53 protein-coding genes and 1 tRNA gene are annotated in these 56,835 nt (G+C 69.0%); 26 read left to right on the top strand and 28 right to left on the bottom strand.

Translation table 11 applies throughout. The annotated features are described in order from the left end of the window. The first annotated feature begins 208 nt into the window (after positions 1-208). The 3 genes from nhaA (at position 209) to NNI01S_RS07240 (ending at position 3,031) form a co-directional block, all read left to right on the top strand. On the top strand, positions 209-1,453 hold the full coding sequence (nhaA, locus tag NNI01S_RS07230; protein ID WP_084488607.1) for a Na+/H+ antiporter NhaA: 1,245 nt from the start codon (positions 209-211) through the stop codon (positions 1,451-1,453). Positions 1,454-1,545: 92 nt separating this feature from the next. Further along, positions 1,546-2,052 carry a phage holin family protein gene (locus tag NNI01S_RS07235; RefSeq protein WP_063018836.1) on the top strand — a complete coding sequence of 169 codons (507 nt, stop codon included), beginning with the start codon at positions 1,546-1,548 and terminating at the stop codon, positions 2,050-2,052. Between the two features lie 43 nt (positions 2,053-2,095). After that, positions 2,096-3,031 (top strand): alpha/beta fold hydrolase, encoded by a 936-nt coding sequence (locus NNI01S_RS07240; RefSeq protein ID WP_063018838.1) that lies wholly within the window; start codon positions 2,096-2,098, stop codon positions 3,029-3,031. Between the two features lie 51 nt (positions 3,032-3,082). Here NNI01S_RS07240 and NNI01S_RS07245 read toward each other — a convergent pair whose 3' ends face one another. The 4 genes from NNI01S_RS07245 to nth all read right to left on the bottom strand — a co-directional run bounded on the left by NNI01S_RS07245 (position 3,083) and on the right by nth (position 6,417). Continuing rightward, a complete protein-coding gene (locus NNI01S_RS07245; protein WP_063018840.1) occupies positions 3,083-4,276 on the bottom strand; it encodes a MarP family serine protease in 1,194 nt (397 codons plus the stop codon). Further along, the gene (locus NNI01S_RS07250; protein ID WP_174554371.1) at positions 4,273-4,989 is read right to left on the bottom strand and encodes an NUDIX hydrolase; all 717 of its coding nucleotides are present in this window, start codon (positions 4,987-4,989) and stop codon (positions 4,273-4,275) included. Before NNI01S_RS07250 ends, NNI01S_RS07245 begins: the two co-directional genes overlap by 4 nt. An 85-nt stretch (positions 4,990-5,074) precedes the next feature. Beyond that, entirely contained in the window at positions 5,075-5,719 is a 645-nt protein-coding gene (locus NNI01S_RS07255) for a TlpA family protein disulfide reductase (protein WP_245676013.1), read from the bottom strand. Further along, positions 5,716-6,417 (bottom strand): endonuclease III, encoded by a 702-nt coding sequence (gene nth, locus NNI01S_RS07260; RefSeq protein WP_063019383.1) that lies wholly within the window; start codon positions 6,415-6,417, stop codon positions 5,716-5,718. The genes NNI01S_RS07255 and nth overlap by 4 nt, the downstream gene beginning before the upstream one ends. A gap of 223 nt (positions 6,418-6,640) precedes the next feature. Between nth and NNI01S_RS07265 the strand changes: the two genes are divergently transcribed. Next, a complete protein-coding gene (locus NNI01S_RS07265) occupies positions 6,641-6,883 on the top strand; it encodes a hypothetical protein (RefSeq protein WP_039794546.1) in 243 nt (80 codons plus the stop codon). A gap of 132 nt (positions 6,884-7,015) precedes the next feature. After that, on the top strand, positions 7,016-7,690 hold the full coding sequence (locus tag NNI01S_RS07270) for a Crp/Fnr family transcriptional regulator (protein ID WP_039794544.1): 675 nt from the start codon (positions 7,016-7,018) through the stop codon (positions 7,688-7,690). Between the two features lie 62 nt (positions 7,691-7,752). Here the strand turns inward: NNI01S_RS07270 and NNI01S_RS07275 are convergent, their stop codons facing one another. The 3 genes from NNI01S_RS07275 to sp36 are packed head-to-tail and all read right to left on the bottom strand — an operon-like array spanning position 7,753 to position 9,228. Next, a complete protein-coding gene (locus tag NNI01S_RS07275; protein ID WP_063018842.1) occupies positions 7,753-8,544 on the bottom strand; it encodes an MBL fold metallo-hydrolase in 792 nt (263 codons plus the stop codon). Between the two features lie 37 nt (positions 8,545-8,581). Next, the gene (locus tag NNI01S_RS07280) at positions 8,582-9,040 is read right to left on the bottom strand and encodes a RidA family protein (protein WP_063018844.1); all 459 of its coding nucleotides are present in this window, start codon (positions 9,038-9,040) and stop codon (positions 8,582-8,584) included. Between the two features lie 17 nt (positions 9,041-9,057). Continuing rightward, a complete protein-coding gene (gene sp36, locus NNI01S_RS34350; RefSeq protein ID WP_157114639.1) occupies positions 9,058-9,228 on the bottom strand; it encodes a Sp36 family protein in 171 nt (56 codons plus the stop codon). 732 nt (positions 9,229-9,960) lie between these two features. On the opposite strand from sp36, the gene bagA reads away from it, so the two are divergent. Beyond that, complete coding sequence (gene bagA, locus NNI01S_RS07285; RefSeq protein WP_063018845.1) at positions 9,961-10,980, top strand: ATPase BagA; 1,020 nt, start codon at positions 9,961-9,963, stop codon at positions 10,978-10,980. Continuing rightward, the gene (gene bagB / locus NNI01S_RS07290; RefSeq protein WP_063018846.1) at positions 10,977-12,116 is read left to right on the top strand and encodes an ATPase BagB; all 1,140 of its coding nucleotides are present in this window, start codon (positions 10,977-10,979) and stop codon (positions 12,114-12,116) included. The genes bagA and bagB overlap by 4 nt, the downstream gene beginning before the upstream one ends. Before the next feature lie 94 nt (positions 12,117-12,210). On the opposite strand, the gene NNI01S_RS07295 is transcribed toward bagB, so the two are convergent. Next, a complete protein-coding gene (locus NNI01S_RS07295; RefSeq protein WP_014981178.1) occupies positions 12,211-12,534 on the bottom strand; it encodes a WhiB family transcriptional regulator in 324 nt (107 codons plus the stop codon). Positions 12,535-12,900: 366 nt separating this feature from the next. Here NNI01S_RS07295 and NNI01S_RS07300 point away from each other — a divergent pair, with 366 nt between their 5' ends. Then, on the top strand, positions 12,901-15,270 hold the full coding sequence (locus NNI01S_RS07300; protein WP_063018847.1) for a penicillin-binding protein: 2,370 nt from the start codon (positions 12,901-12,903) through the stop codon (positions 15,268-15,270). A 51-nt stretch (positions 15,271-15,321) separates the two neighbouring features. Here NNI01S_RS07300 and NNI01S_RS07305 read toward each other — a convergent pair whose 3' ends face one another. Next, a complete protein-coding gene (locus NNI01S_RS07305; RefSeq protein ID WP_063018848.1) occupies positions 15,322-15,786 on the bottom strand; it encodes a GatB/YqeY domain-containing protein in 465 nt (154 codons plus the stop codon). 133 nt (positions 15,787-15,919) lie between these two features. On the opposite strand from NNI01S_RS07305, the gene NNI01S_RS07310 reads away from it, so the two are divergent. The 5 genes from NNI01S_RS07310 (at position 15,920) to NNI01S_RS07330 (ending at position 20,832) form a co-directional block, all read left to right on the top strand. Continuing rightward, positions 15,920-16,882 carry a metallophosphoesterase gene (locus NNI01S_RS07310; RefSeq protein WP_063018849.1) on the top strand — a complete coding sequence of 321 codons (963 nt, stop codon included), beginning with the start codon at positions 15,920-15,922 and terminating at the stop codon, positions 16,880-16,882. 182 nt (positions 16,883-17,064) lie between these two features. Continuing rightward, positions 17,065-18,570 (top strand): DUF8017 domain-containing protein, encoded by a 1,506-nt coding sequence (locus NNI01S_RS07315; RefSeq protein WP_063018850.1) that lies wholly within the window; start codon positions 17,065-17,067, stop codon positions 18,568-18,570. Between the two features lie 60 nt (positions 18,571-18,630). Then, a tRNA-Pro gene (locus tag NNI01S_RS07320) sits at positions 18,631-18,704 on the top strand. Between the two features lie 207 nt (positions 18,705-18,911). Further along, on the top strand, positions 18,912-19,787 hold the full coding sequence (locus NNI01S_RS07325; RefSeq protein WP_063018852.1) for an SDR family oxidoreductase: 876 nt from the start codon (positions 18,912-18,914) through the stop codon (positions 19,785-19,787). 322 nt (positions 19,788-20,109) lie between these two features. Further along, positions 20,110-20,832 (top strand): SDR family NAD(P)-dependent oxidoreductase, encoded by a 723-nt coding sequence (locus tag NNI01S_RS07330; protein ID WP_063018854.1) that lies wholly within the window; start codon positions 20,110-20,112, stop codon positions 20,830-20,832. Between the two features lie 55 nt (positions 20,833-20,887). Here the strand turns inward: NNI01S_RS07330 and NNI01S_RS07335 are convergent, their stop codons facing one another. Beyond that, on the bottom strand, positions 20,888-21,346 hold the full coding sequence (locus tag NNI01S_RS07335; RefSeq protein WP_063018856.1) for a hypothetical protein: 459 nt from the start codon (positions 21,344-21,346) through the stop codon (positions 20,888-20,890). A 193-nt stretch (positions 21,347-21,539) separates the two neighbouring features. On the opposite strand from NNI01S_RS07335, the gene NNI01S_RS07340 reads away from it, so the two are divergent. The 4 genes from NNI01S_RS07340 (at position 21,540) to NNI01S_RS07355 (ending at position 28,992) form a co-directional block, all read left to right on the top strand. After that, positions 21,540-22,247: a GntR family transcriptional regulator gene (locus NNI01S_RS07340; protein ID WP_063018858.1), complete on the top strand. Its 708-nt coding sequence runs from the start codon at positions 21,540-21,542 to the stop codon at positions 22,245-22,247. A gap of 12 nt (positions 22,248-22,259) precedes the next feature. Next, entirely contained in the window at positions 22,260-25,871 is a 3,612-nt protein-coding gene (uca, locus tag NNI01S_RS07345) for an urea carboxylase (protein ID WP_063018860.1), read from the top strand. Continuing rightward, the gene (gene atzF / locus NNI01S_RS07350) at positions 25,872-27,599 is read left to right on the top strand and encodes an allophanate hydrolase (RefSeq protein ID WP_063018862.1); all 1,728 of its coding nucleotides are present in this window, start codon (positions 25,872-25,874) and stop codon (positions 27,597-27,599) included. Positions 27,600-27,759: 160 nt separating this feature from the next. Then, positions 27,760-28,992: an FAD-dependent monooxygenase gene (locus NNI01S_RS07355; protein WP_063018864.1), complete on the top strand. Its 1,233-nt coding sequence runs from the start codon at positions 27,760-27,762 to the stop codon at positions 28,990-28,992. A gap of 66 nt (positions 28,993-29,058) precedes the next feature. Here the strand turns inward: NNI01S_RS07355 and NNI01S_RS07360 are convergent, their stop codons facing one another. The 5 genes from NNI01S_RS07360 to NNI01S_RS07380 form a co-directional block, all read right to left on the bottom strand. Beyond that, positions 29,059-29,649, bottom strand: coding sequence for a TetR/AcrR family transcriptional regulator (locus NNI01S_RS07360; RefSeq protein ID WP_063018866.1), 591 nt, complete (start codon positions 29,647-29,649; stop codon positions 29,059-29,061). A 59-nt stretch (positions 29,650-29,708) separates the two neighbouring features. After that, positions 29,709-30,935: a cytochrome P450 gene (locus tag NNI01S_RS07365; protein WP_063018868.1), complete on the bottom strand. Its 1,227-nt coding sequence runs from the start codon at positions 30,933-30,935 to the stop codon at positions 29,709-29,711. Positions 30,936-31,740: 805 nt separating this feature from the next. After that, positions 31,741-31,944, bottom strand: coding sequence for a hypothetical protein (locus NNI01S_RS07370; RefSeq protein WP_063018870.1), 204 nt, complete (start codon positions 31,942-31,944; stop codon positions 31,741-31,743). Between the two features lie 105 nt (positions 31,945-32,049). After that, positions 32,050-33,522, bottom strand: a complete 1,473-nt coding sequence (locus NNI01S_RS07375) for a catalase (RefSeq protein WP_063018872.1) — start codon at positions 33,520-33,522, stop codon at positions 32,050-32,052. Next, positions 33,519-33,980 (bottom strand): Fur family transcriptional regulator, encoded by a 462-nt coding sequence (locus NNI01S_RS07380; RefSeq protein WP_063018874.1) that lies wholly within the window; start codon positions 33,978-33,980, stop codon positions 33,519-33,521. Before NNI01S_RS07380 ends, NNI01S_RS07375 begins: the two co-directional genes overlap by 4 nt. A gap of 538 nt (positions 33,981-34,518) precedes the next feature. Between NNI01S_RS07380 and NNI01S_RS07385 the strand changes: the two genes are divergently transcribed. Then, positions 34,519-35,868 carry a serine hydrolase domain-containing protein gene (locus NNI01S_RS07385; protein ID WP_063018876.1) on the top strand — a complete coding sequence of 450 codons (1,350 nt, stop codon included), beginning with the start codon at positions 34,519-34,521 and terminating at the stop codon, positions 35,866-35,868. 15 nt (positions 35,869-35,883) lie between these two features. On the opposite strand, the gene NNI01S_RS07390 is transcribed toward NNI01S_RS07385, so the two are convergent. Genes NNI01S_RS07390 through NNI01S_RS07395 form a run of 3 tightly spaced genes read right to left on the bottom strand, consistent with a single transcriptional unit; the run spans position 35,884 to position 37,462 of the window. Next, a complete protein-coding gene (locus NNI01S_RS07390) occupies positions 35,884-36,807 on the bottom strand; it encodes an aminotransferase class IV (RefSeq protein ID WP_063018878.1) in 924 nt (307 codons plus the stop codon). A gap of 55 nt (positions 36,808-36,862) precedes the next feature. Continuing rightward, positions 36,863-37,036: a Txe/YoeB family addiction module toxin gene (locus tag NNI01S_RS33295; RefSeq protein ID WP_439956120.1), complete on the bottom strand. Its 174-nt coding sequence runs from the start codon at positions 37,034-37,036 to the stop codon at positions 36,863-36,865. Between the two features lie 3 nt (positions 37,037-37,039). After that, entirely contained in the window at positions 37,040-37,462 is a 423-nt protein-coding gene (locus NNI01S_RS07395; protein WP_063917364.1) for a nuclear transport factor 2 family protein, read from the bottom strand. An 82-nt stretch (positions 37,463-37,544) separates the two neighbouring features. On the opposite strand from NNI01S_RS07395, the gene NNI01S_RS07400 reads away from it, so the two are divergent. Beyond that, positions 37,545-38,108: a TetR/AcrR family transcriptional regulator gene (locus NNI01S_RS07400; RefSeq protein WP_063018880.1), complete on the top strand. Its 564-nt coding sequence runs from the start codon at positions 37,545-37,547 to the stop codon at positions 38,106-38,108. Positions 38,109-38,253: 145 nt separating this feature from the next. Here NNI01S_RS07400 and NNI01S_RS07405 read toward each other — a convergent pair whose 3' ends face one another. Together NNI01S_RS07405 and NNI01S_RS07410 are read right to left on the bottom strand one after the other, a co-directional pair. Further along, positions 38,254-39,288: an aspartate-semialdehyde dehydrogenase gene (locus NNI01S_RS07405; protein ID WP_063018882.1), complete on the bottom strand. Its 1,035-nt coding sequence runs from the start codon at positions 39,286-39,288 to the stop codon at positions 38,254-38,256. Positions 39,289-39,292: 4 nt separating this feature from the next. Continuing rightward, positions 39,293-40,558 carry an aspartate kinase gene (locus tag NNI01S_RS07410; RefSeq protein ID WP_063018884.1) on the bottom strand — a complete coding sequence of 422 codons (1,266 nt, stop codon included), beginning with the start codon at positions 40,556-40,558 and terminating at the stop codon, positions 39,293-39,295. A 163-nt stretch (positions 40,559-40,721) separates the two neighbouring features. On the opposite strand from NNI01S_RS07410, the gene NNI01S_RS07415 reads away from it, so the two are divergent. Further along, complete coding sequence (locus NNI01S_RS07415; protein WP_063019387.1) at positions 40,722-41,135, top strand: secondary thiamine-phosphate synthase enzyme YjbQ; 414 nt, start codon at positions 40,722-40,724, stop codon at positions 41,133-41,135. Between the two features lie 183 nt (positions 41,136-41,318). Here the strand turns inward: NNI01S_RS07415 and NNI01S_RS07420 are convergent, their stop codons facing one another. Then, positions 41,319-41,894, bottom strand: coding sequence for a dihydrofolate reductase family protein (locus NNI01S_RS07420; RefSeq protein ID WP_063019389.1), 576 nt, complete (start codon positions 41,892-41,894; stop codon positions 41,319-41,321). Positions 41,895-41,917: 23 nt separating this feature from the next. Then, positions 41,918-42,493, bottom strand: a complete 576-nt coding sequence (locus NNI01S_RS07425; protein ID WP_063018886.1) for a dihydrofolate reductase family protein — start codon at positions 42,491-42,493, stop codon at positions 41,918-41,920. A gap of 245 nt (positions 42,494-42,738) precedes the next feature. Here NNI01S_RS07425 and NNI01S_RS07430 point away from each other — a divergent pair, with 245 nt between their 5' ends. Next, on the top strand, positions 42,739-42,930 hold the full coding sequence (locus NNI01S_RS07430; RefSeq protein WP_039794508.1) for a DUF1918 domain-containing protein: 192 nt from the start codon (positions 42,739-42,741) through the stop codon (positions 42,928-42,930). A gap of 84 nt (positions 42,931-43,014) precedes the next feature. On the opposite strand, the gene NNI01S_RS34355 is transcribed toward NNI01S_RS07430, so the two are convergent. Then, entirely contained in the window at positions 43,015-43,362 is a 348-nt protein-coding gene (locus tag NNI01S_RS34355; protein ID WP_063018888.1) for a spore germination protein GerW family protein, read from the bottom strand. Between the two features lie 255 nt (positions 43,363-43,617). Between NNI01S_RS34355 and NNI01S_RS07440 the strand changes: the two genes are divergently transcribed. Together NNI01S_RS07440 and NNI01S_RS07445 are read left to right on the top strand one after the other, a co-directional pair. Then, a complete protein-coding gene (locus NNI01S_RS07440; protein ID WP_063018890.1) occupies positions 43,618-44,076 on the top strand; it encodes an SRPBCC family protein in 459 nt (152 codons plus the stop codon). An 82-nt stretch (positions 44,077-44,158) separates the two neighbouring features. Continuing rightward, a complete protein-coding gene (locus tag NNI01S_RS07445; RefSeq protein WP_063018892.1) occupies positions 44,159-45,370 on the top strand; it encodes a low temperature requirement protein A in 1,212 nt (403 codons plus the stop codon). Here the strand turns inward: NNI01S_RS07445 and NNI01S_RS07450 are convergent. The 4 genes from NNI01S_RS07450 to NNI01S_RS07465 form a co-directional block, all read right to left on the bottom strand. Then, positions 45,348-46,223 (bottom strand): ion transporter, encoded by an 876-nt coding sequence (locus tag NNI01S_RS07450; protein WP_245676014.1) that lies wholly within the window; start codon positions 46,221-46,223, stop codon positions 45,348-45,350. The genes NNI01S_RS07445 and NNI01S_RS07450 overlap by 23 nt on opposite strands. Before the next feature lie 115 nt (positions 46,224-46,338). Beyond that, positions 46,339-47,958, bottom strand: coding sequence for a GMC oxidoreductase (locus tag NNI01S_RS07455; RefSeq protein ID WP_063018894.1), 1,620 nt, complete (start codon positions 47,956-47,958; stop codon positions 46,339-46,341). 76 nt (positions 47,959-48,034) lie between these two features. Next, a complete protein-coding gene (locus NNI01S_RS07460) occupies positions 48,035-49,648 on the bottom strand; it encodes an alpha/beta hydrolase (protein ID WP_063018896.1) in 1,614 nt (537 codons plus the stop codon). A 259-nt stretch (positions 49,649-49,907) separates the two neighbouring features. Next, positions 49,908-50,675: a sulfite exporter TauE/SafE family protein gene (locus tag NNI01S_RS07465; RefSeq protein WP_063018898.1), complete on the bottom strand. Its 768-nt coding sequence runs from the start codon at positions 50,673-50,675 to the stop codon at positions 49,908-49,910. Positions 50,676-50,915: 240 nt separating this feature from the next. Between NNI01S_RS07465 and leuA the strand changes: the two genes are divergently transcribed. Both leuA and NNI01S_RS07475 read left to right on the top strand, forming a co-directional pair. Beyond that, a complete protein-coding gene (gene leuA / locus NNI01S_RS07470) occupies positions 50,916-52,709 on the top strand; it encodes a 2-isopropylmalate synthase (protein ID WP_063018900.1) in 1,794 nt (597 codons plus the stop codon). Positions 52,710-52,972: 263 nt separating this feature from the next. Next, positions 52,973-54,601, top strand: a complete 1,629-nt coding sequence (locus NNI01S_RS07475) for a MinD/ParA family ATP-binding protein (protein WP_063018902.1) — start codon at positions 52,973-52,975, stop codon at positions 54,599-54,601. A gap of 31 nt (positions 54,602-54,632) precedes the next feature. On the opposite strand, the gene NNI01S_RS07480 is transcribed toward NNI01S_RS07475, so the two are convergent. After that, entirely contained in the window at positions 54,633-55,565 is a 933-nt protein-coding gene (locus NNI01S_RS07480; protein ID WP_063019393.1) for a LysR family transcriptional regulator, read from the bottom strand. Positions 55,566-55,670: 105 nt separating this feature from the next. Here NNI01S_RS07480 and NNI01S_RS07485 point away from each other — a divergent pair, with 105 nt between their 5' ends. Next, complete coding sequence (locus NNI01S_RS07485; RefSeq protein ID WP_157114640.1) at positions 55,671-56,621, top strand: EamA family transporter; 951 nt, start codon at positions 55,671-55,673, stop codon at positions 56,619-56,621. Positions 56,622-56,835: the final 214 nt, after the last annotated feature.

A 56,835-nucleotide genomic window follows, 5' to 3' on the forward strand; every position in this document is an offset into this window, starting at 1 on the left:
CCCGAAGGTGTTCGAGGCGATCCGGGCGGGCAAGGGCTGATCACCCCGCGCTGAACGCGGCCGGTGGCGGACACCGTCACCGGCCGCACCCGTTAAGATTGCGTAAGGTGTGCCGGGAAGTCTGGTCGGCGCGCGGTCGCGCACCCGTTGAGCCGGCTCCGGTGGGTGTCGCCGCCGCGGTGACCGCCCGCCGCCCGAAAGGTTTCCCGTGATCACGCAAGTGCGCTCGGAATTGTCCCGCTACCTCCGCACGGAAACCGTCGGCGGCGCATTGCTTCTGATCGCAGCGGCGATCGCGTTGCTCTGGGTGAACTCGCCGTGGGGCGCGAGCTACCTGACGATGACCGAAACGGTCGTCGCGATCCCGCCGCTGCACCTGGACCTGACCCTGGCGGAGTGGACCGCGGACGGTCTGCTGGCGGTGTTCTTCTTCGTCGCCGGGCTGGAGCTCAAACGCGAATTGGTGGTCGGCGAACTCGCCGATCGCAGACGCGCCACGCTTCCGGTCATCGCGGCGGTCGGCGGTGTGGTGACCCCCGCGCTGATCGCGGCGGTCGTCGGCTTCGGGGTCCCCGGCATGGAGCGCGGCTGGGCCATCCCCGTCGCCACCGACATCGCGTTCGCGCTCGCCGTGCTCGCCATGACCGGCTCGCGCATCCCGCCGGGCGCACGCGTGTTCCTGCTCAGTCTCGCCGTGGTCGACGATCTCATGGCGATCGTCCTCATCGCGGTGTTGTTCACCACGGCGGTGTCGCTGCTGTGGCTGCTCGTCGCCGCGGCCTGCTTCGCCGGGTGGGCGCTGGGCCAACGCGCGCGCATCGGCACGCCGGTGCTTTATCTCCCACTGGCCTTGGTGTCCTGGTACGCCCTGCACGAGGCGGGCATCCACCCCACCCTGGCCGGTGTCGCGCTCGGCCTGCTCACCCGGGTGCGTCCGGATCCCGGTGAGCAGGACGCTCCCGCCACCCGGCTCGAGCACCTCTTCCAGCCGATCTCCGCCGGATTGTGCGTTCCCCTGTTCGCCCTGTTCGCCGCCGGCGTCCCGTTGAACCCGAAGGTGTTCGGCGAGTTGTTCACCAACCGGCTCGCGCTCGCAGTCATACTCGGCCTTTTGGTGGGCAAACCGCTCGGCATCTTCGGGATGAGCTGGGTGGCAATCCGGTTGGGCGTGGCGACGCGTCCCCGCGAACTCGGCTGGCGGGACATGTTCGCCCTGTCGGTGCTCGGCGCGATCGGCTTCACGGTTAGCCTTCTGGTGGCGGAACTCGCGCTCGCCGATGTCGCGGACGGGTCGGCCGTCGAGTTGGCGAAGGCCGCCGTGTTGGTCACATCAATGGCGGCGTCGCTCGCCGGTTCGGCGCTACTGTTGCGGCGTGGGCGTGTCCACCAGGCTCGGCGGGACGCCCGTGCGCTAGAACGTGAACAACATGGCGGCGCGAGCGATCCGCCCTGAGGCGGTAGCCTGCGTGACCACGGAGGGCACGGGAGCGCCGCCGATCGAACGGGAGTTGAAGCAGTGCCGGGACAGGGAGAAGGGTCGACCAAGTGAGTTTCAACCACGGCGGTAACGGGAGCGACGCGGAGCACGGTCGTACGGTCACCTCCATTCCTCTCACGGACGCCGATCCGCTCGGCTCGGCGAGTTTCGGAACCCTGGTCCGCGACGCCGCCGAGCAGATGTCCACCCTGGTCCGCGCCGAGGTCGAACTGGCCAAGGCCGAGGTCACCGGGGAGATCAAGAAGGGCCTGCAGGGCAGCGTCTACTTCATCCTCGCGCTCACCGTGCTGCTGTTCAGCACCTTCTTCTTTTTCTTCTTCCTCGGCGAACTGCTCGACGTGTGGCTGGCCCGCTGGGCGGCCTTCCTCATCGTCTTCCTGCTGATGGTCGTGGCCACCGCGGTGCTGGCGTTCCTCGGATACCGGCGGGTGAAGAAACTGCGCGCGCCGGAGAAGACGATCGACTCGCTCAAGCAGGCGCGCACGGTGCTGCCGCACGGCTTGGGCGCGGCCGCGCACGACGACCGTCTCGCCCTGCAGAAGCCGGCTTCCTAGGCGCGTTCGCGAGCCGGTACGCCGACCACTAGGCTCGATCGGCGTGTCGGCGAACTTCCTTCCGGATCCGTCCAGCGTCCGTTACGACGGACCGTGGACGCATCGGGACGTTCACGCCAACGGGATTCGATTCCACGTCGTGGACTCGACGCCCGAGCGGTCCGATGCGCCCCTGGTGGTGCTGCTACACGGCTTCGCGGACTTCTGGTGGTCCTGGCGGCACCAATTGACCGGCCTGGCCGAGCTCGGCTACCGCGCCGTGGCCGTCGACCTGCGCGGCTACGGCGACAGCGACAAGCCGCCGCGCGGTTACGACGGGTGGACGCTCGCCGGTGACGTCGCCGGCCTCATCCGCGCGCTCGGCTACACCGAGGCGACACTGGTCGGGCACGCCGAAGGCGGACTGGTCTGCTGGACCACCGCGGTGCTGCATCCGCGCCTGGTTCGCTCGATCGCGCTGGTCGGCTCGCCGCATCCGTCGGCGCTGAAGAGTTCGGTGCTGCGCAACCGCCGCCAGCGCGCGACCTGGCTGCCGAACTTCCTGCGCTACCAGCTCCCCCGGTACGGCGAGCACTTGCTGACCACCGGTGACGGCTTCGAAGTGGAACGGCTGCTGCGCAGGCGGGTGAGCGCGGGATGGGCGGGCACCGCCGAATTCGTCGACACCGCACAGCGGATGCGCTCGGCCATCCGCATTCCCGGTGCCGCGCATTGTGCGCTGGAGTACCAGCGCTGGGCTTTCCGCAGTCAGTGGCGTCCGGACGGCCGCCGGTTCATGGCGACCATGCGCGAACCCATCCACATTCCGGTCCTGGCGATGCGCGGCGAGCTGGACTCATACGTCCTGCCGGGCACCTTCCGCCGCGATCTTCATCTCTCGCCGGAACGGCGGCTGGCCGCTATCCCGGCGGCCGGGCACTTCGCCCATCAGGAGAACCCGGACGCCGTGACGACGGAACTGGCCAAGCTGCTGGCCTGAATCGGCGAGAACCGACCCCGGCCACGGATGCACGTGGCCGGGGAGCTTGGTTCAGCTGAGCACGCAGGCGCCGGTGTCCACTGTCGTGCCGACTCGTTCGGCCGCGTCGAGCTGGGCGCGGACCTCAGCGAGCGTGAGCACGTAACCGGTGTCGTCGTCGGTGACGGCGGCCCCGAAGACCACGCCGAGCACCTGACCGTCCGTATCCACCAGCGGCCCACCGGAATTGCCCGCCCGCACCTGGCCGCGGACGGTGTAGACCTCGCGTTCGACGGTGCCGTTGCGGTAGATGGTCGGGCCGGTCAGATCCAGCGTCTCCCGCACCCGGGCCGCGCTCGCGGTGTACGGGCCGCCACCGGGATACCCGAGCACGATCGCGCTGTCGCCCGACCGTGCGGGCGCGGGTGCGCGCGGAACCACCGGGGCGGTGAGACCCGGCACGGCGAGGACCGCGACGTCCTTGGACGGGTCGAACAGCACGACATTCGCGTCCAGCGGCCCGCGCGGGGTGTCCACCGCGACGCTCGTGGTGCCCGCGACGACGTGGGCGTTGGTCATCACGCGCTCCGGCGCGATCACGAAACCCGAGCCCTCCAGCGCCCGCTGGCAACTCGGCGCGACACCGCGGATGCGCAGCACGCTCTGCTGCAACGAAGCGGCGACCGGACTGGCCAGCACGCTCGGATCAGGGGGCTCGACGGCCGCGATCGGCGCCCGCCCGAACGGCCCGATCACATCCGGCAGGCCTGAGGTGTTGAGCAGCTTGGAGAACTCGTTGGGCAGCCTGCGCAACCAGTTCGGCGCGACGTCGTTGACGTCGGCGAGCACCCGTGACCCGTTGATCGCGGTCGCGATGGCCGGCTGCGACGACGTGGCCAGCGGCAGCGCCAGCAGCCACGCGGTGACCAGCACGGCGACCGCCTGCAGCACCGCGCCCACCGCGCTGTCCACGCTGCGCGTGAACGGATGACGCATGCCGCTGCGCGCGGCGCGCCCCAGCACCATGCCCGCGACTTCGCCGACGATCACCAGCACCACGATGAGCAGCACACCGGTGAGCACCCGGGTCCGGCCCTCGTCCACGTGCACCAGGATGTGCGGCGCGATCAGGATGCCCGCGACCGCTCCGAGCACCACGCCGAGGAAGGCCAGCGCGGAGGCCACCGCGCCCTGCCGCCACCCGGAAGAGGCGGCCAGCAGGGCCAGCAGCACGACGGCGATGTCGAGCCAGGCCGAAGAACTCATAACGTCATCCCCACGGCGGCGAGGGCGGTCTCCAGGTCACGGACGTCCTCGTGATCCCACTCGCGGTCCCAGCCGGAAGCCTTGCTGATCCCGGCGAGGATGCCCGCGGTCAGGCCCCAGACCAGCATCTCGTCCACCTGGAACGCCGGGCTCTGATACCCCAGATGGCTACGGACCACGAAGCGGTTGGCCGGATCCAGCAGCTGCGCGAGCGGGATGCGCACCACCCGCTCGGTTTCGCTCTCGTCGACCACACGCACCGCGCCGGGCGTGCGCCAATACGCGAGCACCGGTGTGACGTCGAAACGGGACACCGGCACGAACAGTTTCGGCAGTACAGCGAACGGTTCGACGCCGGAACGGTCGAGGCCGGTCTCCTCGCACGCCTCGCGCAGCGCGGTATCGATCGGCCCGGCGTCCTCCGGGTCCACCGCACCGCCGGGAAAAGCCACCTGGCCGCGATGCTGGCGCATGGTGGACGCCCGTTGCGTCAGCAGCACCTCCGCGTCGGCGGGCAGTCCGCCCGGCGCGTCCGGGGCCGGCTCGGGTGAGCCGCCGAACAGCACGAGCACCGCCGCTTGCCGCGGCGTCGAGGTCACGGTCATGGCGCGGCGCAGCGCACGCGCCCTGGTCAGGGTATCGGCGCTGTCGGTGGCCGGTTCGGCCGAGCGGGTCAGCCAGCTCGGGATGTCGGGCGGCATCTCGATGGTCATCGCGCACCTCCCCCGCGCATTCGCCCACCGACCCGCGTGCACGCCCGCACCGTCACCTCCACCATTGATTCGTCCATCCGCATCGTCATGCGGCCACTCCGAGCTTGCCCGCGACTGTATTCGCGATGTCATCCACCCCGTCGAAAGCTTTCACGACGACCTCGGCGACCGAGCCGTCGGCACGAAGCAGCACCGAGATCGGCAGCACCGCGGGAGCGCCGACGGCCGTGCGCACTCGTGCGTCGGCGTCGAGCACCCCCGGCAACCGCACGTCCAGTCCACGCAGCCGGGACAGTGCTTTGGCTTCATCAGGGTCGCTGTGCACGGTCAGCACGGTAATCGCGTTCCCGGCGCGTTGGGCGTATTGCTGCAAATACGGCAACTCCTGGGCGCACGGTGCGCACCAGTAGGCCCACAGGTTCAGCAGGGCGGGCTTGCCCGCCAGCGCGGCGGCCAGATCGACCGAACGGCCGTTCGCCAGGCATCCCACAGTTATCCCGGCGAGCGGGCCGTTCCCGTTCGCGGTGCCGGTCGGGCAATCCGGCAAACCCGCGGCAGCGCGCATGTCATCGGAGACGCCGGAGGCGACGGGAGGAGACTGCGGCGCCTCCGGCTCGTCTCCCCCGCGCGGCCACACCGCGACCGCGAGCGCCACCACCACGATCAAACCGGCAAGCGCCCAGCGCCACGCATTCCCCGCACTCCTTCGGCCCGAGGGCTCCGAACTCACCGGCCCACCAGCTCGAGCAGATGCTCCCGCTCCGGCCCCTTCACCAGCTTGGCCGCCGCCTCCGGATCGGTCGGCCCGATCCCGAACGACGGGCAGTCTTTGACGAGGACGCACGCGCCGCACGCGGGCTTGCGGGAATGGCAGACGCGCCGTCCGTGGAAGATCACCCGGTGCGAGAGCATGGTCCATTCCTTGCGCTCGATCAGCGCGCCGACGAGGTGCTCGACCTTGACCGGGTCTTCCTCGTCGGTCCAGCCCCAGCGGCGCACCAGACGACCGAAATGGGTGTCCACCGTGATGCCGGGCACACCGAAGGCGTTGCCGAGGATGACGTTGGCGGTCTTGCGCCCGATGCCGGGCAGCTGGACGAGCTCGGCCAGGGTGTGAGGCAACTCACCGTCGTGACGTTCCAGCAGCGCCTGGCCGAGTCCGATCAGCGAGGACGCTTTGTTCCGGAAGAAGCCGGTCGGCCGGATGTATTCCTCCAGCTCCGCGCGGTTTGCCTCGGCATAGGCGCGGGCGTCCGGGTACCGGGCGAACAGTGCAGGCGTGGTGAGATTCACCCGCTCGTCGGTGCACTGCGCCGAAAGTATTGTCGCCACCGCCAATTCGAGCGGTGTGGTGAAATCCAGCTCACAGTGCGCATCAGGGAAAGCGGTCGCCAGTTCGCGGTTCATCCGGCGCGCGCGACGGACCAGCCCGAGCCGGGTTTCCGCCTGTCGGGCCCTGGTTTTCCGTTGCGGAGCCGCGGCGGCGGCCTGCGGCGTTTCGGAGGGCTCGGAGCCGGGCGGAAGCCCGTTCCCGGCGGCGGTGGAGGGGGAGACGCGCACGCGTCCACCATACGGAACCGGCGGACAACGTTGCCCTTCCAGTTCAGTTGCCGTGTTCCATCTGAGACCTCGACGGTGTTTACTGCTCGTCATGCAAGGACTCGCTGTGGTGCTCTTCCCAGTGGTGCTGATGCTGTTCGCACTGGGCATGGAGCGGGTCGAGAACCGGCTCCGCAAGCTTCTCGAACCCGACGAAGAGGTTCAGCAGTACCTGGACAAGGCAAGTAACGCCGAGGTGAAAGAGCTGACGAAGCTCGGACTGCCCGCCGCCGTGGCCCGGATGCGCAAGCGCCGCTCTCGCGGCGAGGAGATGGACGTGGCCCGCGCGAGCTGACCCGGCGCGAGCGCCGCGCAATCCACTCGTTACGTGGTGTCCGTCACTACGCTGTAGTGACGCCGCGTAGACTGCGCTGTTGGCCGAGTCGCTTCGGTCCGGTACAGAGCCATTTCCCTAAGGAGCACATTCGTGGACGAGGCCCTCGCCAGAGCAGGCATCTTCCAGGGCGTCGAGCCCACTGCGGTGGCCGCCCTCGCCAAACAACTTCAGCCGGTGGATTTCCCGCGCGGTCACGTCATCTTCAACGAGGGTGAGCCGGGCGACCGGCTGTACATCATCACCTCCGGCAAGGTGAAGATCGGACGCCGCTCGCCCGACGGCCGCGAGAACCTGCTGACCATCATGGGCCCGTCCGACATGTTCGGCGAGCTGTCCATCTTCGACCCGGGCCCGCGCACCTCCACCGCCACCACGGTGACCGAGGTGCGTGCGGTGACGATGGACCGTGACGCCCTCAAGACCTGGATCGACCAGCGGCCCGAGATCGCCGAGCAGTTGCTGCGCGTTCTCGCCCGCCGTCTGCGCCGGACCAACAACAACCTGGCCGACCTGATCTTCACCGACGTCCCCGGCCGGGTCGCCAAGGCGCTGCTGCAACTCGCCCAGCGCTTCGGCACCCAGGAGGCGGGCGCACTGCGGGTCACCCACGACCTGACCCAGGAGGAGATCGCCCAGCTGGTCGGCGCCTCGCGCGAAACCGTGAACAAGGCACTCGCCGACTTCGCGCATCGCGGCTGGCTGCGGCTGGAGGGCAAGAGCGTGCTCATCTCCGACTCCGAGCGCCTGGCCCGCCGCGCCCGGTAACGTCTCATACGGCAGAACGCCGGGTTCAGCGCTCCACTGAACCCGGCGTTCCGTTGTTCCGGTTAACCGTGCACGCGCAGATAGTCCAGCTGCGCCTGCACCGAACTGCGCGCCGCGTGCCACAGCCGCTGGTCCACGTCGGCGTACACGCGCCGCACGACCGACATCGCATCCGCGTCCGAGCCGAGCGCCCGCAGCGCCTCGCGCACCTGATCGAGGCGCTCGCGCCGATGCGCGATGTAGTAGCGGGCAACCGGCTCCAGATCCGGGTGATCCGGGCCGTGCGCGGGCAGCAGCGCCTTGCCCCTGCCTGTCTCGATCAACCGGTCCAGCGAGGACAGGTAGTCGGCCAGCGTGCCGTCGGTGGAGTCGAGCACGGTGGTGCCCGCGCCGAGGATGGTGTCGCCGGTCAGCACCGCGTCGTCGAGGACGAAACTCAGCGAGTCACCGGTGTGCCCCGGCGTGTCCAGCACGGTGATGCGCAGACCCGCGGCTTCGATCAACTCACCGTCGACCAGGGAAGCGTCCGCACCGCGCAGGAAGCCGGACTCCTTGGCGCGCACCGGCGTCCCGGTCAGCTCGACGAGCCGATCGATGCCGCCGGTGTGATCATGATGGCGGTGTGTGATCAAGGTGAGAGCGACCCGGCCGCCGGTGGCCTCGGCGATCGCGGCCGTGTGCGCTTCGTCCTCCGGCCCCGGGTCCACCACCACACAGTCCGCTTCTCCCGGAGCGCGCAGGATCCAGGTGTTGGTTCCCTCCAGGGTCATCTGTCCCGGGTTGTCGGCGAGCAGCACCGCCGCCGTCTCGGTGACCTGCCGGAGCTGCCCGTAGGCGGGGTGTGTCAACGTCATCGCAAACCTCGGATAGAAACGGAGCCGACAGTCCGGTCTAGCGCACCTCGGCGATGAGTTCGACTTCGACCGGAGTATTCCGGGGAAGTTCGGAGACGCCGACGGCCGAGCGCGCGTGCTTGCCCGAGTCACCGAAGACCTGCCCGAGGAACTCCGACGCGCCGTTGATCACCACGGGTTGATCGCCGAAACCCGGTGCCGAGGCGACGAATCCGACCACCTTCACGATCCGCACCACCGCATCGAGGCCGACCAGGTCGTGCACCGCCGCCAGCGCGTTCAGCGCGCACAGCCGGGCAGCCTCCTTGGCCTCCTCGACGGAAACCTCCGCGCCGACCTTGCCGACCGCGGACAACTCGCCGTCGACGAACGGCAGCTGACCGGAGGTGTAGACGAGCGACCCGGTGCGGATCGCGGGAACGTAGGCCGCGACCGGGGGCACGACCGGGGGCAGGGTGATTCCGAGCTCGGCGAGATTCTTCTCCCACTGGGTCACTACGTCACCCTCCTTCTCTACTTGCGCCGCTTGAGGTAGGCGACGTGCTGCTCGCCGGTCGGGCCGGGCAGCACGGTGACCAGCTCCCAGCCGTCGGCTCCCCACTGATCCAGGATCTGCTTCGTCGCGTGCGTCAGCAGCGGCACGGTCGCGTACTCCCACACGGTCGTATCACTCGAGTCACTCATGTGCGAGAGCGTAGCTGTGTTCAATGGCCGCGACTTCGTCGCGGCGGGTTCGCGGCCCTCTGATGGCTCGCGTTTGCGCGGCCGCCGCTTGCTCCTTCGTCGCGTACGCGGCGGCCGCGCAAACGCGAGCCGGGCCGCGAACGGGACAGGCTCGGTCTCGCTGCGCTCGAAAGACGTGGTCGCGGTGCGCTGGGCACGTCCGGGGCGAACGCGGCCGCTCGTAGTACACCGTTTCAGAAGACTTCTCCGGGTGGCCACTGCTTCATACGCGGCCGCGCAAACGCGAGCGGGCCGCGAACGGAACAGGCTGGGTCTCGCATCGCAGGGAGTTGAGGTGCGCTGGGCGCGTGAGGCGCGGCGCCAGGTCGGGCAAGTGCCGTTGTCCGCGCGGCGCAAAGTGAGAGTGCTCGTCCGGGTGCGGTGGGCGCGTACCCACGGGCCGCACCACGCGGTGGGTCGTTGTCCCGCGGGGCACGACGGAGAGAGTGCTCACGTTCGCACAGCAACCACGGCCGATGCGCGAAGGCGAGCCGGGCCGGTGAACCGGCAGAGCTCGGTCTCGCTTCCGCGCGAAACCAGGAGTTCAGGTGGGCTGGGGGCGGACGGCGCGCGGTCGCGACAGCCGCGGTGCGCCGCTGTTCCCGGCGGCGCGGCGCGCACCCGTCTGGTACGGCCGGTGCCCCGGGGTGGCGAACCAGTTATAGGCTCGCGAGCGTGGGAGTACCAACAGCAGTGCCGCTTTCGGCGGAGCCGGGATCGGACGCAAGGTGGCCGAAGCGCGCTGAACAGGCCCGCTTGCACTATGTCTCCGGAAAGGGAGGCACGGGCAAGTCGACGGTCGCCGCGGCGCTGGCCCTCGCGCTGGCCGCGGGCGGCCGCCGGGTGCTGTTGGTCGAGGTGGAGAGCAGGCAATCGATCGCGCAGCTGTTCGACCTGCCGCCGCTGCCGCCGACCGAGACACGGATAGCCACGGCCGACGGCGGCGGCGAAGTGGTCGCGCTGGCGCTGGATATCGAGCACGCCTTCCTCGAATACCTCGACATGTTCTACAACCTCGGCTTCGCCGGTCGCGCGATGCGCAGGATGGGCGCCATCGAGTTCGTCACCACGATCGCGCCCGGTCTGCGTGACGTCATCCTCACCGGCAAGATCAAGGAATGCGCGGTTCGCGTGGACAAGGCCGGTAAGCGGGTCTACGACGAGATCGTGGTCGACGCACCGCCCACCGGCCGGATCGCCGGTTTCCTCGACGTCACCAAGGCCATGGCGGAGGTGGCCAAGGGTGGGCCGATCGCCGCGCAGGCCGAGGGCGTCTCCCAGCTGCTGCACTCCGACCAGACCATGATTCATCTGGTCACGTTGCTGGAGGCGCTGCCGGTGCAGGAAACCGCCGACGCCGTCGCGGAGCTCACCGCCGCGGACCTGCGCATCGGCACCGTCATCGTGAACCGGGCGACCGAAGGCCAGCTCCCGCCCGAGCTGCGGGCCAGGGCCGCCGGCGGTGATCTGGATGCCGCCGCCATTCGCGCGGGCCTGGACGCCGCCGGGATCACGCTCCCGGACAGCGATTTCCAGGGCTTGCTCACCGAAACGATCGAACACTCGGCCACGCTGCAAGCACAGGACGACAGCGCCGAGGAACTGGCCAAGGTCGACATCTCCCGGCTCTACCTGCCCGCCCTCCCCGACGGAATGGACCTGGGCGGACTGTACGAACTAGCCGAACACCTCACTGCCCAGGGAGTCCGATGAGCACGCCGACCCACCCCGCGGCTGCCCCGCTGGATATTTCGCGGATCATCGCCGACCCGTCCGCCCGCGTGGTGGTCTGCTGCGGCTCCGGTGGCGTCGGCAAGACGACGACCGCCGCCGCCCTCGCGCTGCGTGCCGCGGAGCAGGGCCGCAAGGTCGTGGTGCTGACCATCGACCCCGCGCGCCGACTGGCTCAGTCACTGGGCGTCGCCGACCTCGGCAACAATCCTCAGCGCGTGGCGCTCGGTCCCGAGGCCAAGGGCGAGTTGCACGCGATGATGCTCAATATGCGCCGCACGTTCGACGACATGGTGCTCGAGCACACCAGCGCGGAGAAAGCGCAGCAGATCTTCGCCAATCCCTTCTATCAGACGGTCGCCTCCTCCTTCGGGGGCACGCAGGAGTACATGGCGATGGAGAAGCTGGGCCAGCTGGCCCACCGGGGCGAGTGGGATCTGATCGTGGTCGACACCCCGCCTTCCCGCAATGCCCTGGACTTCCTGGACGCCCCCAAGCGGCTGGGCAACTTTCTCAACGGCCGCATGATCCGGGTGATCATGGCGCCCGGCCGCGGCGTGACCCGGTTGGTCACCGGCGCGATGAGCCTGGCGGTACGCGGGGTGTCCACCGTCGTCGGGGGGCAGATGCTCAAGGACGCGTCCAATTTCCTGCAGTCCTTGGAGTCGCTGTTCGGCGGCTTCCAGGAGCGCGCCGAGCGAACCTTCGCCATGCTGTCGAAGCCGGGCACACACTTCCTGGTGGTGGCGGCGCCGGAGCCGGACGCGCTGCGGGAGGCCTCGTTCTTCGTCGACCGCCTCTCCACCGAGCGCATGCCGCTGGCGGGGCTGGTGCTCAACCGCACCCATCCGGTGCTGAGCTCGCTGTCGGCCGATCACGCGCTCACCGCCGCCGACCAGGTCGCGGACTCCGATCCACTCACCGCCGCGGTGTTGCGGGTGCACGCCCGCCGAGTCGCCACCGACAAGCGCGAACAGCATCTTCTGCACCGCTTCACCGGCGCGCATCCACGGGTGCCGATCGTCTCGGTCACCGCGCTGCCGTTCGAGGTGTCCGACCTCGACGCGCTGCGCGTCGTCGGCGATCAGCTCGCGGGCACGGCGCGCGCCACCGCCTGATACTTAGGCGTATCCGCTATTGCTCCGAACGGAAATATCGCTCCTGAAACGAAACTGAGCCCGCTCGCGCGGGCTCTGTTTCGATTGCGGGGGACTACATCGCCACCTGATGCTGGCGCTGGGCCTGGAAGAAATCGGCCCAGGAGGTCACTTCCGGATGCTGCTTCAACAGGGCGCGGCGCTGCCGTTCCGTCATGCCGCCCCACACACCGAACTCGACCCGATTGTCGAGCGCGTCGGCACCACACTGCATGAGCACAGGACAGTGCCTGCAGATCGTCGCCGCTTTGCGCTGCGCCGCGCCGCGGACGAACAACTGATCGGGATCCACTTCCTTGCATCGAGCCTGGGCTACCCAGGCGATCCTTGCTTCGGCCTGCTCCACGTCCAATCGAGCGATGGGGGTTGTCATGTGCATTTGGTGTGCCCCTTTGCAGTCCGAACACCGGTCAACGGCGCTCCAGAATCGCGTTGTCACCGCGCAGCACCCAAACCCCGCTGCGAAGTGCACCACATTCCACTTTGAGTGTTAGCTCTATCACACTGGGTTCTCAATCTAGGTAAAGGTATGGCGCTTGCGCAAGACCACCTCGAGATTTTTTGGTACGTCCGTCCCTGCAAAGCCGGGCGCGCACAGGACGGGCAGGCAGATTGCGTGTGCGCCCTCGGACGACACGCCGGTCCCGGTCGCGCGACACGCCCATTCGCGTTCGCGAACAACCAGTTCCGGGCTCCGGACAAATGCCGCCAAGAAGGCTCGAATGGCAACCCGTAGTCTTGATTCGTGCCGATCACACATACGCTCGCGCGGCTGGCCGGCAGCTGCGTGCTGGCCTCCGTGCTCGTCGCCGGGTTGTTGTTCCCGCTCGCCGGCGGCTTCGGGTTCGTCTCCAACCGTGCCGCCGACGCCGTCGACAACGTCTCCGCGGAGCTGGTCGAGGGAACGGTGCCCGCGGTCTCGACCATGGTCGACGCGGCGGGCAATCCGATCGCCTGGCTGTACGAGCAGCGCCGATTCGAGGTGCCCAGCGACCGGATCTCCAACGACATGAAACTGGCGATCGTGTCCATCGAGGACCGTCGCTTCGCCGAACACGAGGGCGTCGACTGGCAGGGCACGCTGCGCGCGTTCCTCACCAACAGCGCCAGCGGCGAGGTCCAGCAGGGCGCGTCCACGCTGGATCAGCAGTACGTGAAGAACTTCCAGCTGCTGGTGGTGGCCAAGACCGACGCCGAGCGCCGCGCCGCCATCGAGACCACTCCGGCCCGCAAGATCCGGGAGATCCGGATGGCGCTGACGCTGGACCGGGAACTCACCAAGGACGAGATCCTCACCAGGTACCTCAACCTCGTCCCGTTCGGTAACTCCTCCTACGGCATCCAGGACGCCGCGAAGACGTACTTCGGCGTCGACGCGGCCGATCTGAACGTCTCACAGGCCGCGATGCTCGCGGGCATGGTGCAGAGCTCGTCCAAACTGAACCCCTACACCAACCCGGACGGCGTGCTGGCCAGGCGCAACACGGTGCTGGACACCATGATCCAGAACATCCCCAGCCGCGCCGAGGAGTTCCGCGAGGCGAAGGCCAAGCCGCTGGGCGTGCTGCCGGAACCCAAGGGCCTGCCGCGCGGCTGCATCGCCGCCAACGACCGCGGCTTCTTCTGCGACTACGCGCTGCAGTACCTGGCCAACGCGGGCATCAGCCGCGAACAGATCGAGAAGGGCGGGTACCTGATCAGGACCACCCTCGATCCGGCCGTGCAGGACTCGGTGAAGCGCGCGGTGACCGACGCGGCGAACCCGAACCTGGACAACATCGCGGAGGTCATGTCCGTGGTCGCACCGGGACAGGACACGCATCCGGTGCTCGCGATGGCCAGCAGCCGCACCTATGGCCTGAACCGGGACGCGAACGAGACCGTGCAGCCGCAGCCGTACTCCATGGTGGGTGACGGCGCAGGCTCCATCTTCAAGGTCTTCACCACGGCCGCGGCCATGGAGAAAGGCCTCGGCATCAACGCCCAGCTCGACGTGCCCGGGCGGTTCGAGGCCAAAGGCATGGGTAACGGCGGCGCCCGCGGGTGCCCGGCCGCCACCTACTGCGTCGAGAACGCGGGCAGGTACAAATCGCCCATGTCGGTGACCGAGGCGCTGGCCACCTCCCCGAACACCGCGTTCGTGAAGCTGATCCAGGCCGTCGGGGTCACCCCGACCGTCGACATGGCGGTGCGGCTCGGCATGCGCTCGTTCACCGAAGCGGGCACTTCGGGCCACGGCAACCAGAGCCTGGCCGACATGATCAAGGGGCAGAACCTCGGCTCCTTCACGCTGGGACCGGTGGCGATCAACCCGTTGGAGCTGTCCAACGTCGCGGCGACACTGGGCTCGGGCGGCCGGTGGTGCCCGCCGAACCCGATCAAAGAGGTCATCGACCGCCAGGGCAAGCAGGTCCCGCTGACCCAGCAGGCTTGCGAGCAGGTCGTCGAGCCGGGCCTGGCCAACACCTTGGCCAACGCGATGAGCAAGGACGACACGTCGGGCACGGCGGCGGGCGCGGCCCAGGCGGCGGGCTGGAACCTCCCGATGTCGGGCAAGACCGGCACCACCGAGAGTCACCGCTCCTCGGCCTTCCTCGGCTTCACCAACGCGCTGGCCGCCGCGGTCTACGTCTACGGCGACAGCCCGACGCCCGGCGAGATCTGCTCGTTCCCGCTCCGCAACTGCGGCGACGGCAATCTGTTCGGTGGTAACGAGCCCGCGCGGACCTGGTTCAACGCGATCAAACCCGTGATACCGCTGTTCCCGCCGCCGGGCCTGCCCCCGCTGGACGACAAGTATGTGCGCGGCGCGAACAACGCCCAGGTACCCGACGTGGTCGGCATGCCCCAGGGCGAGGCGACCGCCAAGCTGGTAGCGGCGGGCTTCCAGGTGTCGCCGGTCACGGGCGCGGGCGATCGTCCCAAAGGCACCGTGATGGGCACAGCGCCGAACGGGTCGGCCATCCCCGGCTCAGTGATCACGCTGTACATCAGCGACGGCACCGTCCGGGCTGCGCCGCCGCCCGGCCCGGCCGCGCCGCCGCCGGGCATCCCGGGACTGCCGCCACCGCCGTTGCTGCCACCGATCCCGATTCCGATCCCGATTCCGCGCTGACGACAAAGGGGCCGCGAACCACACGGTTCGCGGCCCCTTTGTCGTCGCTGCCTACAACCGCGCCTTCACGGCCGCCGAAATACGCGAACCGTCGGCCTTGCCCGCGGCGAGCCCGGTGGCGATCTTCATGACCTGTCCCATCTGACGCATGCCGGGACGCTCCCCGATCTCCTCGGCGACCTGCGCGATGGCGGTATCGGCCAGATCCGCGACCTCGGCGTCGGTCAGCTGAGTCGGCAGGTACTCCTCGATGATGCGCGCCTCGGCGTGCTCGTTCGCCGCCAGTTCGCCGCGCCCGGCCTGCGTGTAGACCTCGGCGGACTCGTTGCGCTTCTTCGCTTCCTTCTGCAACACGGAGACGACCTCGGCGTCGGTGAGCTCACGGGCCTCCGAGCCGGCGACCTCCGCGGTCTGGATCGCCGACAGCAGCATCCGCACCGTGGAAAGGCGCAGCGTGTCCTTGGCTTTCATCGCGGCGGTGAGATCCGTCCGCAGCTGCGATTTGAGTTCCGACATGCCGCTCACGGTAGCCGCTGTGACGCGGCCGTCCCACTACATTTGCCGCGCGGCCCGATTTCCCGCCGGAAAAACGGGCGCATGTGCGGAAACACACTCGGCGCTCCTGCGCGAGGTCACCTATGCTGGGCAAATGCCCGTGATCTCGACCTCTGCTGTACGCACGACCGCGCTGGGAGCCGCCGGGGCCGCGGTGGCCGGAATCGGCTACGCCTCGCTGGTCGAACGCAACGCCTTCGTCCTACGGGAGGCGACCATGCCCGTGCTGGCGCCGGGGTCGTCGTCGCTGCGAGTGCTCCACCTCAGTGACCTGCACATGACGCCGGGACAGAAGCTCAAGCAGCAGTGGTTGCGGGAACTCGACCGGCTCGAGCCCGACCTGGTGATCAACACCGGCGACAACCTCTCGCACCAGAAGTCGGTGCCCGCGGTGGTCCAGGCCCTCGGCGGATTGCTCTCCCGCCCGGGCCTTTTCGTTTTCGGCAGCAACGACTACTTCGCGCCGGTAGCGAAGAACCCGCTGAAGTACTTCAAGAGGGACCATCGCCGCACCTACGGCGCTCCGCTGCCGTGGAAGGACCTGCGCGCGGCCTTCACCGAGCGCGGGTGGCTCGATCTGACGCACGTGCGCCGCGATCTCGAAGTCGCCGGAATCCGCATCGCCACCGCCGGTGTCGACGATCCGCACCTGCAACGCGACCGGTACGACACTGTCGCCGGCGCCCCGAATCCGCTGGCCGACCTGCGACTCGGCCTCACCCACTCCCCCGAGCCCCGCGTGCTGGACCGCTTCGCCGAGGACGGATACGACCTGGTGCTCGCCGGGCACACGCACGGCGGCCAATTGTGCCTGCCGGGCTACGGCGCGCTCGTCACCAACTGCGGGATCGACCGGTCCCGGGTGAAGGGTCCGTCGAAGTGGGGCGAGCACACCAGGTTGCACGTCTCCGCGGGCGTCGGCACCTCTCCGTGGGCGCCGTACCGATTCTGCTGCCGTCCGGAGGCGACGTTGTTGACGCTGGTCGCCGCGCCACCGAAGCGGCCGGCAGCCGACACGGGCCACGGAGTGTCGGCATCGGAGGCCGTCGCCCGCTAAGGTCCCCAGCCGAGACGTGTGTCAGGTAGGGGACAACTGTGAGTGGATTCGACGACCGGCGCGACGACCCGACGATTCTGGGGCGGCCCGCCGGGCCTCCGACTCCTCGGCAACAGCCCACCCCCCCACCACAGTCCGCCTTTCCCCCGAGCGACTCCGATGCTCGGCCCCCGGACGGCGGGGTGCCTCCGTGGCAACCCGACGTCCCGCAACAACCGTCGCCGGGGCAGTTCGGCGGGTTCGACGAACCAGCCCAACCCGGCGCCACGCCATGGCAGCGCGGCGGCCGAGAGCAGTCCCCCGGCCATCCGGTGCAGTGGCCGCCGAACTCGCGCGAGCATGCCCCCACCTCGCCGGGGCAACCGGGAGCCGCGCCGGCTGACGGACCGCCGCACCAGTGGCAGCCCGATCCCGCCACTCAGTGGCAGCCGAACCAAGAGCCCGCGCCCACACTCCAGTGGCAGCCCGCTTGGCAGAGCGATCCCGCGCTGTCGTGGACGCCGAACGCGCCCACGCAAGACGACCCGACGCTGCTCGCCCAGTCCCTGGGTGACCGGCAGCCAGGACCGCAGGACGCCGGTGATCCGACGATCCTGTCCCGATCCCCCGGACCGTGGCCGCCGCCGGTCGACCCCGATCCCGTCGGCCACGGGCGCAATGACCCGACGATGCTCGGGCAACCGCTCGGCGCGCTCGACCAGCCCGGCCCTTCCCGCAACCGGAGGCTGTCGGCCGTGCCGGACCTCGCCGACTCGGCGCCGACCCAGCTCGGCTATCCCGCCGACCTGTTCGGCCGACCGGCGCAGGTTCCGCAGTGGCAATCCGCAGCCGCGCCCGGCCGGTACGGCCCCGCGCCCGACGGGCTGCATCAGCCCGGCTACGGTCGGCAAAGCGGTTTCGGCGGACCGCCGCCGAACCGCCCGAACAGCAGCGGCCGGGGAAAGCTCGTCTTGTCGATCGGCTTGGCGGTGCTTCTGGTGGGTGGTCTCGTGGCCGGAGTCGTGGCCCTGACGCGGACGAAGCGGGAGGATGCCGCTCAGGGCGCCGCACCGTCGATGGTGAACGCGGTCACCACCACCACGGCGACCGCGCCCACGCGGTCCACCACCGCAACCGCTCCCACGACGACCGCCCGCGGTTCGGGCGACAAGGCCCCGGTCATCCCCGGCTTCCAGGTCGTCCGAGCGCCCGACAGCGGCGCCGCCTACGACGTGCCCGCCGACTGGACGATCGCGCCGCAGAGCACGATCGGCGGTTTCGGCGAGCCACCGAACGCCGTCGCGGGGAAAGGCTTGGCCAGCGAAGGCAAGGGTTACTGCCCCGGGTCGACCCGGACCGTCGCTTTCCTCACCGGCTCGGACACCTCCGACCCCGGGAAGGCGGCGACCGAACTCGGCACGAGGACCGCCACGCTCGCCTACAAGGGGACGCCCGGCGGCACACCCGGTCTGCCCATGCCGCTGGCGTCGCTCGACGGCTCTCAGCACGGCATGTTCGTGGAGACCAAAGGCACCGTCGCCGACGCCAAGCCGGGCTGCGCGAAGGCGTACTCCGTCTACACCGCGGCGTTCCCCAACGACCAGGGGAACTTCGTGATGGTGATCGCCGCCGACACGGGCGTCCCGCACGCCCTCGACGCCGAGACCGCCAAGCGCATCTTCGCCAGCATCCGCCCCCTCGCAGGGTGACTGACCTGCCGGTTTAACGTCTCGCGCCACCCTGTTGTAAGCTACTCCAGGTTCGCTTCACGGGGTGTGGCGCAGCTTGGTAGCGCGCTTCGTTCGGGACGAAGAGGTCGCAGGTTCAAATCCTGTCACCCCGACTCGTGGTTGAGACGACGGGAAGGCCCCTGACCGGTGCACGGTCAGGGGCCTTTCCCGTTGCCGGGTGTTGCCGGTGGGCAGCGAAAAGGCAGCAACCGGAAGCCTGCGCAGATCCTCTCGGTGGGGCGCTCGAACCGCTCCCGGTTCCCCCGCTCGCCGGTTAGCCTCGGAGCAAGATCGTCCGAATCCGAAGGGCAGCACCGGCTATGCACGGACCCACTTCCTCATCCACGGCAGGCGAGGGTCTGCTCGCCGGCAAGACCGCGGTGATCACCGGAGCCAGCCGCGGCATCGGCTTGGCGATCGCGATCAGGTTCGCGGCGGAGGGCGCGAACGTCGCCATGATCGCCCGCACCCAGGAGCCGCACCCCAAGTTGCCGGGCACCATCCACACCGCCGCCGCTCGCGCCGAAGCCGCGGGCGGGGCCGTCCTCCCGCTGGTGGCGGATGTCCGCGACGACAAGGCGCTGACGAACGCGGTCGAGCGGATCGTCGAGCGCTTCGCGGGCATCGACATCCTGGTCAACAACGCCGGATCGGTCGATCTCACCGGCGCGGAGCAGATCGGCATGCAGCGCTACGACCACATGCAAGCCGTGAACCTCCGCGCCCCCTTCCTGCTGTCCAAGCTGGCGCTGCCGTACCTGCGCACGTCGGCGCGAGCCGGGCGCAACCCACACATCCTCACGCTTTCCCCACCTCTCAACATGAACCCCGCACATGTCGGCAACGGCGTCGCGTACACCGTCTCCAAATACGGTGTCAGCATCGCCACGGTCGGCCTGGCACAGGAATTCCGGACCTACGGCATCGCGGTGAACTCCCTGTGGCCCAAAACGAAGATCGACACCGCGGCGGTTCGCAACCTGCTCGGCGGTGCGGAAGCCGTCGCCGCCTCGCGCACCGCCGACATCTGCGCCGACGCCGCCCTGCTCGTGGTGACCAGCCCCGCCGCGACCAACACCGGCCGGCTGCTGCTCGACGAAGAAGTGCTCGCCGCCGACGGAATCACCGATCTGGACCGATACCGCGTCGTTCCGGGTGACGGTGCGCTGGCCAACGACCTGTTCATCGACGCGTAGCGATCGCCACGGACGAATTCGTCCATGCCACAGTGGGTTTCGGTATAGCAATCGCGTGCCGCTCAGGGATGCGGACGCGTCCGCGGAGACCATCCGCGAAGCTCCCGCCCGGGCATCGAACGGGCGGGACCGCGTCTACGCCTGCGCGCGACCGGACTTGGGCATTCGTTCCGCGCTGCCGGTTCCGCGGCACGTCGCAGACCCTCGCCATCGCCGGGGCAGCCGACACGGTGTGCGCCGACGATCCTTCGTAGGTTGGTCCGGTCGGATACGGGAATATCATGCTTGAATCTCATTTCCGCAATCGACGAAAGGTCGGCAGATGAGCAAGCCCGTCGATAGCGTGCCCGCGGACAAACCGCTGTCCGGGAAGACCGCGCTGGTCACCGCGGCCTACACCGGAATCGGCAGGTCGATCGCGAAAGCGCTGGGCGCGCAGGGTGCACGGGTCGTCGTGCACCATCCGCACTTCCCCGAGCCCGCCGCCGACGTGGTCGAGGAGATCACCGAAGCAGGCGGTACCGCACTGGCGCTCGCGGCCGACATCGCCGATCGCGACGAGTACGACGAGCTGGTGCAGGTGCTGCTCGAGGAATGCGGCGGGTGGCATGTGCTGGTCAACACCGCGGCGGTGCCGGAGTCCGAGCCGTTCCCGAAGCTCAGTTCGGAGGCGTTCGACAACGCGTTCGCGGCGACGGTGAAGGGCGTGTTCCACGGCCTGCAGCTGGCCTTGCAGCACTTGGCCGACGAAGGACGGATCATCTCCGTCTGCGATCCCGCCGACCCGGGCAGCGCCGTGCACGACGCGACGCGCGGCGCGGTCGAGCAGCTCGGCCAGGCCGTGGCACCGGACTTCGTAGCACGGCGAATCACCGTCAACACGGTCAGCTACGGCGTCGGCGCGACCGACAACGCGGAACTCGAGACCGCCCTCGCCGCGATGCAGCCCACCGAGCCGAGCGCGGTGGTCGCCTATCTCGCCGGTGCCGCGGCGAGCACGGTCAACGCACAGGTCATCCGGCTCAACGCCGCAAACGGCCGGTAGCGGCGGAATTCCGACCAGCGCGCCCCGACCGGCAGGGGGCGCGCCGGTCGGACGATCACGCGACGACCGTACCGCCGTAGGAAGCGAATCCCCGGCCCAGCGCCTGGCAGGTGAAGCTGCCGTGGAAACCGACCTGGCACGACGCACCCGCGTGCTCGATGATCGGACCCCATTGCCCCGAACCGGTCTTCACGTCGTTGATGCTGGGATTGCCGCCCGGCAAGGTGTACGGCGTGGCCGGGTCGAACGTGGGATGCGCGGGCAACCAGGGCTGGTCGATGGCGATCTCGTTCACCGCCACGGGCACCGGCACGTAGGTGTCGCCGACGTAGTAGCTCAAACGCAGCGGCGAGGCGAAATCACATCCGAGCGAGCCGTCCGCGAAGATCGCGCAGTTCATGCTGCCCACCGAGAAGTAGACCGTGCCCGGGTCGGCCTGGGCGGTACCGGCCGCCAGGATCGGCGCCGCCGCCACGGCGGCGAGTGCTCCGACGAACTTCGTGCTGCGCTTCATACCGTCTCCTTGATGCTTCGCTGATGGACAACCGACTCGATGAGTCTGTCGAGCCGGCACGGGATTCCGTTTCGCCCCAGCGCCCGGCAGATCGTCGGGGCACAGCGCCCCGGCCGGCGCGGTGAGCAGACGCTAACGCGGCGATAACCTACGGACACTCCGCCGAAACGCGAGGTCAATAGCGTATACAAGCATGTCGACACGGATAACGACCCTCGCGGACGCGGCGGGCAAACCGCTGCGCGACGTGGTGTACGCGGCGCTGCGCAGCGAACTCATGAACGGAGACATCAAATTCGGCCAGCGGCTGACCGAACCGAAACTCTCCGCGCGCTTCGGCATCTCGCGCACGCCGATCCGCGAGGCGCTGACCGTCCTGTGCTCGGACGGACTGCTGCAACGCGAAGAATACGGCTTCAGTCCGGTGCGCCCCAGCATTCCGCTGATCCGTGACCTGTACGAGCTTCGAATCACCCTGGAGCTGGGCGGCTTGCAGCGCGCGATGACCAACCCCGCGGTTACGCACGACCGCGAACTACTGGAATCCGAGCGCGCCGCCTGGCTGGAACTTCGCGCCGACCCGCCGGAACAGGAACCCGGTTTCGTGGTGCGCGACGAGGAATTCCACGTCACCCTGCTCACCGCTGCGGGCAACACCGAGATGGTGCGGGCGCTGAAGGCGGTGAACTCCCGCATCCGCCACGTGCGGATGTACGACTTCATGGTCAACAACCGGATCGAGACCACCATCGCCGAGCATCTCGGAATTCTGGACGCCGTGCTGGCCGACGACCTCCCGCTCGCGTATCGGCTGCTGCACACGCACATCGGTGAATCGCTGGACGTGGTGCTCGAACGGGTCACCCGCGCGATCGCGGCGATGTCGCTGGCAACGGATTAGCAGGGAGCGGTCGTGAGTTCGGAATTCGATACGGTGCTGGTCGCCAATCGCGGCGAGATCGCCTGCCGGATCATGCGTACGGCCCGGGCGCTGGGGCTGAAGACGGTCGCCGTGTACTCCGACGCCGATGCGAGCGCCGCGCACGTCGAGATGGCGGACGTCGCCGTGCGGCTGGGACCGGGCCCGGCGGCGGAGTCGTATCTGCGGGCCGACGTGGTCGTCGAGGCGGCGCTGTCCAGCGGCGCCCGAGCCATCCATCCCGGCTACGGCTTCCTGTCGGAGAACGCCGATTTCGCCGCCGCGGTCGAGGAGGCGGGCATCGCGTTCGTCGGGCCGACGCCAGCGCAGCTGCGCGTCTTCGGCGACAAGCACACCGCACGCATGGCGGCTCGCGCGGTCGGCGTGCCGCTCATTCCGGGCAGCGACCTGCTCGAATCGGCCGATCACGCGGTGGCGGAGGCCGAGCGGATCGGCTTTCCCGTGATGCTGAAAGCGGTCGGCGGCGGTGGCGGCATCGGAATGCAGGCTTGCTTCGGCCCGGACAAGGTGCGCGCGGCCTACGAGCGTGTACAGCGCATCGCGGCGGCGAACTTCGGTTCGGCGGGCGTCTTCCTGGAGCGTTTCGTCGCGCGCGCCCGCCACATCGAGGTGCAGTTGTTCGGCGACGGCAACGGCCGTGTGGTCAGCCTCGGTACCAGGGACTGCTCGCTACAACGCCGCAACCAGAAGGTGATCGAGGAGGCGCCCGCGCCGGGCCTCGCCGCGGAACTGTCGCAGCGCCTGCTCGCCGCGTCCAGGGAACTCGCCCGCTCGGTCGGGTACCGCTCGGCGGGGACAGTGGAGTTCGTCTACGACGCCGACAGCGGCACCGCGTCGTTCCTGGAGATGAATACGCGGCTGCAGGTCGAGCATCCGGTCACCGAGGCGGTCACGGGCGTCGACCTGGTGGAGTGGATGCTGCGCCTGGCCGGCGGCGACACCTCGATGGTCGACGAACAGCCCGAGAGCGGACCGGCGATCACCGGCCACGCGGTGGAGGCGCGTGTCTACGCGGAAGATCCCGGCCACGATTACCGCCCGAGTGCGGGCCTGATCACGGCCGCGCACTTCCCGGACGACATCCGAGTGGACACGTGGGTCGCCACCGGCTCGGAGGTCAGTCCGTATTACGACCCGCTGCTGGCCAAGGTGATCGGCACCGGCGAGAGCCGAAGGGACGCCTTCACCGCACTGCGCACCGCACTCGCCGCGACCCGGATCTACGGCGTGCAGACGAATCTGCCGCAATTGCGTCGGGCTTCGGCCGACGGCCGGGTGCTGCGCACCGAGCACACCACGACCACGCTGGCCGAGATCCGCCCGGTCGGCCGCCGCATCGAGGTGCTGCGGGGCGGCACCATGACCACCGTGCAGGACTACCCCGGCCGGATCGGGCTGTGGGACGTCGGCATTCCGCCCTCCGGCCCGATGGACGACCTCTCGTTCACTCTCGCCAACACCGCGGTCGGCAACCCGATCGGCGTCCCCGCGCTCGAATGCACCCTGCAGGGCCCGCAATTGCGCTTCTCCGACACCACCGTCGTGTGTGTGACCGGCGCGCCGACGCCGGTCACGGTCGACGGCCGCCCGGTGGCGATGTGGGAGCCGGTCACCGTGGCCGCGGGCGCGGTGCTGGACATCGGCGCACCCATCGACACCGGCCTGCGCACCTATCTGGCGGTGCGCGGCGGCATCGATGCGCCGCTCTATCACGGCAGCGCGGCCACCTTCACCCTCGGCGGATTCGGCGGTGTGACCGGGAAGGCGGTGGCGACCGGTGACGTGCTCGGCATCGCCCCGGCGGATGCCGACGCCTCGAGTACACCGGCCACGGTGCCTCCGGACGACCGGCCGGTATTCACCCACGACTGGCAGCTCGCGGTCGGCGTCGGTCCGCAGACCGCGCCCGCGTACTTCACCGACGCCGACATGACCCAGTTCTGCACGCACCCGTGGCGGGTGGGCAGCCACGCCAACCGCACCGGCATCCGGTTGGAGGGCCCGAAACCGGCCTGGTCGCGCACCGACGGCGGCGAAGCCGGGCTGCACCCGTCCAACCTGCACGACAACCCCTACAGCGTGGGCGCGTTGAACGTGTCCGGCGACACGCCCATCCTGCTCGGGCCCGACGGCCCCAGCCTCGGCGGCTTCGCCTGTCCGCTCACCGTGGTGTCCGCGCATCGCTGGCGGATGGGGCAGTTGCGTCCCGGTGACTCGGTGCGGTTCGTGCCGGTCGACGACGACAAGGCGGCCGCGCTGCGCGCGTCCGACGGCAGCCGCGTGCCGGATCTGCCCACCGTGTCGCTCACGGCGCTGCACGATCGCGGTGTGCTCGGCGGCTTCGAGGCGTCGCGGGACCGGCCGCGGGTGCGATACCTGCGCGGCGGTGACGACAACGTCCTGGTCGAATACGGGGAGATGGTGCTCGATCTCGGGCTGCGCATGCGGGTGCACGCGCTGGCCGAAGCCCTCGCCCGCGTCCGGCTGTCCGGCATTCTCGACGTCACCCCGGGTGTCCGGTCCCTGCACATCCACTTCGACCCCGAGGTGTTGCCGCACTACCGATTGCTCGGCACATTGGCCGAACTCGAAGTGGAGCTGCCCGCCACGACCGACCTCGTGGTGCCGAGCCGCACCATCCGGCTGCCGCTGTCGTTCGACGACCCGTCCATCGCCGAGGCGATCGACCGATACCGCAGCGGGGTGCGCGACAGCGCGCCCTGGCTGCCGTCGAACACCGAGTTCATCCGCCGCATCAACGGGCTCGACAGCGTGGATGACGTGCGCACCACCGTATTCGACGCCGAGTATCTGGTGCTGGGGCTCGGCGACGTGTATCTAGGCGCGCCCCTTGCGGTTCCGCTCGATCCGCGGCACCGCCTGGTCACCACCAAATACAACCCGGCGCGGACCTGGACTCCGTCGGATGCCGTAGGGATCGGCGGCAAGTACCTGTGCGTGTACGGGATGGCCTCGCCGGGCGGTTACCAGTTGATCGGCCGCACCGTGCCGATCTGGTCCAGCTATCGGCAATCCGCGCCGTTCGAAGCGGGGACGCCATGGTTGTTCCGGTTCTTCGATCGCATCGTCTGGGAACCGGTCGAGGCGGAGCAGTTGCTCGAATACCGCGCCGCGGCCGCGGCGGGCAGGTTCGACGCCGAGGTGAGCGAAGGCAGTTTCGCGCTCGCCGACCACTTGCGGCTGCTGCGCACCGAGGCAGGCGCGATCGCCGAGTTCGAGGCCAGGCAGGCGGCCGCGTTCGAGGCGGAGAAGGACGCGTGGCGGGCAGCGGGCGAATTCGAGCGCGGCACCGTCGCACCCGTCGCCGCGCCGATCGACGACCCGCTGGCCGGGTTGCCCGCCGACGCGACCGTCGTCTCCGCGCCGATGATCGGCAATGTCTGGCGGGTGGAAGTTGCACCCGGACAGCGGGTCGCGGCGGGTGCGCCGGTGGCCGTCCTGGAGGCGATGAAACTCGAACTACCTGTCCACAGTCCGGCCGCGGGCACCGTGCTGAAGGTCCTGACCACGTCCGGCGCCAAGGTGGAGCCGGGAACGCCCCTAGTAGTGATCGGAGTCGACTGAATGCCCTCAGGCGTCCCAGGCAACACGGCAGCCGACCCCGTCGCACGCGTCGCGGCCGCCTATCGGCGAATCGCCGATGTCGATCGGCCGGAGGTGTGGATCTCCCTGCGCCCGCAACCCGAGGTCGCCGCCGAAGCGGCCGGCCTCGCCCAGCGGCTCGCCGCCGGAGAGACTCTGCCGCTGGCCGGGGTGCTGGTGGCGGTGAAGGACAACATCGACGTGGCGGGCCTGCCGACCACCGCTGCCTGCCCGGAGTTCACCTACCCGCCGGAGGCGACCGCGGCGGCGATCGAGCGATTGGTCGCGGCGGGCGCGCTGGTGCTGGGCAAGACGAACCTGGACCAGTTCGCCACCGGGCTGGTCGGGACGCGCAGCCCGTACGGCGCGGTGCGCAACGCCCTCGATCCGGAACTGGTGTCGGGCGGGTCGAGTTCCGGTTCCGCCGTGGCCGTGGCGCTCGGCATCGCGGACATCGGAATCGGCACCGACACAGCGGGTTCCGGGCGAGTGCCCGCGGCATTGCACGGGATCGTCGGTCTCAAGGCGACCTTGGGGGTCATCCCGGCGCACGGAACGGTGCCCGCCTGCGCGGATTACGACGCCGTGACGGTCTTCGCCGCCGATCTCGATTCCGCGGTCTCGGCGGCCGCGGTGATGGCGGGCCCGGAGCCGCGGGATCCGCGCAGCCGGACCTGGCCCGCCGACGTCCGGCTGGCCGCCCCGCTCGCGCCGCGCATCGCCGTGCCACGCCCGGAGGATCTCGCGCCGCTCACTGGGCCGTACCGGGAAGCGTTCGCGCGCACCGTTGCCGCCGTCGCGGATACCGGCGCGAAAACCGAGGAAGTCGACGTCTCCGTCTTGCTCGACGCCGCGCTGCTGCTCTACGACGGCGCGATCGTCGCAGAACGCCATGCCGCGGTGGGGGCGTTCCTGGCCACCGAGCCGGCGGGCGCCGATCCGACCGTCGCCGCCATCATCGGCGCGGCGCGGGAGAAGTCCGGCTCGGCGTTCGCCGCCGATCTCGACACGCTGGCCCGTGCGAAGGCAGCGGCCGCCGACCTGCTGCGCGGCTTCGACGCACTGCTGTTGCCGACGACCACCGAACACCCGAGTATCGCCGCGGTGCGAGCCGATCCGATCGGCATCAACCGGCGGATGGGCACGTACACCAACTTCTGCAATCTGCTGGACATGTCCGCCGTCGCTGTGCCGGGCGCGATGACCACCGACGGCGCTCCGTTCGGGGTCATGCTGGTCACCCCCGCTTTCGCCGATCAGGTGGCGATCGACATCGCCGCTCGCCTGCTCGGCCTGCAGAACGCGCCGCTGCTGGTCGACCGCGGTGTCGACTTGGCGGTCTTCGGAGCGCACCTGCGGGGGCAGCCGCTGCACTGGCAGCTCGAACACCTCGGCGCCCGTTTTCTCGGCGCCGTCCGGACCAGCGACGCCTACCGCCTCACCGCGCTCGACACCACCCCGCCCAAACCGGGACTGGTGCGCTACGGACCGGGACGCGGTGCTCCGATCGAGGGGGAACTGTTCCGGATCTCCGCGGCCGGATTGGGAGCATTCCTCGCCGAGCTTCCCGCTCCCATGGCACTGACCAGTGTCGAACTCGCCGACGGGCGCGACGTCGTCGGATTCACCTGCACCTACGATGCGGCGGCCGCCGCGACCGACATCACCCATCACGCGAGCTGGCGTACGTATCTGCGGCATCGCTCCTAGCTCCTGCTTCACCGGTGGCCCATGGCCGCGCGAGGTCCTCGCCGCCATGGGCCATTCTTCGGCCGACCGGTTTAGACATTTGTGCTAGACAACCGTGCCAGCCGCGTGTTAGACATATGTCTAAGACATTTGGTCAATCCGAGTGGGAGTCGAGGAAGTCATGAGCCCCAAGTCCATAAGCAGCCAGCTCCGCGTGCTCGTCGCCGGCGGCGGCATCGGCGGCAACGCCGTTGCGCTGCAACTGCTCCGGTCCGGCATCCGGGCCACCGTCGTGGAGCGCGCGGCCGCGCCGCGACCCGGCGGGCAGGCCGTCGACCTGCGCGGACCCAGCCGTGAGGTGGCCGAGCGGATGGGCATGATGCCGGGCATCCGCGCCTGCCAGCTCGACGAGCGCGGCATGAAGTACGTCGACGGCACCGGCCGCGAGATCCTCCGCATGCCCGCAGAACTGTTCGACGGCAAGGGCGCGGTCGCCGAAATCGAGATCACCCGTGGCGATCTCAACCAGGTATTGCTCGACCTGCTCGCCGCCGAGGGCGGCGTCGATTACCGGTACGGGGAGTGGATCACCGAGATCCGCCAGGACGACGCGGGCGTCGACGTCACCTTCGCCTCCGGGACGGCGGAGCGATTCGACCTCGTGATCGGCGCGGACGGTCTGCATTCGGCCACCCGCCGGATGGTGTTCGGCCCCGAAGAGCAGTTCGCGACGTACCTGGGTGGCTACATGTCGTTCTTCACGCTGCCGCGACCGGAAGACCTGGAGCCGCACTGGTTCACGATGCACTCGCTGGTCGGTGCCACCGGCCTGGGCATGCGCCCCGACGCCGACCCGGCCACCTGCAAAGCGCTCGTGGTGATCCGCGCGGCGGCGGATCCCGCCCTGCGCCGGGATGTCGCGGCACAGCAGCAGCTCATCCGCGACCGGCTGGCCGGCGGCGGCTGGGAGTCCGCCCGCATCGTGGCGGCGATGTCCGAGGCGCCGGACTTCTATTTCGACGAGCTGGCCCGCATCGACATGCCGAGCTGGGTGCGGGGCCGGGTGGTTCTGCTCGGCGACGCGGGGTACTGCGGTTCACCGCTCACCGGGCAGGGCACCGCGATGGCACTGGTGGGCGCGTACGTTCTCGCCGGTGAAGTCACCGCGCACGCCGACAACCCCGGGCAGGGCCTGGCGCGTTACGAAGAGGTGCTGCGCCCCTTCGTACGGACGGCCCAGCAGTTGCAGCCCGGCGGCCTGAACGCCATGACGCCCAAGTCCCGCTTCGGCATTCGCGCGGGTCACACGCTCAGCAAGCTGATGATGTCGAAGGCGATGCGACCGGTCATGATGCGGATGTTGAGCAAGACCGAGACCTACGACCTGCCCGACTACTCGGCGGCGACCGTCTGAGCCGTGCGCCGTCGGCTCGCGCCTCGACCGGAGTTCCGCGGGGCTCCGGTCGGCGACGTGCCGGGATCAGTCGATCACGGTCCGATCGTCGAGCAGGAACGGAAGCACGAAGTCGCGCAGCATCGCTCGTTCTTCGTCTTCCCCTCCACCGGGCAGCGTCAGCAACGACACCATCGCCCGCACCACCCACCGACCGACGCGCTCGGCCGCGGGGGCGGGCAGCGCGGGGCGGAATCCGGCGACGAAGCCCGTGGCGAGCGCGTCGACCACACCCGGTGAATTCGCCAGTTCGGCAACGATGCCCGCGTTGGACGGTTCGAACCAGACCGCGAGATGCGGTGTTTTCCGCACCTCGGCGAGCAGCGCGGTCAACGTGTCGAGCAACCGCTCCCCCGGCTCCGCGCTCGCGGGCGCCGCCCGGTCGCGCCAGACCCGCTCGACCAGCTGACGTGCCTCCCGTCCCGCGAAGGCCACGTAGAGCGCCTGCCGATTCTCGAAGTAGCGATACAGCGTCGCCCTGGAACAACCTGCGGCGTCGGCCACTTCGGCCATGCCGACCCCGCTGACGCCCTTGTCGATGAACAGCGCGCGCACCGCGTCGAGGATGCGCTCACCGGCCAGCTCGGCGCGGCCGTCGGCCAGCCAATCGCCACTCATGAACGTCCTCTCTCACCGCGCGCACCTTGTGGCCCGAGCGGCACGCTGCACCGCACCGCTCAGCCCCCGCACCGGAACGGCACAGTAGTCGGCCTGCGAACATAGGGACCGTTCGCGTACTCGACCGCGTCGATATCGACCACATAGCCGGGGAACCGATCGAGCAACTCCTCGAGCGCGACCCGGGCCTGCATCCGCGCGGCGGCCGCTCCGAGACAGTGGTGCGGCCCGTGCCCGAAGGTCAGGATCCGCTGCGGATTCCGGTCGATGTCCAGCTCGGCAGCATCGGCGCCGAACGCCCGTTCGTCCCGGTTGGCGGAGCCGAAAACCAGCAGCACCTTCCGCCCGGCGGGCACGGTCTTCCCGGCCAGTTCGACGTCGCGCGTGGCGGTGCGCGCCAACCCTTGCACCGGTGCGGTGAGGCGCGCGAACTCCTCCACCGCGGCGCGGATCCGATCCGGTTCCGCGGCGAGCGCGGCGCGCTGGTCCGGATGCTGTTGCAGCAGTTGCACCGCACCGCCCAGCAGGCCCGTCGTGGTGTCGTTGCCGCCGGCGACCATGGTCCAGGTGTAGGCGAGGATCTGGACCAGCCCGCGCACGTCCGTGTCATCGGCGGCCATGCCCGCCTGGACCAGCAGTGACACCGTGTCGTCGCCGGGATCGGTGCGCCTGCGTTTGATCAGATCCGCGAAGTACCCCATCATCTCCGCGGACGCCGCCTGCGCCTCGGTGTTCGTCCGATCGATGCTGCCCGCGACGACGGCATCGGTCCAGCCGTCGAACCGAGCCCGGTCCTGCTCCGGGACGCCGAGGTAGTGGGCCACCACCATGCTCGGTAGCGGCTTGAACAGCTGCTCGACGATGTCGCCGCCGCCCTGGGCCGCTAGGTCGTCGAGCCGGTCACGCACGAACCGGCGGACCACCGGCTCCACGTCCTCGACCTGGCGCGGAGTGAACCCGCGAGCGACCAGCCTGCGAAAGTCGGTGTGCTGCGGGGGATCCTGCATCACCAGCGGGGGATTGTCGGTCAGGCCGAGTTCGTCGAGTTCGCCGTATTCCACCGTCAGGCCGTCGCGGGAGGAAAACGTTTCGCTGTCGCGCGCCGCCGCGTAGACGTGCTCGTGCCGGGTGAGCACCCAGTAGTCGTTCTCCGGGCGGGCGGCGGGCACGACGTGCTGCACCGGATCGTGGTCGCGCAGCGCCGCGTACATCTCCCACGGCGACGCCCAGGTGGGGCCGGAACGGAGTTCGAAAACGGGAGCGCCCCGATACGCAACGTTCACCATGTATCGACGATAAGACAAATCTCGCCAACTGTCTAGAACACGTTTCACCAAGGCGGGCCGATCACCCGCACGACCGGCCCCGCCGCACCTACCCCGTCTCGGACTCGACGCCGCCCACCCGTCGGTTACCTTCGGCAGCGGCAACAACAGTCCGGTTGCCGGTCAGCTCCAGGAAGAGCCTGCGGGAGCGACCGCTCCGCGTTCCATGTCCGCCGGGCCGGCCACCCCTCGTAGACCGGCCCGGCGGACACCACCCCCGGGGGCCGACCTGTCACCCCTCGAGACAGGTCGTTCCCCGGTTCGCACCTTCGGTGCTGGGCTTTTCCCCTCCGTGAGACAAAGAATGCAGGCCCGGGCTTGGCGTGGACTTAAGAAGACCTTGCAAGATCAAAAACGCAGGTGAGCGCGTCTTTCACCCCGTGGAGCCCGGCAAGCTCCTACCGCCCGGCGCCGGATCGCGGGATGATGGTGAGGAGTGCGCCGACGAGATGGGGAGCGACGATGGAAACCGTGGTGGTCTGGATTCTGGCCAGCCTGCTCTACTGGTGGGGCCTGCTGTAGGTGTCCGAACCTGGCCGTCCCACCCGGCCAGGTCTACTTCAGCACGCCGTTGATCCCTTCGCGGTCCGCTTCCTCACCCGTACGAGCTGCGCACGCCATGAACCGCGGCCCAGAATTCGCCGGCGCCGATGGTCGCGCCGAACTCGGCCTATTCGCTGCGCACGACGCAGCTGTCGCGGTGACGGAATCCGTCGTATCCACCGTCTCGCGTGTCCGATCCCGGCGTATGCCCCGGTAGCCAGGGCTACGGCGCACGACGCCGATCGATACTCGATCCCAGCTGGTTCCGAGATCGCAGGTGACCCACCGCGCTCGCGCTCGCGGCGGGACCGGCCACGTTCGGCGTAATCGAACCCGGCTGCACCGCGTCCGTTTCGGTACCGCAACCGGCCAGCAGCGCCAAGGCGGCGGCCAGCGCCACCCGGTGGTCACGCGTCAGCCGAGACATGCCACCACTCTGGCAGCCCGGCATCTACCGGGCAAAGAGGATCGGCCGGACACGCCGGAGGCAGGGGCGCGTCCCTGACGCGCCCCTGCCTCGGGTGCGGATCTCTCAGCCCTGCGCGCCGCCGTCGAGTCCGGCGCGCACCCCCTCCTCGACCCGCTTACCGAGGTCGGCGTCCACGTTCTTCCAGTACTCGAAGACCCTGCCCAGCACCGGCTCCCGCACACCGCCGAGCACATGGCCGACGATGTTGCGGACCAGCCGCTCGCGCTGCGCGTCGTCGAGCACCTCGCGCACCAGGGTGCCCGCCTGGGTGAAGTCACCGTCCTCGGCGTGCTGGACGTAACCGGCCCGCACGATGGTCGGATCGAAATCCCAGCTGCCGCCGTCGGGCGCCTGCCGCGGGTCGGCATGCGGGCCGCCGAACGAATTCGGTGCGTACACCGGCACATTCGGGTCGTTGTAGTAGTACCGCATGGCGCCCTCCTTGGAGTAGGAGTTCACCTCCGCGGCCCTGGCCTGGTTCGGCGGCAGCTGCGCGTAGTTGGCGCCGATGCGGTAGCGGTGCGCGTCCGCGTAGGCGAAGACGCGTCCGAGCAGCATCTTGTCCGGCGAGAAGCCGATGCCCGGAACGACATTCGACGGCTCGAACGCGGCCTGCTCGATATCGACGAAGTAGTTGCGCGGGTTGCGGTTCAGTGTCCACTTGCCGACCTCGATCAGCGGGTAGTCCTTGTGCGACCACACCTTGGTCAGGTCGAACGGGTTGAACCGGTAGCCTTCGGCCTCCGCGACCGGCATCACCTGCACGTACACCGTCCAACTCGGGAAGTCACCGCGCTCGATCGCCTCCCACAGGTCTTTACGGTGGTAATCGGCATCCTCGCCCGCGATCCGGTCGGCATCGGCCTGGGTGAGGTACTCGATGCCCTGGTCCGTCTTGAAGTGGTACTTCACCCAGAAGCGCTCGCCCGCGGCGTTGATCCACTGATAGGTGTGCGAACCGTAGCCGTTCATGTGCCGGTAGGTCTTCGGGATGCCCCGGTCGCCCATCAGCCAGGTCACCTGGTGCGCGGTCTCCGGACGCAGTGTCCAGAAATCCCACTGCATGTTGTGGTCGCGAAGACCGTTGCCGGGCAGGCGCTTCTGCGACCGGATGAAGTCCGGGAACTTGATCGGGTCCTTGATGAAGAAGATCGGCGTGTTGTTACCGACGAGGTCGTAGTTGCCGTCCTCGGTGTAGAACTTCACCGCGAAGCCGCGCGGGTCACGCCAGGTGTCCGGGCTGCCCTGCTCGCCGGCGACGGTGGAGAAGCGCGCCAGCGACTCCGTGCGCGCACCGGGCTGGAACAGCTTGGCCTTGGTGTACCTGCTGACGTCGTGGGTCACGACCAGCTCACCGTAAGCGCCCGCGCCCTTGGCGTGCACGATGCGTTCCGGCACGCGTTCGCGGTTGAACTGCGCCAGCTTCTCGATGAGGTAGTGATCGTGCAGCAGGATCGGGCCCTGCGTGCCAGCGGTGAGCGATTCGTCGTCGCTTTCGACCGGGATACCGGTGTTCGTCGTTGTCGGTTTGGTCATGGGTGACTCCTCGGCTGGTGAACATCAGTCCCGGGATGGGAACGGCAGGACGGGCACACGCCCCAGAAGACGACCTCGGCTTCATCGATCACGAATCCATGCGCGTCCGAAGGGGCCAGGCAGGGGGCTTCGCCCACGGCGCAGTCGACGTCCGCGACCGCACCGCAGCTTCGGCACACCAGATGGTGGTGATTGTCACCGATCCGGGTCTCGTACCGCGCGGACGAGCCGGCTGGCTCGATCCGCCGCAGGATCCCGGCGCGCACGCAGGCGTGCAGCACGTCGTAGACGGCTTGCGTGGAAACCGAGCCCAGTGTTTCGCGGACGGTGGCGGCCACCGTGTCGGCATCCGAGTGCGGCCGCGCGGCGACCGCGTCCAGCACCGCGAGCCTCGGGGCGGTGACCCGCAAACCCGCTGTTCGTAGCCACTCTCGTGGAGTGGCGCCGCTGGTGTGCATGCTTCGATTCTGGCCCTTTTCTGGAATAAGTCAAGAAAATAATCTGGAATCAATCAAGAAAACTTGAAGGCACCGCGATGCGCCGACCGGCCGCGACACGCGGTTCGCCGCGCAGTACAGCGTTTGACAGAAGTGGCGAGCCTCACAAATCCGCTGCGGAATAGCTTCCGAGGACACGCGGTTGAACCCCCTGTCGGCGTCCGGACAGCCCCGGGCCGCACCCTTTGTCGCTACGAGCGACCACCCGCCGAGAGGCGCTTGTGGGACGTCGACACCCACCGTCGGCGTCCGGACAGCCCCGGGCCGCACCCTTCGTCGCTACGAGCGACCACCCGCCGAGAGGCGCTTGTGGGACGTCGACCACGGTCGTGACACCTATATGGTGTCCGAGCTTGCGGCGCCGCCGGGTTCCTCGCGAACCCGGCGGCGCTGCCGTTTCGGCCATAGGTCCGTTCTCGGATATCGGGCGTCCAGTTTCTCGCCACACGCCCGCCTGTCAGGGGCTCTGAACCGGCAGGAGAGCGCTAGCCTTTTGCGTATGGGGCGTTTCGGTGGGTTCCTGGCGGGAATCGCGGCACTTTCGCTGGTGGCGGGCAATCTCCTCGCCGGGAGCGCGGCCGCTGCGCCCGGCGATCAGGTGCGGTGCGCGGTCACCTCCGGCCGCGATCTGCAACGGGCGGCGCCGGAACAGGTCGGATTGAACTCCGCGAAGCTCCAGGAAGCGCTGACCTTCGCGGCCGGCCGGAACCGATTCAACGTGCAGGTGTTCCGGCACAACTGCCTCATCGGTGCGGGGCCGACGAACGACCAGACGGGCAACGTGGCGTGGAACATCTGGAGCTCCACCAAGAGCGTCGTCTCCATGCTCGCCGGAATTGCCTGGGACCAGGGAAAGCTCGATCTCCACGCGCCGATCGACCGCTACCTGCCCCCGGGGCTGGGCGATGCGGCGCACCGGTCGATCACCGTCGAGAATCTGCTCACCGAGACCTCGGGGATGCGGGTGGGCGTGCTGACCGAGGGTGTCACCGGGGTGATCCCGGTCGACCCGGACAGCGCGGTGCAAGCCCTCGGCGTGCCACTGGACAACCCGCCGGGCACCGTCTTCACCTACAGCCAGCGCAATGTCGACCTGCTGGCCTACGTCCTGGAATTGGCCGTGGGCGAACCGCTGCAACAGTTCGCGCAGCGTGAGCTGTTCGATCCCCTCGGAATCCTGCGCAGTGACTACTACTGGGCTCGGGACCGCTCCGGGCACACCTACGGCTACGCCCACCTGATGATCCCGCCGAACGACTTCGCGAAGCTCGGACTGCTGGTGAGCAACGACGGGCGCTGGGGCGAACAGCAGATCGTCTCCCTGGACTACCTGCGCAAAGCGCGCACGCCCTCGCCGACGAACACCTGCTACGGCTATTTGTTCTGGCTCGGGAGCGGCTGCGCCGAGATCGCCGACTTCCTGCCCCGCGACGTGTACGCGATGGCGGGACTCGGGTTGCAGAACGTCTTCGTCATCCCGAGCATCGACCTCACGGTGGTGTGGACCGGCGTCTTCGGGAACGTCAGCGGCCAGGGCGTGTCGGGGGTCGTGCAGAACACCCAGGAATTGCCCTACGAGTTCTTCCGCAAGGTGTTCGACGCGTTCGACGACCGGCCGGTGCCCGACCCCGGCCCGTACGTCGAACCGCCGCTGCGACTCGACCCGCGCCGCTTCGTCGACACGGACATCTTGGTCGCGGTGTTCGGGCTCGGTCCAGCCGCCTATCCGGGGTGCAACGTCTTCGCCTGCTTGAATCGCCCGCTGGACCCGCCGTTCGCGGACACCGCGCCGGGTTGCGCCATCCTGGCCTGCCTCGGACCAGACCCGCGCACCCCGGGCATCCGCTGAACTTCCTCGCGGTGGCTAGCGGCCTACGGACAGATTCGTGACCCAGCCGTGCGCGTCGTCGGTGCGCAAAGCCGCATGGTGCCGTTTGCGCAGCGCCTGGGAGATCGGTCCGGGAGCGCCGTCGGCGACCAGGCGGCCGTCGACCTCCACGACCGGCGCCGCGCCGGACGACGTTCCGGTGACGAACACTTCGTCGGCGATATACAGCTCGGTGAGATCGACGGTGCGTTCCACCACCGGGATGCCGTCTTCCGCCGCCAAGGTCAGCACGGTCCTGCGGTTGATGCCGTCGAGGATGTCGCAGGAGACGTCGGGCGTGATCAGCGTGCCGTTGCGGACCAGGAAGATATTCGCCGCGCTGAGTTCGCAGACGTGCCCGTTGCCGTCCAGGAAAACGCAGTCGTCGTACCCGCTGTCGATCGCGTCCTGCTTGGCCAGCACCGAGTTCACATACGCTCCGTTGACTTTCGCGCGCGACGGAATCGCGTTGTCCGGAATGCGCCGCCACGGGCTCGACTTCAGGCGCATGCCGTCCTGCGGAACGATCGGCACCGCGTCGTAGACGAACATGCTGACCTGAATCGCGCAGCCGCGCACCCGCGTACCCGGAATCGACTCGACCACGTGCACCGTCGCCCGGACGAAAACGTCGTCGCGCGGAGCGTTCGCGGCGACCAGTTCCACTACGGCCTCGCGGAAACGCGCGAAATCCCATTCGGCCGCGAATCGATCGATGCCGATGATCTTGCAGGACTCCTCGAGGCGGCGGAAATGATCGTCCAGACGGAATGCCGTCCGCGCTGCCCCATCCACGTGTACCGGGAAGACGGTGTAGACGCTGAGTCCGTAGAGCACCGCCGACGATGCGACGCCCACGGTGGCAGCGTCAGCGGCGACGATCCGGTCGCCGAGATACACGTGAGGATGAGGATTCGCCATCGGCGCAGGCTAACAGCCGCGCGCAGCGACGAGCGAGACCTTTTCGGAGTCGCGTTCAGTCGTAGTGCTCGCCGACCTCGGCGATCCAGACCGCATCGTCTACGACTCGGTAGACGATGCGGTGCTCCTGCGTGATCCGACGCGACCAATACCCCGCCAGGTCGTGCTTCAGGCTCGGGTTTCCCGATGCCTTCGAACGGATCGCAAACAGCGCCGTCTTGCCGGGCAGCGCTCAGCCGGCGGCCAGGCGGGCGAAGCGGGCGGTGTCCATGTAATCGCGGAACAGCACCACCCGGCCGTCGCGCACGTGGACGACGTTGACCGAAGTGCGCACTCGAACACGGCCGGATCCGGGGGCGGTCATGTCGACTTCGTTCTCCACGAGCAGCACTCCGGGATCGTTGGTTTCGTAGATCTGGGGGTGAATCGCGTGCACCTCGATTCCGGAGAGTCCCGACCAGCGCTGCACCAGATGCTCGCGAATCGCCTCCCGGCCTTCCAGGCGGGTCGGGAGACCGGGAACCGTGAAGGGGATCTCGAAGACCGCGTCGGGGGCGAGCAGCGCGACGAACGCGTCGGCGTCACGCGCGGGCAAGTCGCCGAACAACCGCTCGACCAACTCGCGCGGGTTTCGCGCGGACGAACCAGCAGCCATCACAGACCTCCATAAGCGGAACGTTCAACCCGCTTATAATCCGGAACGTGCGCCCCGTTTGTCAACAGTAGACTCGATCCTCGTGACCGAAGCCGAGCGCCGACCGCTGCGCGCCGACGCCCGTCGCAACCGGGAGCGCGTCCTCGCAGCCGCGCAGGAAGCGTTCGCGGCAGAAGGGCTCTCGGTGCCGCTGGACGAGATCGCCCGGCGGGCCGGTGTCGGCGCGGGTACTGTCTACCGGCACTTTCCCACCAAGGAAGCGCTGTTCGAGGCGGCGATCGTGGATCGGGTGGACCGCATCATCGCGCTGGCGAGGGAACTGGCCGACGCCGCGGAACCGGTGACCGCGTTCTTCGACTTCCTGACCCGGCTCGTGGCGGAGGGCAGCGTCAAACGCGATCTCGCCGACGCCGTGGGCGGCCCGGACGCACCGGAATATCTGCGACCGGTACACGAACTCAACGCTGCCATCGGCGCGCTGCTCACCCGCGCGCAGAACGCGGGCGGCGTGCGCACCGACATCGAGGTCGAGGACCTGATGCGCGTCATCAAGGGCGCGTTCCTGGCGACCCACGGCACCGCCGCCACCCCCGCGCAGCGCGAGCGCACCTTCGCCGTCGTCTTGGACGGCCTGCGCGCCCGCTGATCCGTTCCCGAAGTGCCTCGCTCGCTACCAGCGGCGGACGGTCCACCGCCAGGTCGGCAACCACGGCAACGCGAACAGCAGCGCGAATGCCGGAAACGACGAACGGGCCGCGGGAAATCCACGGCCCGTTCGTTCGAGAAACCGCTCAGCGGTCGCCGAGCAGCACCTCGGCGATCTGAATGGTGTTGAGGGCGGCGCCCTTTCGCAGGTTGTCGCCGGAGATGAACAGCGCGAGGCCGCGGCCGTCCGGTACCCCCGGATCCTGGCGGATACGGCCGACGAGCGAATCGTCGATGCCCGCCGCGGCGAGCGGAGTCGGCACGTCGACCAGCTTCACGCCGGGCGCCTTGGCCAGGATCTCCTTGGCGTGCTCCACCGAGAGCGGCTCGGCGAACTCGGCGTTCACCGAGAGCGAGTGACCGGTGAAGACCGGCACGCGCACGCAGGTGCCGCTTACGGCCAGATCCGGGATGCCGAGGATCTTGCGGCTCTCGTTGCGCAGCTTCTGGTCCTCGTCGGTCTCGCCGGAGCCGTCGTCGACCAGCGAACCGGCCAGCGGAAGCACGTTGAACGCGATCGGCGCGACGTACTTGTCCGGCGCGGGGAAGTCGACGGCGCGGCCGTCGTGAGTGAGCTTCTCGGCCTCGCCGATCACCGCGCGGGCCTGGCTCACCAGTTCTTCCACGCCGGCCAGGCCGCTGCCGGAGACCGCCTGGTAGCTGGACACGATCAGGCGGCGCAGACCCGCGATGTCGTGCAGCGGCTTGAGCACCGGCATGGCCGCCATCGTGGTGCAGTTCGGGTTCGCGATGATGCCCTTGACCAGGTTGCGCGTCTGCTCCGGATTGACCTCGCTGACCACCAGCGGGACTTCCGGGTCCTTGCGCCACGCCGAGGAATTGTCGATCACCGTCACGCCCGCCGCCGCGAAGCGCGGCGCCTGCACGCGGGACATGGTGGCGCCGGCCGAGAACAACGCGATGTCCAAGCCGGACGGGTCCGCGGTCTCGGTGTCCTCGACGACGATCTCGCGCTCGCGCCAGGGCAGCGTCTTGCCCGCCGACCGGGCGGACGCGAAGAACCGCACCTCGTCGGCCGGAAAGTTACGCTCATGCAGCAACTTCCGCATGACGGCGCCGACCTGTCCGGTCGCGCCGACCACTCCTACTCGAACTCCCATGGCCTTACCGTCCCGTTCCCGCGTGGACCACCGCGACCTCGTCGCCGCCCAGGTCGAAGGCCCTGTGCAGCACCTGCACCGCCTCGTCCAGCTCGGTGTCCTTGACCAGCACGGAGATCCGGATCTCGGAGGTGGAGATCAAGTCGATGTTCACCCCCGCCTCGGCCAGCGCCTCACAGAAGGTGGCGGTGACGCCCGGGTGGCTTTTCATGCCCGCCCCGACGAGCGACACCTTGCCGATGTGGTCGTCGTAGAGGACCTGCGAGAAGCCGATGTCGGACTGGCGCTTGGTCAGCATCTCGACCGCGCGGGCGCCCTCGGACTTCGGCAGCGTGAAGGTGATGTCGGTCTTGCCCGTCTCGACCTTCGAGATGTTCTGCAGGACCATGTCGATGTTGATCTCGGCGTCGGCGACGGCGCGGAACACCTTGGCGGCGTAGCCCGGTTCGTCCGGCAGCCCGACCACGGTCACCTTGGCCTCGCTGCGGTCGTGCGCGACGCCGGTGAGGATTGCTTGCTCCAAGGGGATGTCCTCCATCGATCCGTAAACGTAGGTGCCCTGCTTGTCGGTGTAGGACGAGCGCACGTGCACGGGCACGTTGTAGCGACGGGCGTACTCGACGCAGCGCAGCATCAGCACCTTGGCGCCACAGGCCGCCAGCTCCAGCATCTCCTCGTAGGAGACCTGCTCGAGCCGCTGCGCGTCGGGCACGATCCGCGGGTCGGCGGTGAAGACGCCGTCGACATCGGTGTAGATCTCGCAGACGTCGGCCTGCAGCGCGGCCGCCAGCGCGACGGCCGTGGTGTCCGAACCGCCGCGGCCGAGCGTGGTGACGTCCCTGCTGTCCTGGCTCACGCCCTGGAAACCGGCGACCAGCACGACGAGGCCCTCGTCGAGCGCGTCGCGGACGCGACCCGGGGTCACGTCGATGATCTTCGCGTTGCCGTGCGCGCCGGTGGTGATCACGCCCGCCTGCGAGCCGGTGAACGAGCGAGCCTCCGCGCCGAGGGAGTGGATGGCCATGGCGACCAGCGCGTTGGAGATGCGCTCCCCCGAGGTGAGCAGCATGTCCATCTCGCGGGCGGGCGGCGACGGAGCCACCTGTTGTGCGAGATCGAGCAGCTCATCGGTGGTGTCACCCATGGCGGAGCAGACGACCACCACATCGTGGCCCTGCTTCTTGGTCTCCACGATCCGTTCAGCGACGCGCCGGATACGCTCGGCGGTCGCCACCGAGGATCCTCCGTACTTCTGAACCACGAGAGCCACGACAGGGTCCTCCAAGATCGACAACAAACTGGTAACAGTCATTCAGGGTACCGGCCGAGGCCAGCGGTTTTGCCGCTACCTACCCGGCTTGTGGAAAAACCCACAACCGCATCGCATCCCGATCACCCGGCGCCGCCCCTCCCGGATGAGGGACGATGTGCCCATGAAGAGCACGCTGCTCGAGGTGCGAACAGGCCACACCGAAGCGGTACAGGACATCACGCCGCAGTGCGCGGCATTCGTGCGTTCGGCCGGTGGCGACGGGCTGCTGCACGTCTTCGTTCCGCATGCCACCGCGGGCATCGCGATCATGGAACTCGGCGCGCGCAGCGACGACGACCTGCTGGCCGCGCTGCGCGATCTGCTGCCCGCAGACGACCGATGGCGGCACGCGCACGGCTCGCGCGGACACGGGCGCTCGCACGTGCTGCCCGCCCTGATCGCGCCGTACGCGACCGTCCCGGTGCTCGACGGACAGCTCGCCCTCGGCACCTGGCAGTCGATCGCGCTGGTCGATCTCAATATCGACAACCCGGACCGCCAGGTGCGGCTGTCGTTCCTCACCGACGCCGGCTGAGCGGGCGTCCCCGGGCCGAGCGCGCCGACGGCCGGGCGGATCGCAATCCGCGACAGGCCGGCCCGACCCGAAGCGCCGATGCGGTCGGCGCAGACGCGAGGAACCGGCCCGCCCCGACCGACGACCGGGGCGAGCCCGACGTTTCTCCGCTCCGACCCGATCCGTGGACCGAACCGGTGTTCGTCAGGCCCGCGTGAACCAGCTGACCTGAATGCCACTGCCCAAGCCGAGGCGCTCGGTCGGCCGGAACAGCGTCGGACGGAACTCACCCGCGAAGCCCGGGACCCCGGCGCCCGCGACGACCGGGTAGCTCTTGATCACCAGTTCGTCGATCTCCTCCAGCAATGCGGCGGCGATCTTCCCGCCGCCCGCCAGCCAGATGTCCAAGCCGTCCTGCTGCTTCAGTTCACGGACCAGCCCCACGGGATCGTGCTCGACCAATTCGACCGAGGGGTCATCGATCCGGCCGAGCGTGCCGGACACGACGTACTGCTTCATGTGGGCGTACGGGCTGGTCACGCCGATAGCCAGGGCCGGTTCATAAGTGGCGCGCCCCATGATCAGCGTGTCGAACTTCCGATTGGGCGCGTCTTCGGCGAGGCCGATGTGCGGCCGCGCATGCGTGGGCAGCGTCTCGGGATACTCCTCACGCAGCCAATCCCATATGTCGTCGGCCACCGGGAAGAAGTCGATCTCGCCATTCGGCCCCGCGATATAGCCGTCCAGGGAAACGCCGACGAAATAGACGAGTTTTCGCATGAAAGCACCTTTCGAATGGATGTTCAGGCCCGCGCGAACCAAGTGATCTGGGCGCCGTTGCCGAACTCCTTGCGCCGCGCCGGGCGGAACAAAGCGGGGCGGAAGGCGCCGGAGAACGCGGATATGCCGCCACCCGCGACGACCGGGTAGCTCTTGATGATCATCTCGTCGATCTCGCCGAGCAGTTCGGCGGCGAGTTTGCCGCCGCCCGCCAGCCAGATGTCTCCGCCGTCGGCCCGCTTGAGCCGCTGCACGAGCGCGACGGGGTCGCTCTCGACCAGTTCGACGGCCGGGTCGTCGATCCGGCCCAGGGTGCTGGACACGACGTACTGCCTCATGTGCGCGTACGGGCTGGACACGCCCACGGACAGAGCGGGCTCGTAGGTTCCCCGGCCCATCACCACGGTGTCGCACCGCCTATTCGGCTCGTCCAGCGCCATTCCCGCGCCTTGACGGATGTGGCTGGGCACGAACTCCGGATATTCACCGTTGACCCACGCGGCCATCTCGGCGTCGAACGGGTAGAAGTCGAACTCCCCAGCCGGGCCCGCGATGTAGCCGTCCAAGGACATCCCCACGTAGTAGACAAGCTTTCGCATACCCGCACCACCTCGTTCGTTTCACTTCGCTTGTAGTGATTTGAACATAGTACTACGAGTAGAGTGGTGTCAACTGCGTGGTTCGGACCGCTCGATGCCGCCACGAAAGCGGGTACCGAGGAGCGGGGCCGGAAGACGAACCGAGGCCGCGATCGAGCGCGTGATCAGCCCGGACGTGTGAGTTCGGAGCCGCGCGCCATCCCGAGCGGTTGTGACGTGCACCACTGACGGTCGATAATGGGGCGATGATCGCACATGTAGGAGATCGACTCTGCGTGCACGGACACGTGGTGGGAGAAGTGGATCACCTGGCCGAGATCATCGAGGTCCGCGGACCGGACGGGACGCCGCCCTACGTGGTGCGCTTCTCCGACGGTCACGAGTCGCTGGTGTATCCAGGGCCCGACGCGATCGTCGAGCCCGCTACGTCGGAATGAACGCCGCGCCGGATCGGGCGCCGGGCCACCGCGCCCGCGCTCGGCCGGCGCCCGTCGACCGGAACCCCCCGCCCGCTGCGCGGCTCAGGCGCGTCGCTTGACGCAGCGGGTCATCGCGAAGGCCAGGATTCCCGCGATCAGCACCTTGCCCGCCGTCTCGATGATCGCGTTGACGTCCACGGCCGGGTGCCAGGTCAGCCGACCGTCGCGAAGCACGTAGGCGCCGACCGGCTTGGCGCCTACGCCGAACGCCGCCCCCTCGCCGGAGCCCTCCCCATCGGCGCCGTTCCCGGCACCCCCACCCCCGCCACCGCCGCCACCGACCGAAGCGGCGGGAATGACTGTCGCCCCGCCGGATTCGTAGGGGTCGCCGTAAACCCGGCGCACCGTGATCGCGTCCCGCGCCTGGGCCAGCAGTTCGGCGTATTTCATGACATCCTCCCGCCCGTACCGAGGGCGACCGGATACCGGCGCCCATTCGGCTCCGATGGTAGGCGCGCGGACCCCCGCCGACCCCATCCTTCCGAACAGAAGTTGTTCCGGCGGTTGCCGATCGCCGATCTCGAGCAGATAACGGCACGTTACCCGGGTAACCGAGATGTGGTCTGGCACAGTCAGGTTGACGAACCGGACAAATCGCGGAGACAATCGGCCGACTTGTCCATCCGGGGGTGTCGGAGGTATGCCATGCGCACCAAAACGGATATCCGATTCTTCGTCGACACCCATCCCGATCAGGTCATGGACGCCCTGACGGACGTCGAATCGCTACCGGACTGGTCGACCTCCTACAGCGACGTCCGGGTAGCCACCCGCGACGCCCGGCGCAGGCCGCGGCGGGTGTTCGTCAAGGCGGAGCTGCTCGGCAGCACGGATCTGCAAGTGCTGGAATACGATTGGACCGACGATCGGTCCTCCTGGATCGTCGCGGACAGTACGAGAGGCGTGCGCGGGGGTGGCTTTTTCGAGGTATCCGACAGCGTCGACGGCACGCACGTCTGGTACCACGTCGAACTGTATCTACCGCTCCCGGTTCCCGGATTTCTACTCAAACGCACTTTCCGCAAGGCCAACGAGGTGGTCGTGGAGTGCTTCATAGATTTCGCCGAGCGGTTCCCCGAAACGGAGACCTATCAACCCGTATAGCCAGGCTGCGCTCTGCGCGAAATCGGCCACCGGGCGAAGCCGCGAACCGGCGCGGATACGGTCGGGGTGCGACGATGAGCGCATGATCGGTTCCAAACGAGTGCGGTTCCAGCCGACGGCCGAAGGCGCGTCGGTGACCCAGCTCGAGTTGTTCTTCGACTTGGTGCTCGTCTTCGCGTTCACCATGGTCACCGGCCTGGCCGCGGGAGAAACCAGCGCGAAGAACATGCTGCGCGCGCTGCTGGTGCTCGCGCTGATGTGGTGGCTGTGGATCGCCTACTCCTGGCTCGGCAACGTGGTGCGCGCCGACGAAGGCATCGCGCGGGTGGGGATGTTCGCCGCCATGGGCGGCGCCTTCCTCGCCGCACTCACCATCCCCGAGGCGTTCAAGGACGCGCCTGGCGGATGGTTCGGCCCGCTGGTCTTCGCCATCGCCTACCTGATCGTGCGCTTGGTGCACCTGGGGATGTTCTGGCTGGCCAGTGCGGAGGATTCCCAGCTTCGCGGCCAGCTGCTGCGCTGGGCGCTCGGTTCCATCACGCTCGGCACCACACTGCTGGTGGTCGCCGCGCTGACCACCGGTCGTGTGCAGATCGCACTGTGGATCGCGGCGATCGCGGGCGACTACCTGTGGACGCTGTTCGCGGGCACCGATTGGCGGTTGAACTCGGCCAACCATTTCGTCGAGCGCTACGGATTGATCATCATCGTCGCGCTCGGCGAATCGATCGTCTCGATCGGCATCGGGGTGGCCGGACTGCCGATCTCCTGGCCGATCGCGCTCGGCTCGCTGCTCGGCCTCGCCATTTCCGGTCTGCTGTGGTGGGCGTATTTCGACGTCGCCGCCCTGGCGGTGGAGCACGAACTCGTCCACGCCGAAGGCACGCGGCAGATCAAGATCGCGCAGGCCTCCTACACGTTCTGGCATTTCCCGATGATCGCCGGAATCATCGCCCTGTCGCTCGGACTGAAGAAGGTGCTCTACTACGTCGGGGACTCCTCACACCACACTCTGAAGGACGCGTTGTACGGCATTCCGCTCTATGCCCTCTACGGCGGGGTCGTGGTGTATCTGATCGCCCTGGTGGGGTTCAAGCACTACGCCACGCGCACCGTCACCGTGCCCCGCGTGGTCGCCGTCGCGGTGTTGCTGGCGTTGATCCCCGTGGCCTGCGCCTTGCCCGCACTGGCCGCACTGGCCCTGCTGTGCGGCGTCTTGATCGCGCTGATCGCTTGGGAGACCGTGCGTTTGGCGCAACCACGAGACGCCATCAGGCACGCGGTACCCGATTGACGCGATGGCGCACGCAGTCCTCGTCGCTCGTGGGCCCGTACGCCGCGGGCGGCACCCGCACGCCGTCGCGGACCGCGTCGCGGATCTGATCGATGTTCTCCCGCAGCATGTCCGCCACGAGTTCGTCGGTGCGCGGATCCTCCAGAACCTGGAACACGATGCGAAACGTGGTGTCGGCGATCAGCCGGATGATCTCGTCGTGGAACGGGATGTAGCGCACCCGGCCCGCCTGCGGGTCCTTCTTGATCAGCTCCAGGATCATCTCGTCCAGCTCGGCGCGGTTCTCCTCCAGGGCGGCCGCGATGTTGCGGGTGTAGTGCCCGGTGCGCAGCACCTCCGCCACCTCGTCCATCACCGCGATCGTCATCGGGCGGCGAATGGTGTCCACGATGGTCGCGACGAACCGGTTCACCACCGCGGCGGTCACCCGGTCGCCGAACACGCGGTCGGCCACCCGGGCGAGCCGGACGACGATCACCACGATCCGCAGCAATCGGAAGCCGCGGAAGAACGGGCTGGTCACCGGAATCATGCCGACGATCTCGTACCAGTAGACGAACGGGAACGTCCACGGCCAGCCCGCGCGGCGCCAGCGCCACAGGAACTCGACCGCGAACACCCCGCACAACGTCCAGTCGACGACCACGACCAGGTGATAGGTGTGCCCGGAGACGGGAAAGAAGGTGATCCACGCGACCAGCGCCACCGAGACGACGGCCAGCGCCAGCATCAGGAAATCGGTCCACAACATCGGCGGCTTGCGCGGATAGTCCTGCTGCTCCGGCGCTTCCCGTAGGCCGTATCGCTCGATCGAGGAACTCTCGATGCCCGAGTGGGGGGTGGGAGCGGACACTGCGGATCCCTTCGACGCCGAACGGTGCCGCCGACATTAGTACGCGGAATGCACGCTCGGCACGGTTGGCGATACTCCAGGAAAGGCGCCGGGCGGATGCCCGGCGCAGCCGTGTTCAGCGACCGGCGCGAACGATCGCCTCGATATTGCGCTCGGCCAGCGCGGCGATGGTGAGCGAGGGATTCACCGTTCCGGTGCTGCCGGGTATCGCGGCGCCGTCCATCACGTAGAGGCCGGGGTGACCGTGCACCCGGCCGTAACCGTCGGTCGCCCGCCCCAGCACCGCTCCGCCCAGCGGATGTGCGGTGAACAGCGCGTTCGCGTCGTAGCCGAGGGCTCCGTACTCGACGAGCGCGTCCGCGCGTTCGGCGATCCGGTGATCCACCGCGCGGGCCGCCGCTACCGTGTCGTCCCGATTCTTGACCGACCAGCTCAGCCCGACCCCGTTGGTGGCCCGGTCGTAGCCGAACCGGGTGCGGGTCGGGTCGAGCACCATGCCGAGCGAGGCGAGCGCGCCGGTCTCGAACGGGATGCCAGGGATGTACCAGCTCTCCAGGGTCAGCGGCACGTCGGACTCGTGGAAGATCCGGCTCGCGCTCGGCACGCCTTGGCCGTGACCGGCCAGCCCGCTGGCGCCGCGGGCGAGCACCACGTCGCCGTTGGTGCCCCAGCCGTCGCCGACGTGTTCGTTCAGGTTCGGCAGGGCTCCGGTGGCCTGCGCACGGACCAGCAGTTCGGACGTGCCGATCGAACCGGCGCCGAGGAAGAGCCGGTCACAGGTGAGGGTGCGGGTGCCGAGGACGTCGCCGGACGGTGACAGCTTCGTCACGGTGACCGCGTAGCGGCCGCCGGAATCCTGCGCGATGGCGTCGACCCGATGCCCGGGGAAGATCCCGCACCGGCCGGTGCCCTGCGCGTACGCCAGATAATTCTGGTTCAGGTCGAACTTGGCGCCGTTGGAGTTGCCCAGATTGCTCCGGGCCGCCGTGGCCGAAGCCCTTGTGCCGCCGGCGAGTTCGGCGCGCAGGATGTCCCAGTTGAAGATGGAGTCGTTCGCCTGCGGCTCGTAACCCGCCTTGCGCACCTGATCGTCCCAGGCGCGGGAGTGCGCGAACGGCGAGGAGTTGTAGATGTCCGCGGGCATCGGGCTCAACCGCAGCATCTCCCGCACGCGCGGGTAATAGACCCGTTCCATCTCGCCGTAGTCGACGGTGCCGCCGAAGACGTGATCGAAGAAGCGGCGCTGCGGGGCGATCATGGCTCCACTGAAGATCACCGAGCCGCCGCCGACCGCGGCCGCGCGCCAGACGTCGATGCCCGGATACTCGGTGCAGTCCAGCACGCCGCCGAAACTGGCGAAACGCATGGGCACCTTGGTGACGCCGGTGAAGTGGGTGCGGTGCCAGAAGCCGCGACCGTCGGGCAGGTCGTCGCCGGTGAAGATCTCCCGCCACGGGTCGTTCGGCCAGCGTGAACCGCGTTCCAGCACCGTGGTGGGGATACCGGCCTCGGCCAGGCGCAACGCCGACACCGCGGCGCCGAAGCCGGAGCCCACGACGATCGCCGGCGAATGCTCCGGAGGATCGGGAATCGGGGCGAAGATCTCCGGCACCCAGGCGCGGAACAGTGCCTCCCACATCGGGTCGGCGGACGCCGCGCCCGTCCCCGCGATCGTTCCCACAGTACCGAGCAGGGCGGCCGTGCCCGCCGCCTTGAACAAGGCACGTCTACGCACCGGTCACCTTCCATCATCAGGCTTAGCGTGCGCAGATTACCGGTATTCCCGAATTGTGAACAGATATCCGTTTTCGCTATCGACCGAACGGCAGCTCGTCGGGGCGGCACGTCCCTCCGGGGGCAGGTAGCTGCAAGTCGACGAGATAGCGCTCGCGCAGCTTCCGGGTGCATTCGCCGAGCGGGGCGTGCCCGTACCCGTCCTCCACGACGACCAACCGGGCGTTCACCAATTCCTGCTGCGCGCGCCGCGCGGCACCGAGCGGGGTAGCCGGGTCGAATCGGTTGTTCACCAACAGAGCCGGGGTATCCGAGCGCAGGATCCACGGTCCGGTGTACCGCTGCGCGTACCCCTCGGGCGGGGCGGGCCAGTACGCGCACGGTTGGCGCAGCGCCAGCCAGAATGTGCCGTATGTAGGGCTGACGACCGCCAGATCCCTTGCGACTTCCGCCCATTCGGCGGGATTGCGGGTAAAGATGTTGTCGGCGCAGGAGATCGCCGTGTAGGAGTCGAGGGAATCGTCCGGTTGCGCGGTGGCCGAGAGGACCTCGCCCACCGTCTCGGGGTTGCCCGCCGGTCCGCGCTCGAGTTCGACCAGTAGTTCGGCCAGGGCGGGCCAGCCCCGTTCCGGGTCGTACAGCAACAGCGCATGCGACGACAGCACCTCGGAGTAGGTCACCGTCCGCGCCCGCTCCCCGGCGCCGACCACCAGGGGAGCTTCGCGAAGACGTTGCAGCACAGCGTCATTGCGAGCGCGCAGATCGGAGGGACGGACGGGTCCGCCCGCGCCCGCGACGGCGTCGCTCTGCGCCGCGAAGGCACAGCGCTCCCGACCTGCCTCCGCGCACAGCCGCAAAAATTCCCCGAGAACCTCCTCGGTGCCCGCCGCGGTGTCCGCGACGGCGCGTCGTGTGTCGTTGGTGTACGCGTCCGGGTCGATCATCGACACCAGATGCAGCGCGCGCACCCGGTCGCCGAACAGCGCCCCGTACACCTGGCCCAGGTAGCTCGCGTAGGAACCGCCTTCGTAGGTGAGCTGGTCATCACCGACGGCCCGGCGCAACAGGTCCAGGTCGCGCGCAGCGTCGACGGTGGTCAGGTGCCCGAGCAGCGCGCCCCCGTGCGCCGCGCAACCGGCGGCGAGTTCGCGGCCGGCCGCCTCGGCCGCGCGCTCCTGTTCGGTATTCGCCGGCGCGAGCCACGTGCCCGACCAGAACCGGCGCTGCTGCTCGGCGTCCGCGAAACACCGCACCTGTCCGCTGCGGCCGACCCCGCGCTGGTCGAAGGTGATCACATCGAAGCGGCGGGCCAATTCGCCGCTGACCAGTTCTCCACCCGCCGCCCAGCGCAGTCCCGACCCGCCGGGACCGCCGACGGCGGAGAAGAGGGTGCCGATCCGCCGTTGCGGGTCGGTGGCCTGCTGGCGCACCACCGCCAGCCCGAGGGTCGGCCCGTCGGGGTGCGCGTAGTCGACGGGGACCTGCGCGGTCGCGCAGTGGAATCGGCTCAGGCTCGGATCCGCGCACGGCGCCCAGTCCAGCCGCGGCGTTGGCACGGCGTCGGCCTGTGCGACCAGGTCCGCAACCGCGGATTCGTGTCGGCTCGGCGGTCCGCCACAGCCACTCAGCACGGGCAGCAGCACGGCGAGCACGGCGACGATGACGATTCTCCAGCTGGGCACGGCACTCATCCTGCGGCCCGCGCGGGCGGCCGTCGTCACCCTGAGGATTGACATCCGACCCTGAATTTCCCCGCAGCTCCACCCCGGCACCCGGCGCGGGCGCGCCACCGATTCGCCGCCGCAGTGGGGCACACGCCGCCCAACTCGGTGTCGCGACGAGCGCGGAAGGCGCATTCGCAGCTCCAGGTCCGAGCCGGGTATTCGGCGGCAACGGCGGCGCCACCGCGCTCGCAGATTGCGGGCCGATCCGGTGCCATTCGTCGGCCGCCTAGGACGTCACCAGGCGGATCACCGCGATCAGGCCGACCACCACGATGACCGCGCGCAACAAGGCGGGCGGCATCCGCCTGCCCAACCGTGCGCCGAGCTGCCCACCGATGATCGAGCCGAGCGCGATCAGCAGGACCGCCCGCCAGTCCACGTCCGCCACGACGATGAAGATCACCGCGGACACCGCGTTCACGATCAGGGCGAGCACGTTCTTCGCCCCGTTGAGACGCTGGATGTCGTCGTGCACGAACACGCCGAGCAGCCCGATCAGCAGCACGCCCTGCGCCGCGCCGAAGTATCCGCCGTAGACACCGGCGGCGTAGACCGCGGCGAACAGGATGGGTCCGCCGTGCGTGGGCGCCGGAGCGCCGTCGTTGTCCCGGCGGCGCTTGACCCAGCTCGCCAGCCGCGGCTGTACGACGACCAGCACCAGTGCCACGAGGATCAAGAGGGGCACGATCGCCTTGAACGCGGCGGCGGGCAAGACCAGCAGCAGCACCGCCCCGGTGATGCCGCCGAGCAACGACGCCGTGCCCAGGCGCACCAGCCGGTCGCCCTGGCCCGCGAGTTCGCGCCGATACCCGTGCACGCCGCTGATCGAGCCCGGCACCAGACCGATGGTGTTGGACACATTCGCCGTCACCGGCGGGAGACCGAACGCGAGGAGAACGGGGAAGGTGATCAGCGTGCCTGAGCCGACGATCGTGTTGATGCCGCCCGCTGCGATACCCGCACCGAAGACGGCCAATTGCTCCAGCCAGGTCATAGCCAATCCTTCGACGTGTCCACTGCCGGACCGAACGGTAGCGTTGTCGTCGGATGACCCGACGAAGGGACCACCCTTTCCGGGCTGCTGGCAGCACGGTAAACTCGCGGACATCATGCAGCGGGCACTTCTTCTCGACCGCCGCGACGGGGTCTGATCGGACCGGCTCCCGTCGCGGGGTTTTGCTGCGCCGGTCGACCCAGCCCATTGGGAAAAACAACATCCTCGGGAGAACCGCCCATGTCCCCTGCTGACGCATTCGTATCCGGCGCGCGCACCATCACCGCGCCGAGCAAACCCGCCCCCGCCGACCAGCCCGGCTGGAACGCGCAGAAGAACTCCTCCATGCCCGCGTTCCGTTACCGGCCGTTCGCGGAGGAGGTCGAGCCGATCACGCTGCCCGACCGCACCTGGCCGGACAAGGTCATCGACCGGGCGCCCGGCTGGTGCGCGGTCGACCTGCGCGACGGCAACCAAGCGCTGATCGACCCGATGAGCCCGGCCCGCAAGCGCCGCATGTTCGACCTGCTGGTCCGGATGGGTTACAAGGAGATCGAGGTCGGCTTCCCGTCGGCGAGCCAGACCGATTTCGACTTCGTCCGCGAGATCATCGAGGACGGCGCGATCCCCGACGACGTGACCATCCAGGTGCTGACCCAGTGCCGCCCCGAGTTGATCGAGCGCACGTTCGAAGCGTGTGCCGGCGCGCAGAACGTCATCGTGCACTTCTACAACTCCACCTCGATCCTGCAGCGGAAGGTGGTGTTCCGCGCCGACCGCGAGGCGGTGAAGAAGATCGCCACCGACGCCGCCGCGCTGTGCCTGGAGATCGAGCAGCGCTACCCGGACACCAACTGGCGTTACGAGTACAGCCCGGAGTCCTACACCGGCACCGAGCTGGAATACGCCAAGGATGTTTGCGACGCGGTGTCGGCGATCATCGCCCCGACGCCGGAGAAGCCGCTGATCATCAACTTGCCCGCCACCGTGGAGATGGCCACCCCGAACGTCTACGCCGATTCGATCGAGTGGATGAGCCGCAATCTGGCCCGCCGGGAGTCGATCGTGCTGTCGCTGCACCCGCACAACGACCGCGGCACCGCCGTGGCCGCCGCGGAACTGGGCTACCAGGCCGGAGCCGACCGCATCGAGGGCTGCCTGTTCGGCAACGGCGAGCGCACCGGCAACGTCTGCCTGGTGACGCTGGGCATGAACCTGTTCTCCCGCGGTGTCGATCCGCAGATCAACTTCTCCGATATCGATGAGGTCCGCCGCACCGTCGAGTACTGCAACCAGCTGCCGGTGCACGAGCGGCACCCGTACGGCGGCGACCTGGTCTACACCGCGTTCTCCGGCAGCCACCAGGACGCGATCAACAAGGGCCTGGACGCGATGAAGGCCTCGGCCGACGCCGCCGGGGCGGATGTCGCGGACATCGTCTGGGAGGTGCCGTACCTGCCGATCGACCCGAAGGACGTCGGCCGCACCTACGAGGCGGTCATCCGGGTCAACTCGCAGTCCGGCAAGGGCGGCGTCGCCTACATCATGAAGACCGACCACGGGCTGGCGTTGCCGCGGCGGCTGCAGATCGAGTTCTCCCAGGCGATCCAGAAGATCACCGACGGCGAGGGCGGCGAGGTGACGCCCAAGGAGATGTGGGACGTCTTCCACGAGGAGTACCTGAGCCCGATCCGCCCGCTGGAGCGGATGCGCCAGAAGGTCACCGCGTCGGAGACCGACGGCGGGGTCGACTCCATCGTGGCCGTGGTGAAGGTCGACGGCGTCGAACAGGAGATCACCGGCAAGGGCAACGGGCCGCTGGCGGCGTTCGTCGACGCGATCGCCGCGGTCGGCTTCGACGTCGAGGTGCTGGACTACTCCGAGCACGCCATGTCCGCGGGCGACGACGCGCAGGCCGCCGCCTACGTGGAGTGCGCGATCGGCGACCGGGTGGTGTGGGGCGTCGGCATCGCCACCTCGATCACGACCGCGTCGCTGCGCGCGGTGGTGTCGGCGGTGAACCGGGCGCACTGACAGCGCATTCCGGAATGATCGGATCGGGCGTCGCGACGGTTCCACCGCGCGGCGCCCGATCTCGCTGGCGCAGACCGGTTGTGGCGCCGTCGCGCTCCCCACGTCCGGCGTGCCTACCGCGACACGGCCTAGCGAACCCCGTGCTAGCGTGGGATTCGCACTCCAAGCGCCGAGCTCTCTGCTCGAACTCCCGAGCAGATGGGGGAACCGTGACACCTAACGACCACAATCCGACCTCTCCGCCCTGGCTGCAGAGTCATTCCGTGGATACGGCCGAAGTCAGCGACGCGGAGTCAGCGGCCACCGACCCGTCGGCCGAGCCGATCGGCGGCGCGGAAGCGAAGGAAACCGACGTGACGGATGGGCCTGCCCAGCCCGACGCACAGCCCGAACAGCCGGAGCCGCAAGGCTCGACGGAGCAGACCACGGCCTACCCGCAAGCCGCCGCACCGCCGCAGGCTTGGGCGCCCCCGCAGGCCGGACCGGCCGAGCCCTACGGTTCGTACGCCCCGCCGAGCCCGGGTGCGTATCCCCCTCCCTCACCCTTTCCCGGGGAGCCGTTCCCTACCGGCGCATTTCAGCCGCCGTCCGGCCACAGCGGTAGCCATCCCATAGCCACACCGCCGGACGGACCCCACCCCGGTTACGGGGAGTACCGCCAGGAGATCGGCGGCGACGGCTTGGTGCGGCGGGTGCCCGTGGATTCCGCGCAGCCCGAATCCGGTGCGCCGCAACCCGACCAGCCCAGCGGCCCGATCTACAGCTGGGCGCCGCCGCCCCCTCCGGTGACGCATCAGCCGCCGCCTCCGCCCTATCAGCCGCCGCCTCCGCCGCCGATCGGGCAACCGCAGATGCCGAGCTGGCAGGGCGGCCCGCCGCTGCAGTCCGCGCCGCCGTTCCAACCGCAGCACGTGCCGCAGCCCGGCCAGCCGGGGCACTCGGTGAACGACCTGAATCTGCTCAGGCGGGCTCGCAGGGCGCCGCGCAGCGGTTGGCGCCGTGCGGTGCACAAGGCGTCCGGCGGCATGATCAACCCGGGCGAGTCGGCGGCAGACATCGTCTACCAGGACCTCGTAGACCGGGTGAACCAGCCGGTGCGCGGGGACTATCGGATCGCGATCCTCTCGCTCAAGGGCGGCGTCGGGAAGACCACCACCACGGTCGGTCTCGGCTCCACCTTCGCTTCGCAGCGCGGCGACCGGGTCATCGCGATCGATGCCAATCCCGACTTGGGCACGCTCGCCCACCGGGTGCCGCGGCAGACCCGCTCTACCGTGCGCAACCTGCTCGAGGATCAGCACATCACCAGGTACTCCGACGTGCGGGCGCACACCTCGCAGGCGCCAAGCCGCTTGGAAGTGCTTGCCAGTGAACAGGATCCGGCGGTCTCCGAGGCGTTCAGCGAAGCGGACTACCGCAAGGCGATCGGCATCCTGCAGTCGTTCTACAACATCATCCTGACCGACTGCGGCACCGGCTTGATGCACTCCGCGATGGCGGGCGTGCTGGATATGGCCAGCTCACTGGTGCTGGTCACCTCGCCGGCGATCGACGGCGCGCGCAGCGCCTCGGCCACGCTGGACTGGCTCGACCACCACGGTTACGGCAAGCTGGTGGAGCGAACGGTCGTGGTGGTGAACGCTTCCCGGCGCGGCGCGTCCACCGTCGATCTGGACCAGCTGCGCAAGCTGTTCCTCGACCGCACCCGCGCGGTGCAGGTGGTGCCATTCGACGACCACCTCGCCGAGGGCGCGGAAATCGATCTGGAACTGGTGAGCAAACCGACGCGGCGGGCGCTGCTCGAATTGGCGGCGATGGTCGCCGACGACTTCGGTTACGTCAGCTCGCAAGCCCAGCATCCCTACCGGCACCAGCCGCCGCCGGGATTCTGATCGAGCGCCGATTCGGCGTCGCCGTGCGGCGTCACCCCCGTGCGGCGGCGTCCTTTTCGCTCGTCCCGGAACCGGCAGTCACCAACGCCACGGCCGATTCGAACGCCGCGAGTACGGCCGCGATCGCCGGACGTGCCTCGGCCCGAGGCCGGGTGGCCAGCTCGTACATCCTGGCGGCCCGCACGCCGGACAACCGCAGCACCGCCAAGTCGGGGTGGGCCACCGCGTAGCGCGGCATGAGCGCGACGCCGTAACCGGTGGCGACCAACGTCTCGATGACCCGAAAATCGTTGAGTCGCTGCGCTATCCGCGGCTGCACGCCGGTCACGGTGGCGATCGAGCGCAGCACGTCGTCGACGGGGAAACCGCCCCGCACGCTCAGCCACGTCTCGTCGGCCAATTCCTCCGGCGCGACGGCCGAGCGGCCCGCGAGCCGGTGCGTCGGCGCCGCGACAATGTCGATCGGCTCCCGCATGAGTACCCGGGTGGCGACGCGCGGGTCGGCGATCGGCGCGGCCCGTTCGTCGCGATGGGTCAGGACCACGTCGTAGTCGGCGAGCAGTCGCGCCACTTCCGAGGGAGGCACGTCCTCGTCCCGCGCGACCACGTCGACCCCGCTGTCCACCATTCCCGGCAGCACATGCGGCAACAGCAGCGCGCCGCCCGAGGGGAACACAGCGACTCGGACCCGCCCGCGCGGCGAGCCGCGATAGTGGGCCATCTCGGCGACCGCGCGGTCCATGGCGGCGAGCACTTCGTCGGCGCGCACCACCAAGGCGCGGCCCGCGTCGGTGAGCCGGACCCGCCTGCCGTCCGGTTCGAGCAGGGCCACGCCGGCTTCCTTGGCCAGCACCTTGAGCTGCTGCGAAACAGCCGAGGGCGTCATCGACAGCGCTGCCGCCACGGCGGCCACGGTGCCGCGATCGGCGAGTTCTCGCAGCACGCGCAGCCGTTCGAGCGCCATGGGCGGACCAGGAGCGACGAAGTCGGATTCCATTAAGCAAAGCTACATTATTGATACATAATTATTCGATTGTCCTGATGGTTAGCCAGCCGCACGATGAAGAGCGTGACCAACCGCGACCGCCTGCTCGGCCTCACTGTCGTCCTGCTCTGGGGATTGAACTTTCTCGCCATCCGGGTCGGGCTCGACCACTTCCCCCCGTTCTTCTTCGCGGCGCTGCGCTTCGCGGTGCTCGCGGTGCCCGCGCTGCTGTTCGTCCCGCGTCCCGCGGTGCGGATGCGCTGGATCCTGCTCTACGGCACCGGTTTCGGCATCCTCCAGTTCGCGTTCCTGTTCACCGCGATGCGGGTGGGCATGCCGACCGGGCTCGCCTCGCTCGTGCTGCAGTCCTCCGCGCCGTTCACCGTGCTGCTCGGCACGCTGCTGCTGGGTGAGCGGATGCGTCCACTGCAGGTCGGGGGCATCGCCGTCGCGGTGACGGGCATGGCGGTGATCGGGTGGGACCGGCTGGCCCACGCCACCCTGTTGCCGGTACTGCTGACCCTGGCGGGCGGGCTCGGCTGGGCGTTCGGCAATATCGGCGCGCGCCTTGCCGGAACCGAGACTCCCGGCGTCAACCCGCTGCATCTGATGCTGTGGACCACCGCCATCCCGCCGGTGCCGCTGTTCGCGCTGTCGATGTTCACCGAGGGGCCGACCACGGGCGCGCACGCCCTGGCCGGGGCGTTCACGACCGAGGGTTTGCCCGCACTGCTGGCGCTCGCCTACATCGCCGTCCTCGCCACCGTGGTCGGCACGGGACTGTGGACCTACCTGCTCGGACGCTATCCCGCGGGGCTGGTCGCGCCGTTCTCGCTGCTCGTTCCCGTCGTCGGCATCGCCGCCGCCTGGACTGCCCTCGGCGAGACCCCGACCCCGATGTCGTTGGTCGGCGGCGTCGTAGTGCTGGCAGGCGCGTTCGCCGCCACGTCGAGCAGGCCGCGCGCGGCGACGGCGGACATCCGCACCGGGACACCGAGCACTCCCGCACTGGCCGACGCGGGCCGCCCGGCCTGAACAGGCGTCCCGCCCGGAGCCGGACACCGCCGACGGCGACGACGCTACGGGCCGGATCGCGCTACGCAACTGGATCGGCCCGACCCCGCGGACACCGAAGCGCTCGCGCCCGGTGTGCTCGACCGCACAGATTCCGCACGGCGCGCCGATGGCTTTGCGGGGTCGGTGCGGAGTGCTCGAATTGCCGCCTTACAGTAGTGCCCGGCGTGGAAGT

Origin of the sequence: Nocardia niwae NBRC 108934 = DSM 45340 (assembly GCF_001613465.1) — a bacterium.
GTDB classification, from domain to species: domain Bacteria; phylum Actinomycetota; class Actinomycetes; order Mycobacteriales; family Mycobacteriaceae; genus Nocardia; species Nocardia niwae.

Coding starts and splice junctions, on each gene's coding strand:
- NNI01S_RS07245 (WP_063018840.1), bottom strand. CDS start 4,276: ATGAGTTCTTCGGCCTGGCTCGACATCGCCGTCGTGCTGCTGGCCCTG.
- NNI01S_RS07250 (WP_174554371.1), bottom strand. CDS start 4,989: ATGACCATCGAGATGCCGCCCGACATCCCGAGCTGGCTGACCCGCTCG.
- NNI01S_RS07265 (WP_039794546.1), top strand. CDS start 6,641: ATGCAAGGACTCGCTGTGGTGCTCTTCCCAGTGGTGCTGATGCTGTTC.
- NNI01S_RS07275 (WP_063018842.1), bottom strand. CDS start 8,544: ATGACGTTGACACACCCCGCCTACGGGCAGCTCCGGCAGGTCACCGAG.
- sp36 (WP_157114639.1), bottom strand. CDS start 9,228: ATGAGTGACTCGAGTGATACGACCGTGTGGGAGTACGCGACCGTGCCG.
- bagB (WP_063018846.1), top strand. CDS start 10,977: ATGAGCACGCCGACCCACCCCGCGGCTGCCCCGCTGGATATTTCGCGG.
- NNI01S_RS07295 (WP_014981178.1), bottom strand. CDS start 12,534: ATGCACATGACAACCCCCATCGCTCGATTGGACGTGGAGCAGGCCGAA.
- NNI01S_RS07305 (WP_063018848.1), bottom strand. CDS start 15,786: ATGTCGGAACTCAAATCGCAGCTGCGGACGGATCTCACCGCCGCGATG.
- NNI01S_RS07310 (WP_063018849.1), top strand. CDS start 15,920: ATGCCCGTGATCTCGACCTCTGCTGTACGCACGACCGCGCTGGGAGCC.
- NNI01S_RS07325 (WP_063018852.1), top strand. CDS start 18,912: ATGCACGGACCCACTTCCTCATCCACGGCAGGCGAGGGTCTGCTCGCC.
- NNI01S_RS07330 (WP_063018854.1), top strand. CDS start 20,110: ATGAGCAAGCCCGTCGATAGCGTGCCCGCGGACAAACCGCTGTCCGGG.
- NNI01S_RS07335 (WP_063018856.1), bottom strand. CDS start 21,346: ATGAAGCGCAGCACGAAGTTCGTCGGAGCACTCGCCGCCGTGGCGGCG.
- NNI01S_RS07340 (WP_063018858.1), top strand. CDS start 21,540: ATGTCGACACGGATAACGACCCTCGCGGACGCGGCGGGCAAACCGCTG.
- atzF (WP_063018862.1), top strand. CDS start 25,872: ATGCCCTCAGGCGTCCCAGGCAACACGGCAGCCGACCCCGTCGCACGC.
- NNI01S_RS07355 (WP_063018864.1), top strand. CDS start 27,760: ATGAGCCCCAAGTCCATAAGCAGCCAGCTCCGCGTGCTCGTCGCCGGC.
- NNI01S_RS07360 (WP_063018866.1), bottom strand. CDS start 29,649: ATGAGTGGCGATTGGCTGGCCGACGGCCGCGCCGAGCTGGCCGGTGAG.
- NNI01S_RS07365 (WP_063018868.1), bottom strand. CDS start 30,935: ATGGTGAACGTTGCGTATCGGGGCGCTCCCGTTTTCGAACTCCGTTCC.
- NNI01S_RS07370 (WP_063018870.1), bottom strand. CDS start 31,944: ATGTCTCGGCTGACGCGTGACCACCGGGTGGCGCTGGCCGCCGCCTTG.
- NNI01S_RS07375 (WP_063018872.1), bottom strand. CDS start 33,522: ATGACCAAACCGACAACGACGAACACCGGTATCCCGGTCGAAAGCGAC.
- NNI01S_RS07380 (WP_063018874.1), bottom strand. CDS start 33,980: ATGCACACCAGCGGCGCCACTCCACGAGAGTGGCTACGAACAGCGGGT.
- NNI01S_RS07385 (WP_063018876.1), top strand. CDS start 34,519: ATGGGGCGTTTCGGTGGGTTCCTGGCGGGAATCGCGGCACTTTCGCTG.
- NNI01S_RS07390 (WP_063018878.1), bottom strand. CDS start 36,807: ATGGCGAATCCTCATCCTCACGTGTATCTCGGCGACCGGATCGTCGCC.
- NNI01S_RS07395 (WP_063917364.1), bottom strand. CDS start 37,462: ATGGCTGCTGGTTCGTCCGCGCGAAACCCGCGCGAGTTGGTCGAGCGG.
- NNI01S_RS07405 (WP_063018882.1), bottom strand. CDS start 39,288: ATGGGAGTTCGAGTAGGAGTGGTCGGCGCGACCGGACAGGTCGGCGCC.
- NNI01S_RS07415 (WP_063019387.1), top strand. CDS start 40,722: ATGAAGAGCACGCTGCTCGAGGTGCGAACAGGCCACACCGAAGCGGTA.
- NNI01S_RS07420 (WP_063019389.1), bottom strand. CDS start 41,894: ATGCGAAAACTCGTCTATTTCGTCGGCGTTTCCCTGGACGGCTATATC.
- NNI01S_RS07425 (WP_063018886.1), bottom strand. CDS start 42,493: ATGCGAAAGCTTGTCTACTACGTGGGGATGTCCTTGGACGGCTACATC.
- NNI01S_RS07430 (WP_039794508.1), top strand. CDS start 42,739: ATGATCGCACATGTAGGAGATCGACTCTGCGTGCACGGACACGTGGTG.
- NNI01S_RS34355 (WP_063018888.1), bottom strand. CDS start 43,362: ATGAAATACGCCGAACTGCTGGCCCAGGCGCGGGACGCGATCACGGTG.
- NNI01S_RS07440 (WP_063018890.1), top strand. CDS start 43,618: ATGCGCACCAAAACGGATATCCGATTCTTCGTCGACACCCATCCCGAT.
- NNI01S_RS07445 (WP_063018892.1), top strand. CDS start 44,159: ATGATCGGTTCCAAACGAGTGCGGTTCCAGCCGACGGCCGAAGGCGCG.
- NNI01S_RS07460 (WP_063018896.1), bottom strand. CDS start 49,648: ATGAGTGCCGTGCCCAGCTGGAGAATCGTCATCGTCGCCGTGCTCGCC.
- NNI01S_RS07465 (WP_063018898.1), bottom strand. CDS start 50,675: ATGACCTGGCTGGAGCAATTGGCCGTCTTCGGTGCGGGTATCGCAGCG.
- leuA (WP_063018900.1), top strand. CDS start 50,916: ATGTCCCCTGCTGACGCATTCGTATCCGGCGCGCGCACCATCACCGCG.
- NNI01S_RS07480 (WP_063019393.1), bottom strand. CDS start 55,565: ATGGCGCTCGAACGGCTGCGCGTGCTGCGAGAACTCGCCGATCGCGGC.